This window comes from Aquimonas voraii (genome assembly GCF_900101825.1).
In the GTDB taxonomy this organism is placed as follows: domain Bacteria; phylum Pseudomonadota; class Gammaproteobacteria; order Xanthomonadales; family Xanthomonadaceae; genus Aquimonas; species Aquimonas voraii.
This window is the reverse complement of sequence record NZ_FNAG01000005.1, coordinates 57,212-114,882: the sequence shown is the minus strand read 5'-3', so window position 1 is coordinate 114,882 and position 57,671 is coordinate 57,212. Positions and strand designations below refer to the sequence as shown.

43 protein-coding genes (1 of these 43 cut by a window edge) are annotated in these 57,671 nt (G+C 69.5%); 21 read left to right on the top strand and 22 right to left on the bottom strand.

The window, feature by feature from the left end; genetic code table 11:
- The 6 genes from BLP83_RS10345 to BLP83_RS18695 form a co-directional block, all read left to right on the top strand.
- Nucleotides 1-521, top strand: the 3' portion of a protein-coding gene (locus BLP83_RS10345; RefSeq protein WP_091242251.1) for a DUF7452 domain-containing protein. It extends 1,540 nt beyond the left edge of the window; the window shows 521 of its 2,061 coding nt (coding positions 1,541-2,061); its start codon lies beyond the left edge, outside the window; its stop codon occupies nt 519-521.
- 73 nt (nt 522-594) lie between these two features.
- A complete protein-coding gene (locus BLP83_RS10340; RefSeq protein ID WP_091242249.1) occupies nt 595-1,890 on the top strand; it encodes a TolB family protein in 1,296 nt (431 codons plus the stop codon).
- 89 nt (nt 1,891-1,979) lie between these two features.
- Nucleotides 1,980-2,465, top strand: a complete 486-nt coding sequence (locus BLP83_RS10335; RefSeq protein WP_091242246.1) for a hypothetical protein — start codon at nt 1,980-1,982, stop codon at nt 2,463-2,465.
- A gap of 87 nt (nt 2,466-2,552) precedes the next feature.
- Nucleotides 2,553-3,410 carry an SPFH domain-containing protein gene (locus BLP83_RS10330; RefSeq protein ID WP_091242243.1) on the top strand — a complete coding sequence of 286 codons (858 nt, stop codon included), beginning with the start codon at nt 2,553-2,555 and terminating at the stop codon, nt 3,408-3,410.
- Between the two features lie 6 nt (nt 3,411-3,416).
- A complete protein-coding gene (locus tag BLP83_RS10325) occupies nt 3,417-3,605 on the top strand; it encodes a type II toxin-antitoxin system antitoxin (protein WP_091242240.1) in 189 nt (62 codons plus the stop codon).
- 20 nt (nt 3,606-3,625) lie between these two features.
- Nucleotides 3,626-3,787, top strand: coding sequence for a hypothetical protein (locus BLP83_RS18695; RefSeq protein ID WP_176764121.1), 162 nt, complete (start codon nt 3,626-3,628; stop codon nt 3,785-3,787).
- On the opposite strand, the gene BLP83_RS10320 is transcribed toward BLP83_RS18695, so the two are convergent.
- A complete protein-coding gene (locus BLP83_RS10320; protein ID WP_091242237.1) occupies nt 3,775-4,719 on the bottom strand; it encodes a hypothetical protein in 945 nt (314 codons plus the stop codon). The genes BLP83_RS18695 and BLP83_RS10320 overlap by 13 nt on opposite strands.
- 215 nt (nt 4,720-4,934) lie before the next feature.
- Here BLP83_RS10320 and BLP83_RS10315 point away from each other — a divergent pair, with 215 nt between their 5' ends.
- On the top strand, nt 4,935-5,495 hold the full coding sequence (locus BLP83_RS10315) for a hypothetical protein (protein WP_091242233.1): 561 nt from the start codon (nt 4,935-4,937) through the stop codon (nt 5,493-5,495).
- 58 nt (nt 5,496-5,553) lie between these two features.
- On the opposite strand, the gene BLP83_RS10310 is transcribed toward BLP83_RS10315, so the two are convergent.
- From BLP83_RS10310 to BLP83_RS10300, 3 genes are all read right to left on the bottom strand, one after another.
- Entirely contained in the window at nt 5,554-6,933 is a 1,380-nt protein-coding gene (locus tag BLP83_RS10310; RefSeq protein ID WP_091242232.1) for a TRAP transporter large permease, read from the bottom strand.
- Complete coding sequence (locus tag BLP83_RS10305; protein WP_091242229.1) at nt 6,930-7,538, bottom strand: TRAP transporter small permease subunit; 609 nt, start codon at nt 7,536-7,538, stop codon at nt 6,930-6,932. Before BLP83_RS10305 ends, BLP83_RS10310 begins: the two co-directional genes overlap by 4 nt.
- A 287-nt stretch (nt 7,539-7,825) precedes the next feature.
- Nucleotides 7,826-8,188, bottom strand: coding sequence for a DUF2782 domain-containing protein (locus BLP83_RS10300; RefSeq protein WP_091242226.1), 363 nt, complete (start codon nt 8,186-8,188; stop codon nt 7,826-7,828).
- A gap of 82 nt (nt 8,189-8,270) precedes the next feature.
- Between BLP83_RS10300 and polA the strand changes: the two genes are divergently transcribed.
- The gene (gene polA, locus BLP83_RS10295) at nt 8,271-11,006 is read left to right on the top strand and encodes a DNA polymerase I (RefSeq protein ID WP_091242225.1); all 2,736 of its coding nucleotides are present in this window, start codon (nt 8,271-8,273) and stop codon (nt 11,004-11,006) included.
- A 926-nt stretch (nt 11,007-11,932) separates the two neighbouring features.
- Here polA and hemF read toward each other — a convergent pair.
- On the bottom strand, nt 11,933-12,865 hold the full coding sequence (hemF, locus tag BLP83_RS10290) for an oxygen-dependent coproporphyrinogen oxidase (RefSeq protein WP_091242222.1): 933 nt from the start codon (nt 12,863-12,865) through the stop codon (nt 11,933-11,935).
- A 65-nt stretch (nt 12,866-12,930) separates the two neighbouring features.
- Between hemF and BLP83_RS10285 the strand changes: the two genes are divergently transcribed.
- From BLP83_RS10285 to BLP83_RS10275, 3 genes are all read left to right on the top strand, one after another.
- Nucleotides 12,931-13,683: a pseudouridine synthase gene (locus BLP83_RS10285; protein WP_091242221.1), complete on the top strand. Its 753-nt coding sequence runs from the start codon at nt 12,931-12,933 to the stop codon at nt 13,681-13,683.
- Nucleotides 13,684-13,818: 135 nt separating this feature from the next.
- The gene (gene arfB, locus BLP83_RS10280; protein WP_091242218.1) at nt 13,819-14,244 is read left to right on the top strand and encodes an alternative ribosome rescue aminoacyl-tRNA hydrolase ArfB; all 426 of its coding nucleotides are present in this window, start codon (nt 13,819-13,821) and stop codon (nt 14,242-14,244) included.
- A complete protein-coding gene (locus BLP83_RS10275; protein ID WP_091242217.1) occupies nt 14,244-14,846 on the top strand; it encodes a lysophospholipid acyltransferase family protein in 603 nt (200 codons plus the stop codon). The genes arfB and BLP83_RS10275 overlap by 1 nt, the downstream gene beginning before the upstream one ends.
- A gap of 331 nt (nt 14,847-15,177) precedes the next feature.
- Here BLP83_RS10275 and BLP83_RS10270 read toward each other — a convergent pair whose 3' ends face one another.
- The 5 genes from BLP83_RS10270 to speA all read right to left on the bottom strand — a co-directional run bounded on the left by BLP83_RS10270 (nt 15,178) and on the right by speA (nt 20,484).
- A complete protein-coding gene (locus BLP83_RS10270) occupies nt 15,178-15,675 on the bottom strand; it encodes a hypothetical protein (protein WP_143006639.1) in 498 nt (165 codons plus the stop codon).
- Complete coding sequence (locus BLP83_RS10265) at nt 15,672-16,112, bottom strand: hypothetical protein (protein ID WP_176764120.1); 441 nt, start codon at nt 16,110-16,112, stop codon at nt 15,672-15,674. Before BLP83_RS10265 ends, BLP83_RS10270 begins: the two co-directional genes overlap by 4 nt.
- Nucleotides 16,113-16,453: 341 nt before the next feature.
- Nucleotides 16,454-17,479, bottom strand: a complete 1,026-nt coding sequence (locus BLP83_RS10260) for an AraC family transcriptional regulator (RefSeq protein ID WP_091242213.1) — start codon at nt 17,477-17,479, stop codon at nt 16,454-16,456.
- Between the two features lie 250 nt (nt 17,480-17,729).
- Complete coding sequence (locus tag BLP83_RS10255) at nt 17,730-18,602, bottom strand: NAD(P)-dependent oxidoreductase (RefSeq protein ID WP_091242211.1); 873 nt, start codon at nt 18,600-18,602, stop codon at nt 17,730-17,732.
- Nucleotides 18,595-20,484: a biosynthetic arginine decarboxylase gene (speA, locus tag BLP83_RS10250; protein WP_091242208.1), complete on the bottom strand. Its 1,890-nt coding sequence runs from the start codon at nt 20,482-20,484 to the stop codon at nt 18,595-18,597. Before speA ends, BLP83_RS10255 begins: the two co-directional genes overlap by 8 nt.
- A gap of 307 nt (nt 20,485-20,791) precedes the next feature.
- On the opposite strand from speA, the gene speE reads away from it, so the two are divergent.
- Both speE and BLP83_RS10240 read left to right on the top strand, forming a co-directional pair.
- A complete protein-coding gene (gene speE / locus BLP83_RS10245; protein ID WP_091242206.1) occupies nt 20,792-21,646 on the top strand; it encodes a polyamine aminopropyltransferase in 855 nt (284 codons plus the stop codon).
- Between the two features lie 30 nt (nt 21,647-21,676).
- Nucleotides 21,677-22,105, top strand: coding sequence for a hypothetical protein (locus BLP83_RS10240; RefSeq protein WP_091242203.1), 429 nt, complete (start codon nt 21,677-21,679; stop codon nt 22,103-22,105).
- A gap of 359 nt (nt 22,106-22,464) precedes the next feature.
- Here the strand turns inward: BLP83_RS10240 and BLP83_RS10235 are convergent, their stop codons facing one another.
- From BLP83_RS10235 to BLP83_RS10220, 4 genes are all read right to left on the bottom strand, one after another.
- The gene (locus BLP83_RS10235) at nt 22,465-23,691 is read right to left on the bottom strand and encodes a lytic murein transglycosylase (protein WP_245680019.1); all 1,227 of its coding nucleotides are present in this window, start codon (nt 23,689-23,691) and stop codon (nt 22,465-22,467) included.
- Between the two features lie 192 nt (nt 23,692-23,883).
- A complete protein-coding gene (locus BLP83_RS10230; protein ID WP_091242198.1) occupies nt 23,884-24,657 on the bottom strand; it encodes an SDR family NAD(P)-dependent oxidoreductase in 774 nt (257 codons plus the stop codon).
- A gap of 69 nt (nt 24,658-24,726) precedes the next feature.
- Nucleotides 24,727-27,690: a bifunctional diguanylate cyclase/phosphodiesterase gene (locus BLP83_RS10225; RefSeq protein ID WP_091242196.1), complete on the bottom strand. Its 2,964-nt coding sequence runs from the start codon at nt 27,688-27,690 to the stop codon at nt 24,727-24,729.
- A gap of 126 nt (nt 27,691-27,816) precedes the next feature.
- Nucleotides 27,817-29,223 (bottom strand): TIGR03013 family XrtA/PEP-CTERM system glycosyltransferase, encoded by a 1,407-nt coding sequence (locus BLP83_RS10220; RefSeq protein ID WP_091242194.1) that lies wholly within the window; start codon nt 29,221-29,223, stop codon nt 27,817-27,819.
- Nucleotides 29,224-29,303: 80 nt separating this feature from the next.
- Here BLP83_RS10220 and BLP83_RS10215 point away from each other — a divergent pair, with 80 nt between their 5' ends.
- The 6 genes from BLP83_RS10215 (at nt 29,304) to BLP83_RS10190 (ending at nt 46,048) form a co-directional block, all read left to right on the top strand.
- The gene (locus BLP83_RS10215) at nt 29,304-30,596 is read left to right on the top strand and encodes a nucleotide sugar dehydrogenase (protein ID WP_091242526.1); all 1,293 of its coding nucleotides are present in this window, start codon (nt 29,304-29,306) and stop codon (nt 30,594-30,596) included.
- 302 nt (nt 30,597-30,898) lie between these two features.
- Nucleotides 30,899-31,906, top strand: coding sequence for an NAD-dependent epimerase (locus BLP83_RS10210; protein ID WP_091242192.1), 1,008 nt, complete (start codon nt 30,899-30,901; stop codon nt 31,904-31,906).
- 25 nt (nt 31,907-31,931) lie between these two features.
- Nucleotides 31,932-43,271, top strand: a complete 11,340-nt coding sequence (locus BLP83_RS10205; protein WP_091242189.1) for a hybrid non-ribosomal peptide synthetase/type I polyketide synthase — start codon at nt 31,932-31,934, stop codon at nt 43,269-43,271.
- A gap of 12 nt (nt 43,272-43,283) precedes the next feature.
- Nucleotides 43,284-44,084, top strand: coding sequence for an acyltransferase (locus BLP83_RS10200; protein WP_091242188.1), 801 nt, complete (start codon nt 43,284-43,286; stop codon nt 44,082-44,084).
- A gap of 135 nt (nt 44,085-44,219) precedes the next feature.
- Entirely contained in the window at nt 44,220-44,468 is a 249-nt protein-coding gene (locus BLP83_RS10195) for an acyl carrier protein (protein ID WP_091242185.1), read from the top strand.
- A 5-nt stretch (nt 44,469-44,473) separates the two neighbouring features.
- Complete coding sequence (locus tag BLP83_RS10190; RefSeq protein WP_091242183.1) at nt 44,474-46,048, top strand: class I adenylate-forming enzyme family protein; 1,575 nt, start codon at nt 44,474-44,476, stop codon at nt 46,046-46,048.
- A 269-nt stretch (nt 46,049-46,317) separates the two neighbouring features.
- Here the strand turns inward: BLP83_RS10190 and BLP83_RS10185 are convergent, their stop codons facing one another.
- From BLP83_RS10185 to BLP83_RS10175, 3 genes are all read right to left on the bottom strand, one after another.
- Nucleotides 46,318-48,351, bottom strand: coding sequence for a tetratricopeptide repeat protein (locus BLP83_RS10185; RefSeq protein WP_091242181.1), 2,034 nt, complete (start codon nt 48,349-48,351; stop codon nt 46,318-46,320).
- A 92-nt stretch (nt 48,352-48,443) separates the two neighbouring features.
- The gene (locus tag BLP83_RS10180; RefSeq protein ID WP_091242178.1) at nt 48,444-49,691 is read right to left on the bottom strand and encodes a pyridoxal-dependent decarboxylase, exosortase A system-associated; all 1,248 of its coding nucleotides are present in this window, start codon (nt 49,689-49,691) and stop codon (nt 48,444-48,446) included.
- A 665-nt stretch (nt 49,692-50,356) separates the two neighbouring features.
- Nucleotides 50,357-51,955, bottom strand: coding sequence for a right-handed parallel beta-helix repeat-containing protein (locus BLP83_RS10175; protein ID WP_176764119.1), 1,599 nt, complete (start codon nt 51,953-51,955; stop codon nt 50,357-50,359).
- A gap of 387 nt (nt 51,956-52,342) precedes the next feature.
- On the opposite strand from BLP83_RS10175, the gene BLP83_RS18305 reads away from it, so the two are divergent.
- Together BLP83_RS18305 and BLP83_RS10170 are read left to right on the top strand one after the other, a co-directional pair.
- On the top strand, nt 52,343-53,500 hold the full coding sequence (locus tag BLP83_RS18305) for a glycosyltransferase (protein ID WP_176764118.1): 1,158 nt from the start codon (nt 52,343-52,345) through the stop codon (nt 53,498-53,500).
- Nucleotides 53,497-54,729: a glycosyltransferase family 4 protein gene (locus BLP83_RS10170; protein ID WP_091242174.1), complete on the top strand. Its 1,233-nt coding sequence runs from the start codon at nt 53,497-53,499 to the stop codon at nt 54,727-54,729. The genes BLP83_RS18305 and BLP83_RS10170 overlap by 4 nt, the downstream gene beginning before the upstream one ends.
- 70 nt (nt 54,730-54,799) lie before the next feature.
- Here BLP83_RS10170 and BLP83_RS10165 read toward each other — a convergent pair whose 3' ends face one another.
- The 5 genes from BLP83_RS10165 to BLP83_RS18290 all read right to left on the bottom strand — a co-directional run bounded on the left by BLP83_RS10165 (nt 54,800) and on the right by BLP83_RS18290 (nt 57,429).
- Nucleotides 54,800-55,213, bottom strand: a complete 414-nt coding sequence (locus BLP83_RS10165; RefSeq protein ID WP_176764117.1) for a type II toxin-antitoxin system VapC family toxin — start codon at nt 55,211-55,213, stop codon at nt 54,800-54,802.
- Nucleotides 55,214-55,417: 204 nt separating this feature from the next.
- On the bottom strand, nt 55,418-55,930 hold the full coding sequence (locus BLP83_RS10160) for an Imm42 family immunity protein (RefSeq protein WP_091242170.1): 513 nt from the start codon (nt 55,928-55,930) through the stop codon (nt 55,418-55,420).
- A 98-nt stretch (nt 55,931-56,028) separates the two neighbouring features.
- Nucleotides 56,029-56,421: a hypothetical protein gene (locus BLP83_RS18300; protein WP_143006635.1), complete on the bottom strand. Its 393-nt coding sequence runs from the start codon at nt 56,419-56,421 to the stop codon at nt 56,029-56,031.
- A 56-nt stretch (nt 56,422-56,477) separates the two neighbouring features.
- Nucleotides 56,478-56,960: a hypothetical protein gene (locus BLP83_RS18295; protein WP_143006634.1), complete on the bottom strand. Its 483-nt coding sequence runs from the start codon at nt 56,958-56,960 to the stop codon at nt 56,478-56,480.
- Nucleotides 56,961-57,033: 73 nt separating this feature from the next.
- The gene (locus BLP83_RS18290) at nt 57,034-57,429 is read right to left on the bottom strand and encodes a hypothetical protein (protein WP_143006633.1); all 396 of its coding nucleotides are present in this window, start codon (nt 57,427-57,429) and stop codon (nt 57,034-57,036) included.
- Nucleotides 57,430-57,671 lie beyond the last annotated feature (242 nt).

Sequence of the window (57,671 nt, the reverse complement as noted above, 5' to 3'; positions counted from 1 at the left end):
CGCTGGACGGCAGCAGCCTCATCGACTGGAGCCCGATCAACGGCCAGCCCGAGCGCATCGTTCTGGCGACCCAGGCCACGCCCTTCGGCACACCCTTCCACCCCGGCCCGGTGGTGCTGTCCTATGTCGGCAGCCGCTGGAACCTGGTCACCGCCGACGGCAGCAACTTGGTCACAAACACGCGCTGGAACCTCTACTCGCAGCTGCCCAGCCCGCAGGCCTTCGTGCACGAGGTGCGTGCCGACAACCGCAACGGCAGTTCCGGCAGCCTGATCGGGCATCCACGCCTCGACGGTGTCGCCTGCGCGCAGATCCAGGTGATGCCGCTGGCCGGCAGCAGCGCGGCCGGCTCCATCGTCGACGTCGAGTACCTGCCCACGCTCGGCCGCCACCAGCTGTTCTCGAACACCGGTGCGCTGCCGCTGGGCGCGCGCTTCCACGTGCTGATCCTGCCCGAGCAGATCGAGGACTGCGCCGGCGGCGCGCTGTTCCGCGATGGCTTCGAGGGCACGGCCTTCTGAGCGGTGACACGCGGTCGCGCGACTTCTCGTCAGGCGCGGTGACAGGGCCGCTTCGCGCCCGGGAGTCCACCCCATGAGCATGTTCCGCAAGCCCTCGCAGCACCTGCTGCTCTCGCTAATGCTGGCGGCCGGCGCGCCGCTGGCGTTCGCCGGCGACCTCGGTCTGTTCCGCATCACCGGCAGCAGCGGCAATCAGGCCAATGGCGACGTCCAGCATCCCGCCGTGCATGACGGGGCGCTGCTGGTCGCCTACTCGACCAGTGCCCGCAATCTCGGGCTCGATCATCAGACCGGCGCGGCACAGATCTATGTGCAGGACGCCGTCACCGATGCGCTGGAGCTGATCAGCGCGGCGCCCAACGGCCTCGGCAGCAACGGCAACGCGGTGCATCCGGCCTTCAGCGGCAATGCCCGCTTCGTCGCCTTCAGCAGTTTCGCCAGCAACATCCTGGGCATCGATCAGCCGCAGTTCCTGACCCTCTACCTTCGTGATCGCGTCAGCCAAACCACGCGCCGCGTCTCCAACGGACTGAACGGGCTGATCAACGGCCAGGCACGCTATCCGACCGTGTCGGATGACGGCCGCTACGTCGCCTACTACAGCCAGGCCAGCAACCAGCTGCCGAACGACACCAACGGTCAAAGCGATCTGCTGCTGACCGACATGAACACCGGCACCACCGAACGGCTGTCGCTGAGCAATGCCGGGGGACAGGTGGCCGAGGGCGCGCAGGAGAGCTGGATGCCCAGCCTCAGTGGCGATGCGCGCTACGCAGTGTTCAGCGCGCGCGGCAACCTGACATCGATACCGGACAACACCGCCTTCCAGATTCACCTGCGCGATCGCCAAGCACAGACCACCGCCCTGCTCAGCCTCAACGCCCAGGGCCAGGCCGGCAACAGCAGCAGCGACCAGCCCAGCCTCTCGCGCAACGGCCGCTATGTGGCCTTCCGCAGCTTTGCCACCAACCTGGTCGGCGGCGCGCACAGCGGTCTGTTCCGTCTGGACCGCAGCAGCGGACAGCTGCTTGCCCTTCCGACGCCACCGAACAGCTTCGCCTGCAGTCTGCCGACGGTGTCGAACCGGGGCGATGTCAGCTTCCTCTGCTCGGACAGCCCCGGCAGCGGCCGCCAGGTCTGGCTGTTCCGCGCGCCCTCCAGTCTGTTCCTGCTCAGCGGCAGCACCGCGGGCGGAGTGAGCAACGGCGTTGCCGAGAGCTGGCACGCAATGGGCGAGAACGGCGTGCTGATGGCCTACGCCTCGAATGCCAGCACGATCGTGAGTGGCGACACCAACGCCCTCACCGACACCTTCGTGGTGGCCGATGTGGGTCGTCTGGGCCAGCTCTTCTCGGACGGCTTCGAGTGAAACCATGGCGCGTGGCATGTCCGCCTTCCTGCGCAACGCGCGTATCCCGTGCAGGGCCCGATCCGTGGGTCCGTCACGGAGCGCTGGAGATGCGAACACACCCCTTCCCCGGCCTGCTGCTCGGCCTCGTTGCCAGCGCCAGCTGCCTGGGCTTCGAGCCCGCTGAAGACATGCAGAGCGCGGAAGAGCGCGCCACCGAGACGGCGCCCGGCGTCTGGCACGGGCAGTGGACGCTGCGGCGCGCGCATCCGGCACTGCGCACGCTGGGCGCTTCGACGGCCTTGAACATCGAGGTTTGGCACAGCGTGGGCGCGCCGACCGCCAGCGTGCAATGGTCGACCGGCCCCGCGATCTGTCCACGGATCGAAGACGAAGCCTGCGAATGGGTCGGCGCCTACGGCAGCAGCGAGGGCGCGGTGATCGACGATCGCCTGTATTTCGCCCTGCCGCTGTCGGCCGACAGCGAAGACCCGCTGTTCCTGCACCTTCCCCGGCCCGGCGCCGGGCGTGGCGCCGCAGTCAATGCCAAGGGCGGGATCGCGTTCGCGCTCGAAGCCGAGCCCAGCCGCCCCTGAGCCTCGGTCTGTCGAGCTTCGCCCGCGCGCCGCTTGCGCGAACTGATATCACATTGATATCGTCCTCCCGCACCCAAGGAGGACGCCATGAAAGAACAGCCGCTCGGTTCACTGCCCGGTATTCCCACCGCCCTGGCGCTCTTGGCCGGGATGATCGCCCTCGTGCTGCTGTTCATCGCCGGCGTCCGCGCAGGCCCGGCCCTGATCGTGCTGGGCCTCGGCTTCACCACGCTCGGCTTCTGCCTGCTCGGCCTGTACATGGTCGAACCCAACCAGGCCGCGGTGCTGAGCCTGTTCGGCCGCTACGTCGGCACGGTCAAGGACACCGGCCTGCGCTGGAACAATCCCTTCTTCGCCAAACGCCATGTGTCCCTGCGCGTACGCAACTTCGAGAGCGGCAAGCTCAAGGTCAACGAACTGGAAGGCAGCCCGATCGAGATCGCCTCGGTCATCGTCTGGAAGGTGGTCGACTCCGCCGAGGCGGTGTTCAACGTCGATGACTACGAGAGCTTCGTCCACATCCAGTCGGAGTCGGCGCTGCGGGCGATGGCCAGCAGCTATCCCTACGAGCCGCACAACGACGGCGACATCGCCCTGCGCAGCCATGCCGCGGAAGTGTCCAAGCACCTGACCGAGGAGATCCAGGCGCGGCTCGAGCAGGCCGGCGTGGAGGTGCTGGAGGCGCGCATCAGCCATCTCGCCTACTCGCCCGAAATCGCCCAGGCCATGCTGCAGCGCCAGCAGGCCAATGCCGTGATCGCCGCGCGCACGCGCATCGTCGAGGGCGCGGTCAGCATGGTCGAAATGGCGCTGGACAAGCTGGCCGAGCGCAAGGTCGTGGAACTCGACGACGAGCGCCGCGCGGCCATGGTCAGCAACCTGCTGGTCGTGCTCTGCGGCGACCGCGGCCCGCAGCCGGTGCTGAACTCCGGCAGCCTGTACTGAGCGCCGATGAGCGAGAAGAAAGCCTATCCGCTGCGGATCCGTGCCGAGGTGCTCGAGGCCATGCAGCTGTGGGCGGATGACGAGCTGCGCTCATTGAACGCGCAGATCGAATACGTGCTGCGCGACGCCCTGCGTCGCAGCGGCCGTCTGAAGGCGGCGCCGCCGGCGCCGCCGATCACCGACACGGACGAATGAGGCCCGGGGCAGACACCGTCATGAAACGCCGCTGGATCACTACGCTGATCGCGATCGCAGCGCTTGCGGCCTATGGCTTCGGCTTTGAACACTCGGCCTGGGGTCTGGTGGCTGCCGGTGCTGCGCTTGAGCTGTGGTTCTGGCTGCGGCTGCTGCCCGCAGAACCCCATCAGCCCACGTAACCCGCCAGAACGAACAGCGCCAGCACGCTGAGCCAGACCAGCAGCACGCGCCAGACGAGACTCATGGCGTCGCGCAGCTCGCGCAGGGCACCCGCTGGAATGGCGGCGGTACCGACGAGGCTGGCCTCGTCACCCGCGAGCTCGACCTCACTGGGCGGCGGCAGGCCTTCGTCGAGAGCGTCCTCGATCAGCTCCTCGCGCACGCTGGCCCGGGCAGCGGCATCCAGAAAGCCCAGATCCAGCACGAACCAGCCCTGGCCGCGACCGGCATGCCAGTCGCGCCAGGCAGCCAGCACCGCGTCGAAATGCGCGGCCAGCGCCAGCGCCAGACACATCAGCTGGGCCGGCGCCCAGTCCAGCAGCAGGGCGAACTGGCGCAGGGGCTCGCGCTGGCCTTCAGGCGCAGCATCGCGCTCGCGCGCGGCGAGCTGGGCGAGGCGGTACATCAGTGCACCGAAAGCGCCGAGGAGCAGGAACCAGAACAGCACGCCGAACCAGCGCGACAGGCCCTGGCGGAACACGGTGTGCACCAGCGGCGTACCCGACGCCACGCAGTCGACACAGCCCTCGCTGAGATCGACCAGGGCCTGGCGGCGCGCGTCGGCATCGGGCGCCGAGGCCAAAGCTTCGACATCCAGATCCAGATCGCGCGGGCCCCAGCACAGGAACAGCACGGCCAGCTGCAGCAGGAATCCCGGCAGGCCGTACAGCCACAGCGACAGCCACCACTGCAGGCCGGCCAGCACCAGCAGCGGCAGGGCCAGGACCAGCACCCAGCCCCAGGGGCTCGACAGGCCGGACTGACGACCCAGCCCCTCCAGGGCGTCACGCAGCAGGGCGGCCACGCGATCGTGCTGCCGCAGACGCTGCGCGGCCGGGGCCAGATGGTCCAGCACCAGCGAAAGCACCACGGCAACCAGCGCAGCAGACATCGTTCGGATTCCTCGGTTGAGTGCGCGGCACAGGCCGACGCGGCGGATCAGGGCACGAGGAGCGTGGTGCAAAAGCGGACGCCTCGCAAGTCGCCGCAACCCTACGCAGGCGTGCAGTGGGCGACTGTTGGCAGCCAGCGAAAGCGAGTGCTGGCGTGACTGCGGCGCAGGCTTTGCTTATCTCTCTTCGTGGACATACGGCAGGGAGTTCGCACATGCACGGCAGCGATGAGATTGTCACTGCGGGCAGCGCCACCGCGCTTTGGCATGACCTGGTGCGCGAGGGCGAGCAGCGCTGCGGAGCGCAGCTCGACGAGAACAGCGAGAGCTGGCTGGTGTTCACCCTGATGCGCCATCTCGGCAGCACGGGGCTGGCCGAACCAGCCATGGGCCTGGTCTATCTCGAAGCGCTGCGCACCGCGGGCAGCGCCCAGCGCAGCCTGGCCCTGCAGGAGGTCGGCGAGCGCTGCCTGCTGATCGCCGGGCTCTACCCGGAGCTGGCGCAACGCCGACGCGTCAGCCAGCGCTATTACATCGAGCTCGGCCAGGGCGCTTTCAGGCAACTCGCCGAGGAGGCGCGCCGCGCTGCCGCCGAACTCTACGCCGGCATCGCCGAGCAGTTCGCGCGGCTGGTCCGGGTGCTGGTTGAACTCCGCGCGCTGTCGGGCGAATGGCGCGGGCTCGACCCTTTGGAACGGCATGCCCTGAGCCTCGCGGCGCGGACGCCTCGGGATTTCGAGTCCTGCATCCTGATCGGCGAGAGTGGACGCGCCTGAACAAGCGCGAGGGCGTCGAGTGCGGCCGTAGGCCCGAAGCACCGGGTTGGGCCTCGCCTCAGCCGCCGGCGGCCAGCACAGTCGGCAACCAGGTCGCAAGCTCCGGCCACAGCGCCAGCACAAGCAGCATCAGCAACTGCAGGCCGATGAAGGGCAGCACGCCGCGGTAGAGCTCGGGCGTGGCCAGGCCTTCGCGCACGGCGCCACGCAGGTAGAACAGGGCGAAGCCGAAGGGCGGCGTCAGGAAGCTGGTCTGCAGATTGATGGCCATCATCACGCCCAGCCAGACCGGATCGACGCCGAGCAGGAAGAGGACCGGAGCGACGATCGGCACCACCACGAACACGATCTCAATGAAGTCGAGCACGAAACCGAGCAGGAACATCAGCAGCATCACCGCGACAATCGCACCCCACTTGCCGCCGGGAAGGCCGGTGAGCAGGTCGTGCACCAGGTCATCGCCGCCGAAGCCGCGGAACACGAGCGCAAACAGGGCGGCGCCGACCAGGATGGCGAACACCATGGCGGTGATCATCACCGTCTCGCGCGAGACATGGCGCAGGCAGTCCAGGTCGAGTTGGCCGCGTGCCAGCGCCAGCAGGCTGGCGCCGACCGCGCCGACACCCGCGGCCTCGGTGGGCGTCGCAAAGCCGAACAGGATCGAGCCCAACACGCAGACGATCAGCAGCAGGGGCGGGATCACCGCCAGCAGCAGCTGCACGGGACCGCGCTGTGGCAGGGCAGCGGGGTCCAGCGCCGGTGCGCGATGCGGCTGGCGCCAGGCCACCCAGGCCGCGTAGGCAAGGTAGAGCCCGACCAGAAGCACACCCGGCAGGATCGCGCCGGCAAACAGATCTCCGACGGAAACCGTCTGCGGCGCGAAGTTGCCGAGCTTCAGCTGCGCCTGCTGATAGGCCGAGCCCAGCTGGTCGCCAAGCAGCACCAGCACCACCGAGGGCGGAATGATCTGGCCCAAGGTGCCGGACGCGCAGACCGCGCCCGAGGCCAGCCTGGGGCAATAGCCGTGGCGCAGCATGGTCGGCAGCGCGATCAGACCCAGCGTCACCACCGTGGCGCCGACGATGCCGGTCGACGCCGCCAGCAGTGCGCCCACCACCAGCACGGCGAACACCAGCCCGCCGCTCGCCCGGCCAAACTGTGCGGCCACGGTTTCCAGCAGGTCCTCGGCCATCTTCGAGCGCTGCAGCATGACCCCCATGAACACGAACAGGGGCACGGCCAGCAGGGTCTCGTTGCCCATGATCCCGAACACGCGGTTGGGAAAGGCTTCGAGGAAGGCGGCATCGAACACGCCCAGGGCGATGCCGAGGCCGGCAAACAGCAAGGCCACGCCGCCCAGGGTGAAGGCCACCGGAAAGCCGAGCATCAGGCCCAGGCACAGGCCCAGCACCAGCAGCACCACCATCAGCGCACTCATGCTGGAGCTCCGGTGCTCAGCGCCGCGCGCAACCGCTGCAGGAACAGGGCCAGCGACTGCACGGCCAGCAGCCAGGCGCTGAGCGGAATCAGACTCTTCAGCAGGAACAGAGCGGGCAAGCCACCCGGCTCGCGGGAGGACTCTCGGACCAGCCAGCTGGCCGCCACGTAGTCGAGGCTGACCCACACCAGGAACAGGGCGAAGGGAAGCAGCAGCACCAGGTGACCGCCGGCCTCGATCCATGCCCGCGAACGCGGGGACAGGCGCGCATGCAGCACGTCCACCCGCACATGGCGCTCATGCCGGAGCGCCCAGGCCATCCCCAGCATGAACACGCAGGCGTGCAGCCAGAGCATGGCCTCCTGCACCGCCACCGAACCCTTGCCGAAACCGTAGCGCGCGGCCACCAGGCCGAAGCACAGCAGCACCACCAGCGGTGTCAATGCAGTCAGCGCGGCACCGAGCCAGCGCTGCAGGGTATCGAGCGCCTGTGGCATGGCCACCAGCAGCAGGCCGAGCACGGCGAGCAGCCAGAGCGGCAGCGCAATCCCGAGCAGACGGAGGTCGGCGGCCGCGAGACCGAAGGCGTGCAGGGCATCGATCATGGGCGCGGATTCAGCGGACAGAGTGGTGGAACGAAATGCATCGGAGGCTGGCCGGCACCGGTCGATGCAGACGGTTCAGACGCGGAACAGGCCCATAGGGTGGGCCCTGGCCCACCAGAGCTCAAGATCTGCGAAGTCTTTCCACCCGATCGCGCCCCTGGAGTTCAAGGCGGGGCGGGCGGCGGCCGGAGCCGTGGCGCCTCTTCTTGGGCCTGCATCCCTGATGGAGCGGCAAGCCGTGGAGGCCATGGTGGGCCAGGCCCCGCCCTATGGGTTGCGTGCGCCGCTCAATTCCACTCGAACAGGGTCCAGTAGACCGGCCGCACATTGCCTTCGTAGTCGTGCGAATCCAGCTTGCCGTCGCCGTTGGTGTCGATGATCTGGTAGGGCTTGCCGCGCTGCGGCGTCACCTTGACCATCTGCAGGCGGCCGTTGGTGCGGTACTCCTCGATCACATCGCCGGTCTTCTCGTCGCGGCGGATGTTCACGGTGGGCGCGGAGTCTTCGCTGGGCAGGTTGGGCAGCTTGGGCGGGATCGGCGCCTCCTCGGCGGGCGGCGTTTCCGCAGGCGTGCCGGTCTGGGCCCAGGCGAGCGGGGCGGACAGCGCGGCGATCAGCAGAACGGACAGGACGCGTGGGGTCGAACGCATGAGGGCGGGCCTCCGTGGTTGAAGCCTTGAGCATAGCCACCGACAGGGGCGAGGCATAGCGCGGGCGACTACACTGCCGCGCATGGACAAGCTCATCCTGATCGACGGTTCCAGCTACCTCTATCGCGCCTTCCACGCCCTGCCGCCGCTGTCGAACGCGGCCGGCGAGCCCACCGGCGCGCTGTTCGGGGTGGTCAACATGCTGCGCGCCACGCTGAAGGAAGGGCCGACCTATGCGGCCTTCGTGATGGACGCCTCCGGGCCGACCTTCCGCGACGCGCTCTACCCCGAGTACAAGGCCAACCGCGAGGCCATGCCCGACGATCTGCGCGCGCAGATCGAACCGATGATGGCGATCGTCGAGGCGCTGGGCTTTCCGATCCTGCGCGTGTCCGGCGTCGAGGCCGATGACGTGATTGGCACCCTGGCGACGCGCGCCGCCGCCGAAGGCATCGAGGTCGAAGTCTCGACCTCGGACAAGGACTTCGCCCAGCTGGTACGGCCGGGCATCACCCTGGTCAACACCATGAGCGGCTCGCGACTGGACGAGGCCGGGGTGGTCGAGAAGTTCGGCGTGCGCCCCGAGCAGATCATCGACTACCTGGCGCTGATGGGCGACAGCGTCGACAACATCCCCGGCGTCGACAAATGCGGCCCGAAAACGGCGGCCAAGTGGCTGGGCGAGTACGGCAGCCTGGACGGCGTGATCGAGGCTGCTGCGAAGATGGGCGGCAAGATCGGCGAGAACCTGCGTGCGGCCCTGCCGCGACTGCCGCTGAATCGCCAGCTCACGACGATCAAGACCGACGTCGAACTGGATCGTGGCCCGACCGATCTCACCCTGCGCCCGCGCGATGTCGAGGCGCTCAAAGCACTGTATGCGCGCTATGGCTTCAATGCGGCGCTGCGCGATCTGGAGACCGGCAACGGCGGCAGTCCTTCGAAGCCGGCGGGCGCGGGTTCCAACGTCGCCACCGCCGCGCCCGCCGCGAACCTGCCGGCACAGACGCGCGGCAGCTACCGGTTGATCCTGAGCGAAGACGATCTCGACGCACTGATCCGCGAGCTCGAAGCCGCGGATCTGATCTGCTTCGATACAGAGACGACCAGCCTGGATGCGCTGCGCGCCGAGCTGGTGGGCCTCGCGTTTTCGACCCGCACGGGCGAAGGCGCCTATATCCCGGTGGCCCACGTCTACCCGGGTGCGCCTGCACAACTGGATCGCGCCGCGGTGCTCGAGAAACTCAAGCCCGTGCTGGAAGACGCGTCCAAGCCCAAGCTCGCGCAGAACGCCAAGTACGACCTCCACGTGCTGCGCGAGCACGGCGTCCTGCTGCGCGGGCTGGCGCACGACAGCATGCTGGAGAGCTTCGTGCTGAACTCCACCGCCAGCCGCCACGACATGGATTCGCTGGCCAAGAACTACCTGGGCTACACGCCGATCGCCTACTCGGAAGTCGCCGGCAAGGGGGCCAAGCAGATCTCCTTCGCCGAGGTCGACCTCGAGGTCGCGCGCGACTACTCGGCCGAGGACGCCGACATCACCCTGCGCCTGCATCAGACCCTGTGGCCCCGGCTTGAGGCCGAGCCGACGCTGGCCCGGGTCTATCGCGAGATCGAGCTGCCGCTGGTGCAGGTGCTGGCCGATATGGAAGCCGCCGGCGTGCTGGTCGATGCCGACGAGCTGCGCCGGCAGAGTCAGGACCTCGGCCGCCGCATGCTGGAGCTGCAGAAGCGCGGCTTCGAGCTGGCCGGGCGCAGCTTCAACTTCGACTCGCCCAAGCAGCTCGGCGCCCTGCTGTTCGACGAGATCGGCCTGCCAGCGCTGGTGAAGACGCCGGGCGGCGCGCCCAGCACCAACGAGGAAGCGCTGGAAGCCATTGCGGATCGCCACGAGCTGCCGAAGCTGATCCTCGAATATCGCGGCTTGGCCAAGCTGCGTGGCACCTACACTGACAAGCTGCCGGAGGCGATCCATCCGGCGACGGGGCGCGTGCACACCAGCTTCCATCAAACCGGCGCGGCGACGGGGCGCTTGTCCTCGTCGGACCCGAACCTGCAGAACATTCCGATCCGCACCGAGGACGGCCGCCGCATCCGCCGCGCCTTCATTGCGCCCAAGGGCCACAAGCTGGTCGCCTGCGACTACTCGCAGATCGAACTGCGGATCATGGCGCACCTCTCCGAGGACCCCGGCCTGCTGTCGGCCTTTGCCGGCGGCCAGGACGTGCATCGCGCCACCGCCGCCGAAGTGTTCGGCGTGCCGCTTGAGGATGTCGGCCCCGACCAGCGTCGCGCGGCGAAGGCGATCAACTTCGGCCTGATGTACGGCATGAGCGCGTTTGGTCTGGCCAAGCAGCTCGGCATCGACCGTGGCGAGGCCCAGGACTACATCGCGCTCTACTTCGCCCGCTATCCTGGCGTGCAGGGCTACATGGAGCGGGTGCGCCAGCAGGCGCGCGAGCACGGCTATGTCGAGACCGTGTTCGGCCGGCGTCTGTACTTGAACGACATCCACGCCCGCCAGCAGGGCCTGCGCGCGGGTGCGGAGCGCGCCGCCGTCAACGCGCCGATGCAGGGCAGCGCCGCCGACATCATCAAGCGCGCCATGCTCGACCTGCACGACTGGCTGGGCGGGCAGGACGGCCGCGCACGCATGGTCCTGCAGGTGCACGACGAACTGGTCTTCGAATGCCGCGAGGACTTTGTCGACACCCTGGTCGCCGAAGCCAAGCGGCGCATGCAGGCCGCGGCGGAGCTGCGGGTGCCGCTGATCGTCGAGGCCGGCGTGGGCGACAACTGGGACGAGGCGCACTGAGGGCCTCCGTCGGTCCCCGCCCGGCCCGGCTGGCATTGGGGCCGATGGCGGGGGGACCCGCGCTCGCGCAGGCATGACTGTTTCGCCCGCTGGCGCCCGCTGAGTCGGCATCAAGCGCCCATCAGCGCGGAATCTTCGACCTTCGTCCTAGTGGTCCAAACGAAACCAAGGCACCGCCCAGATGGGCAGGACCGGCGGCGGCTCGCGCTTTCAGATCAAGCACTTGCACGCCGGAGCAGGGCTCTATCCATCAGAATTGTCTGAAATATCCAGATTGACGCACAGTTGTTGCGTGACGCCGAGCCATCGCGCGCGATACGAAGCGCACACTTCCGGATGAACGAAAGATTAATTGTGTTCAATCGTCACGCCGGCAGTCACGGGACTTTCAGAATGAACGCGTAAGATGCGCAGCACGTCCGGCGCAACGCCGGATCGATTCACTCCCTCCCCCTTGAGTGAATACACGGAAGGACTGGTTCCCCCCGACCGCCTTCCGGCCCCCAAGCCCCGAGAGCTCCCCCCGGCTCTCGGGGCTTTCTATTTCCGGGCCCGCGAAAGCGCACACGGCACACCTGGCAGCCCGCAGCGCCTAAAGCGCCGCTGAACACTTTCGACCGCCCGCTTGAACTCCCCGCCCCCGACGCAATCTTTGATCCCGGCGGTGCAACGCCGCCCTCCGCGATTCACTCCCTCCCCCTCCGAGTGAATCCGCGCGGTCCACGGCTCCCCCCGGCCAGGCCCGCGCCCCCGACCCCGGAACCGCTCCCCCTCGGTTCCGGGGTTTTTATTTGGAGAGCCGGGATTCGGGATTCGGGATTGGCCGACGGCTGTCGAGGCGCATCGAGGTTTGCGCGCGCAGCTGCGATGAGCGCGCCTCTCGAGTCCAAGATCCGGCACGCAGCCGCTTGCGAAGCCTCGATGGTTCAATCCCCAATCCCCAATCCCGAATCCCCGCTCCCAAGCCACTCCCGCGGCCGCAGGTAGTCGTTGAGGCGGGCCTCGGCGCTGCCGGGCGCGGGCGTGTAGCCGTACTCGAAGCGCACGCGCGGGGGCAGGCTCATCAGGATGGACTCGGTGCGGCCGCCGCTCTGCAGGCCGAACAGGGTGCCGCGGTCCCAGACCAGGTTGAACTCGACGTAGCGGCCGCGACGGTAGAGCTGGAACTCGCGCTCGCGCTCGCCGTAGGGCGTGTCGCGGCGACGCTCGACGATCGGCAGATAGGCATCGAGGAAGCCGTTGCCCACCGCCTGCAGGTAGGCGAAGTCGCGCTCGAAATCCTCGTGCAGGTCGTCGAAGAACAGGCCGCCGACGCCGCGGGTCTCGCCGCGGTGCTTCAGGAAGAAGTACTCGTCGCACCAGCGCTTGTGCGCGGCATAGCGCGCTTCGCCGCCGAAGGGCTCGCACAGCGCGCGCGCGGTGCGGTGCCAGTGCAGCACGTCCTCATCGATCGGATAGAAGGGCGTGAGATCAAAGCCGCCGCCGAACCACCAGCCCACCACCTCGCCGTCGCGCATCGCTCGAAAGTGGCGCACGTTGGCGTGGGTGGTGGGGAGGTACGGATTGCGCGGATGGAAGACCAGCGACACGCCGACCGCGCGCCAGGACGCACCGGCCAGCTCGGGTCGAGCGGCGCTGGCCGAGGGCGGCAGGCGCTCGCCGCTGACGTCCGAGAAACCGATGCCAGCCTGCTCGAACACCGCGCCCTCGCGCAGCACGCGGGTGCGCCCGCCGCCGCCCTCGGCGCGCTGCCATGCGTCTTCGGCAAAGCGCGCGGCGCCGTCGGCGCCCTCGATGGCGCTGCAGATGCGGTCCTGCAGGCCGCGCAGGTAGTCGGCCACGGTGTCGATGGGCTGCATGGCGGGAGTTCGTGCGTGCGAAAGGGTCGGGCATCATAGCCGGCCGTGTTCAGACGCCTGCCCCGATGTCCGAGGCTCCGCTCGACCTGCTCTACCGTGACGAGGCCCTGGCCGTGGTCAACAAGCCGGCGGGCCTGTTGGCCCACCGCAGCCAGATCGCCGCGCACGAGGACCGCTTCCTGCTCGACCAGCTGCGCGAGCAGCTCGGCCAGCGCTGCTTCCTCGCCCATCGGCTGGACCGCGCCACTTCGGGCGCCCTGCTGCTGGCCTTCGACAAGAGCACGGCCGCCGCACTCGGCGAGCAGTTCATGGGCCGCAGCGTGGAGAAGACCTATCTCGCGGTGGTGCGCGGCTGGACCGAAGACTCCGGCTGCATCGAGCACGCGCTGGATGCGCCCGGCAAGCCCGAGCCGAAGCCGGCGATCAGCCACTACCGCCGGCTGGCGACAATCGAACTGCCCCACCCCATGGGCGGCTTCGAGACCGCGCGCTACAGCCTGCTGGCGATGCAGCCCGAGACCGGCCGCTACCGCCAGCTGCGCCGGCACCTCAAACACATCCACCACCACCTGATCGGCGACACCAGTCACGGTGACGGCCGCCACAACCGCCTGTTCCGCGCCGAGTTCCGCTGCCACCGCATGCTGCTGCACGCCTGGCGGATCGCCTTCGACCATCCGTCCGACGGTCGCCGGCTCGACATCGAAGCGCCCGTCGACGGCGAGTTCGCGGCGCTGCTGGAGCGGTTCGGGTGGCGGGCGGCGTTGCCGCCCGCCGGGATTCGGGATTGGGGATTCGGGATTGGCAATCCGAGCTAGCGCCCCATCCCACTGCATGCGGCTCCCCTCTCCCCTTGTGGGAGAGGCGTGGGGGGAGAGGGAGGCTCTTGCCCCAATCCCCAATCCCCGCTCTCAACGCTCGCTACAATCCCGCAGCCCCCGCGAACCCTGCCCATGCTCCGCATCACGCCCTCCATCGCCATCCCTGACGAAGAGCTCGAGGAACGCTTCGTGCGTTCGTCCGGCCCCGGCGGGCAGAACGTCAACAAGGTCGCGACCGCGGTCGAACTGCGCTTCGATGCAGCGAATTCCGATGCGCTGCCGGCGCCCTTGAAGGCCCGACTGCTGGCGCGTCGCGACAGCCGCATCACCGAAGACGGCGTGGTGATCATCCAGGCCCAGCGCTACCGCAGCCAGGACCGCAATCGCGAGGACGCGCGCGAACGCCTGCTGGCGCTGATCCAGGCGGTGCTCAAGCCGCCGAAGCCGCGCATCGCCACCAAGCCCACCAAGGGCTCGCAAGAGCGGCGCCTGTCCAGCAAACGCGAGCGCGCCGGCATCAAGCGCCAGCGCGCCGCCCGCGCGACGGACCACGACTGATGCTGCCGCTCGACACGCCCGTTCATCAGCCTCTGCCTGACTGCGCGCCGCGCCGCGGCGGCGCCTTCACCCGCTGGCTGGCGCGCAGCGCGCTGCGGCTCGGCGGCTGGCGGGTGCGCGGCGAATTTCCAAGCGAACACAGGCTGATGATCATCGTCGCTCCGCACTCCTCGGGCTGGGACGCGGTCTGGGGCCTGCTGGTGCGGATTGCGCTGGGCGTGGACATCAGCTTCATGGCCAAGGCCGAGCTGTTCAGCGGCCCGATCGGCTGGGTGCTGCGGCGGTTGGGCGGTTTCCCGGTCAATCGCAGCAGCAGTGCCGGCGTGGTCGAACAGGTGGCCGAGCGCTACCGCAGCCGCGAAACCCTGTGGGTGGCGCTGGCGCCCGAGGGCACACGCCGCCGCGTCGAGCACTGGAAGTCCGGCTTCTGGCGTATCGCCCGCGCCGCCGAGGTGCCGGTGCTGTGCGTGTACTTCCACTATCCGGAAAAGGTCATCGGCATCGGGCCCCTGCTGCGGATGACCGACTCCCTCGATGACGACATGGCGAGGATCCGCGAGTACTACCGGCCCTGGATCGGGAAGAACCGCGGCACGGTGTAAGCCTGCGTTCGCCCGCGCAAGGCGCTTCGGCCTTTTCGAACAGCGCGCGAACGAAAACGCCCGGACCGCACAAGCAGCCCGGGCGCCAAAGACACCGATACACGCGAAGAAGCAAAGCCAAGCCGAAAGACTGCCCGGAACGTCCGAGCCCCGCCGACCCTGCCCACAAAGGCCAGGTCATACACACAGCGGGCCGAATCCGTGGCCGCGCTGGACGATGCAGAGACTAGAGATCGCAGCGCCCGGGTTCAGCTGCGGGTTTGGTGCGGGTTTGTTGGCGGTTTGTAGGCGGCCATTCGCAACCGCCCAGTTGTGGCGCGCCGCGGCGCCCTCAAAGGCGATGCGTGCGCGCCAGACGCTGGATCAGGACATAGGTGATCAGACTCACGGGAACGCCGTAGATCAGGAACAGCGTGGCAAGACTGGCATCCCAGAGCAGCAGCGCGAGCGCCGGCAGCGCGCCGACGACCGCGAAGCTCAGTGGGTCGGCCTCGCGATGTCGCAGCAACCACGCCCACAGCGGCGCGCAGAGCAGCAGTGCCGGCGGGCCGCCGATGAAGCTGGCCACGAAGGCCACCGCGAGGACGAGCAAGGGATAGGCCGCGAGATCCGCCAGCGACACCGCGGCGTCCGAGCCCAGCGCGAAAATCAGCGCCAGACAGGCACTCACCGCGGCGGAACCGACAGCAACGGCGACAAAGGTCGCTTCCAGCGTGTGCAGCAGCAACAAGCGGTAGGGCCTTCGGGCGATGCGCTCGGCCCGGGCACAGCCCGGGTCGAGGTTGGCCGCCACGGCTCGCGGAGTCGCCGAGGCAGAGGAGGAGTTCACGGCTGCGACTCCGCCGGCCGCTGCGGGAGTACGGACGTCAGCTCAAGCTCGGATTCCATGCGCCGCTGCGAGCGCACCCAGCGGTTCACGGTGTGCCCCAGGCGGGCAATCATCACCATGTTGAAGAAGTGCATGCCGCCGAGCACCAGCAGCGTGATGCCGACCCGTGAGCCGACCGCCGGCACCAGCTCGACGGGCCCGGCGTTCCAGCCCGCGAGGCGGTAGCAGACGAATCCCAGATTGACGAGATAGAAGCCGATCACCAGGAGGCGGTTGGTGCTGCGGGCGAGCTCTTCGTCCTGGCCAAAGCAGCGGATGAGGAACATCTCGCCGCTCGAGGACAAGGCCCGCGCGACCCAGATCGTCAGGCCGATCGAGGCGATCAGATACACCGCATAAGCGACGTGCGTTACAACGAAGTCTTCTAGGCTGAGCATGGGGCGACCCTCGTGGTGGAAGAGGACCGCAGGTTCTGCGCCCGCCGCCGCCGCCGGCTTCCGGATCGATCACACCGGAACACTGCGTAGCCACAGCGCAATGGAATCAATACCTTACGCGCTTCCAGAAAGATCATCCGGAACCCATCGGAAGGATCATTGACCCAGCGGAGCGGAATCCTCGCCTCGGCGGATCGGCAATCGAGCCACCGCACCGGGGCCGCCCCGCGTGATTCGATCCCGCGCGAAGCGCGTGCGGCGGAGGCGAGGTCCGGTGGGTCAGGACCCACCCCATGAGCAGGCGAAGGGTTCGCGCTGGCGGGAGCGAGCCTTCCCCGTTTCTAATCTGACCCCGACCCCAGCGCCTGCTTGCGGTACTGCCCCGGCACCACGCCGAGCTCGTCCTTGAAGGCGACATAGAAGGTCGACTGCGAGGCAAAGCCCACCGCCAGGCCGACCGACAGCACCGAGGCGCGGGGCTCTTCGACCAGCATCCGCTGCGCATCACGCACCCGGTGCTGGCGCACCAGCTTCGAGAAGCCGATGCCGAGATGCGCATTGACCAGCTCGGACAGCTGGTGGGTGGACAGCGCCATCAGCTCGGCGACGCGGGCCAGGCTCAGACCCTCGTCGCGGTGGATGCGCTCGACCTCGAACAGTCGCGTCAGCTCGGCCAGCTTGGCCTGCACGTCGACTCGCCCAAGGGTGCTCTGGGCATAGCTCTGCGCCACCGCCTCCTGGGTCTTGCTGGCGATGTCCGGGACCGCCAGCAGCAGCCAGAGCACGCCGAAGAAACCGATCGCGATCATCCAGGCATAGGTCTGCACATAGGCTGCCCAGCCCAGACCGAAGGGCGCCCACACCCCAGCGATGCCGATCGTCATGCCCATCACTGCGAACACCAGCACCACCGGCAGCTCCAGCCGGAACCAGCGCCGCAGCGCGCGCAGCCGATACACCAACAGGGCCAGATGCAGGGCGAAGGCCGTACCCATGCCGAGCGCGAGCGGAATCGCCCAGACCAGCGGCACCCCTGCGCCCGCCGCCAGCACCAGCAGCGGCAGGCTCCACTCCCAGCGCCGCCAGTCCTCGTGCCGCCGCAGCAGGCCGAGCAGCAGCCAGTAGAAGCCCAGCGACTGCAGGAACAGCACGAGGACATAGCTGCGCGTCAGCGGCATCGCGGCCGCCGACTCGAGCATGCCGAGATGCGACCACTGCGTGTGCGCGAGCCCCAGCAGCATCACCCAGCCCGCCGCGCGCGACTGTGGCGGCAGGTCGAGGCCGCGATACGCCGTCGCCAGCGCCAGCATCAGCAGCACCGCCGCCCCCACGGAGAAGCCGACCAGCAGCAGGAGGAGGTCTGTCATCGAGTGGGCACCTGAACGTCGGCCGGGGCACAGTCTGCGCAGCAGGCGCGATGGATGCCAGCCGGCAGACCCGCTGGAACCACGTCAGCAGGCGCCGCGCCGGGGGAGATCCTCCGAGCCTGACTTCGGCCAAGCGCAGCGCGGCCCAACATCGCACGCTCAACGCTCGCCTCGGGATTCAATGCCGCGCTTTTTGGCCGCGCTGCGCTTGGCCCAAGCTACCGGAGCGACATCAGGCTTCGCGGGTGACTCAGCCCTGCCGCTTCAGCTCGATCAGCGCCGAGGTATCGGCATCGCCCAGGCCGCGCTCGACCAGCTGGGCGTAGTCGGCCAGGGCCTGTTCGATCACCGCGGTGTTGACGCCGGCGTTCTGGGCCATGCCGAGCACGATGCGCAGGTCCTTCAACAGGTGGGCGCACTTGAAGCCGGGCACGTACTCGCGGCGCAGCATGGTGGCGCCGCGCTTGTCGAGGAACCAGTTGCCGGCGGCGCCGGCGCCCAAGGTGGGCAGCAGCTTGTCGGGATCGAGGCCGAGCTTCTCGCCCAGCGCCAGGCCTTCGCAGACGGCCTCGTTGATGCCGGCGACCAGCACCTGGTTGACCGCCTTGGTGCTCTGTCCGGCGCCGGTCGCGCCCATGTGGGTGATGCGCAGGGCATAGGCCTCGAGCGCGGGGCGCACCGCTTCAAGATCGTCCGCAAGTCCGCCGACCATGATCGAGAGCTTGCCGTTGCGTGCGCCTTCGGCGCCGCCGCTGACCGGCGCGTCGATGAAGCCGATGCCGCGCTCGGCGAGCAGGCGCGCGGCCTCGCGCGCGGTGTCGGCGCTGACCGTCGAATGATCGACAACGCGCGCGCCGCGCTTCAGCACTTCGCGCAGGGCCTGAACGTTCTGCAGCACGTCGGCGTCTTCGGAGACGCAGAGCAGCACCACCTCGCAGTCGGCAAAGTCCGATGCCGAAGCGGCTGCGCGCACGCCGAGCTGGGCGGCGAGTGCCTCCGCCTTCGCCCGGGTGCGATTGCCGACCGCGGCCAGCAGGCCGCGGGCGTGGAGATGGCCGGCCATTGGCGCGCCCATGGCGCCCAGGCCGATGAATCCGCAGTGCAGTCTGGAGTGCTCAGCCATTGGCTTCGTCCGCGAGGTAGGTGTAGCCAGTGAGGCCGGCTTCGAGCGCGGCGGACAGGCGCAGCGCTTCTTCAGCCGGCAGATCGGCGGCGGCGACCATGGCGCCGTAGCGGCGGCGCAGGTCGGACAGGCTGTAGCCCACATAGTCGAGCATCACGTCGGCGGTGTCGCCGCGGCGGCTGCGCTCCAGCGTGTAGCCGTTGCCGGTGAGGCGCACGTTCACCGCATCGGTATCGCCGAACAGGTTGTGGATGTCACCCAGCGTGTCCTGGTAGGCGCCGACCATGAAGATGCCCAGGCGATAGCTCTCGCCCGCCCGCGGCGCGTGCAGGGGCAGACTGCTGTCGAGGTCGCCGCTGTCGACATAGGTCTCGACCTGGCCGTCGGAGTCGCAGGTCAGATCGGCGATGATGCCGCGCCGGGTCGGCGCTTCGTTCAGGCGGTGAATCGGCGCGATCGGGAAGATCTGGTCGATCGCCCAGACGTCGGGGATCGATTCGAACACCGAGAAGTTGACGAAGTACTTGTCGACCAGGCGCTCGTTGAGTTCATCCAGCACGGCGCGATGGCCCTTCTCGGCGTAGTCGAGGCGGGCACGCACGCCCTGGGCGATGGCGTAGAACAGGTCGTCGATGGCCGCGCGCTCGGCCAGCTCCAGCTGGCCCAGGGCATACAGGGCCTGGCCTTCGGCCTGGTAGTGCTGGGCCTCGTGATAGAGCTCGAGCGCAGGACGCTCATCCAGCGCGGCATGGGTTTCGCGCAGGTGACGGATCACCGCCGGCTCATCGTTGGCCGCGGGCGGCACCGCGCCTTCCGGCGCGGGCTCGACCTCGGAGACGTTGGCGACCAGCAGGGCGTGGTGTGCGGTCAGCGCACGACCCGATTCGGTCATCACCTTGGGCGGGGTCAGGCCGTGCTCGACGCAGGCCTCGGCCAGCGGCTGCACGATGGTGCTGGCGTACTGGGTGAGACCGTAGTTGATCGAGCAACTGCCGCGCGAGCGCGTGCCTTCGTAGTCGACACCCAAACCGCCACCGACGTCCATGTAGCGGATCGGCGCGCCGAGCTTGCTCACTTCGACGAAGTAGCGGGTGGCTTCGCGCATGCCTGCGGCGAAGTCGCGCACGTTGGAGATCTGGCTGCCCATGTGGAAGTGCAGCAGCTCCAGGCAGTCGAGCATGTCGGCGCCGCGCAGGCGCTCGACGAGGTCGAGCAGCTGGCGCGGCGACAGCCCGAACTTGGCCTTGTCGCCACCGCTGTTCTGCCACTTGCCGGCGCCGAGGCTGGCCAGCCGCATGCGTACGCCGAGGCCGGGCCGCACGCCCAGCGCCTTCGACTCCTCGATGATGTGCTCGAGCTCGCTGGCCTTCTCGACCACGATGTAGGTCTCAAGCCCCAGCCGCCGGCCGATCAGGGCCAGGCGGATGTACTCGCGGTCCTTGTAGCCGTTGCAGACCACCACGCCGCCCGGGCGCGACAGGGCGAGTACGGCCATCAGCTCGGGCTTGGAGCCGGCCTCAAGCCCAAAGCCCTCGCCGCCGTGGGCGGCCAGCTCGCCGGCCACGCCGTAGTGCTGGTTGACCTTGATCGGATAGATCGCGGTGTAGCCGCCGCTGTAGTCGAGCTCGCGCATGGCGTGCGCGAAGGCCGCCTGCAGGCGGCCCAGGCGATGGCCGAGCACGTCGGAGAAGCGCAGCAGCAGCGGCAGCTTCATGCCCGTCGCCAGTGCCTGGTCGACCACGGCCGGCAGGGAAATCCGCGGGCCCTCGCCGCCGCGCGGCAGCACCTCGATGCCCCCCTCGGCACCGATGTCGAAGTAGCCCTCGCCCCAGTGCGGGACGGCGTAGGTGCGACGGGCGCGGTCGATCGACCACTCGCTCATGGGCGGCGGGCTCCAGCGGCAGGTAGGAAAGGCCGCACAGTTTAAGGCAACACGGATCAAGTCCCCCCCTGGCCTTGATCCGTGGCCGCACCTCCGGCACAGGTCCGGACTCGCGTACGCCGGATCAAGCATCGCGTGCTCGATCCGCGGGCGCGCCCTCCATGGCGCGCGGCAACGCTGAATTCTCCAGCGTTGCAGTGAATCCCGGGGCAGGCGGAGCGTGCACAGGCCGGAACGCCCTGACAGTGCTGGTCACGCCCCTCCGGTACAATCGCCCGCCCGAATAAGAACATGCCCCGGACCCCCCATGAGCAGCGAAAGCACCTGGTACTACGAAAACTTTGAACCGCTGGGTTCCTCCATCGGGTTCCGGGTGACCAAGAAGCTCGACGAGGTGCAGTCGCCGTTCCAGAAGATCGAGATCTTCGAGACCACCGACTGGGGCAATCTCATGCTCATCGACGGCGCGGTGATGCTGACCACCCGCGACAACTTCCTGTACCACGAGATGATGTCGCACCCGGTGCTGTTCACCCACAGCAATCCGAAGCGCGTGGTGATCATCGGCGGCGGCGACTGCGGCACCCTGCGCGAGGTGCTGAAGCACAAGGAAGTCGAGTCGGCGGTGCAGTGCGACATCGACGAGCAGGTCACGCGCATGGCGGAGAAGTATTTCCCCGAGCTCTGCGATTCGAACGCCGATCCGCGCGCCCACCTGATGTGGGACGACGGCATCAAGTACATGAAGGAACTGGCGCCGGACAGCATCGACGTGGTGATCGTCGACTCCACCGATCCCGTCGGCCCGGCCGAAGGCCTGTTCAACGAGGCCTTCTACGTCTCCTGCCTCAAGGCCCTGCGACCGGGCGGCATGCTGGTGCAGCAGTCGGAGTCGCCGCTGGGCCACATCGGCCTGATCAAGGCCATGCGCCACCACCTGAAGGCGGCCGGCTTCTCCGATGTGAAGACCCTGCCCTTCCCGCAGCCCTGCTACCCCACCGGCTGGTGGAGCTGCACGATGGCGCGCAAGGGCGGCGAGATCGCGGGTTTCCGCGAGCGCGGCGCGCAGAGCAAGGCGTTCAAGACCCGCTACTACAACGTCGACATCCACCGCGCGGCCCTGGTCATGCCGGAGTTCATGCGTGAGGCGCTGGGCGATTAAGCCGCATTCGGGTTTGCAGGCGGTGCTTCGATGAAGCGCCGTCTCGTCGGCTTTGCGCTCGCGGTGCTGGCCACCGCCGCGCTGTCCAGCCTCATCCAGACCCTGCGCGTGCACGCAGGGCTCAAGGCGCTCGGCGTGGAGATCCCCTTCGGTCTCAGCCTGTCATCCATCGGCCATGACCTGATCGGCTTCGCTCCGACCTATGCCGCGATCGTGGCCGCGGGTTTCCTGATCGCGTTCCTCGTGGCGGGGCTGATCCGCCGCTATGCGACACGTCTCGGCCCCTGGCTGCATGCGCTGGCCGGCGGCGCGGCGATCCTCACCGCCTTGCTGACGATGGATGCCCTGCTCGGCATGAGCGTGATCGCCGGCGCCCGCGGGACGATGGGCATCGCCCTGTTCACCCTCGCCGGCGTCCTCGGCGGCGCGCTGTTCGCACGGATCGGCGCACGGCGCTGAGGGCTGCGGCACCCCCTCACGCCCATCGGGTGGGCCCTGACCCACCGCGAGACCGGACGTGTCCGCTCCATCGATCGCAATGAACGCAAGCAGGCGTCCGGCGGGCGCGAAAACCCCATGCCTTCACGCTCGACGGTAGGCATGAGCGGTGCGGATAAGGAGCCGATGGCGCGCTCTACGGCGGCGATGACCGGCGCGCGTGTCGAGCCCATGGTCGGCCGGGGCCCACCGTATGAAGCCGAGCGCGCTGCGCCGAGGGCTGGGGCATTGCCTCACGCCCATCGGGTGGGCCCTGGCCCACCGAGAGCCTTGGGGCTCCGCGGATCATTGCGAGGGCCGTGCATGGGCCCGGCACGACGCTAGTCGCGCAGCGCCTGCAGCAGCTTCTGTCCGGCGCGGCCGTCGGCGTCCCAGCCCAGGCGCGATTGTTCCGCCTTGATCGCTTCGCGCGAGCGCGTGCCGAGGCGACCGTCGACCTCGCCGATGTCGTGGCCGCGGGCGATCAGCAGGGTCTGCAGCTCGCGGCGTTCGGCGCGCGAGAGCCCCGCATCGTCGGTCGGCCAGGCGCGGGCGAAGCCTTCGCCACCGCGGATGCGGTCGGCCAGATGCGCGATCGCCAGCGCATAGCTCTCGGCCGCGTTGTAGCTGTACAGGGCTTCGAAGTTGCGGAAGACGAGGAAGGCAGGGCCCTCGATGCCGGCCGGCAGCAGCAGCCCGGCGCTGCGCTCGGCAGGCGTGCCCGCATCGATCAGCGCGCTGCCGTCGACGCGGCGCAGGCCACGCGCCTGCCAGCTCGACACCGGCGCGGTCGCCTTGCGACCGCCGGCGGGCTTGAAGCCTTCGGGCAGCTGAACCTCGAAACCCCAGGCCTGGCCGCGGCGCCAACCGGCGCGCTTCAGGTAGTTCGCGGTCGAGGCCAGCGCGTCGTCGACGCTGTCGACCAGATCGCGACGGCCGTTGCCATCGAAGTCGACCGCCAGTCGGGCATAGGTCGAGGGCATGAACTGGGTTTGCCCGAACGCGCCCGCCCAGGAGCCCAGCAGCGGACGTTCGGCGCTCGGCGCAAGATCGCCGGCATCGATCAGCTTCAGCAGGTGGATCAGCTCGCTGCGGAAAAAGGGCTGGCGGCGGCCCGCGCAGGACAGGGCCAGCAGGGCGCTGCGCAGTTCGCGGCTGCCGCTCGCCTTTCCGTAGTCGCTCTCCACGCCCCACACCGCCAGCACATAGGCGCGGTCGACGCCGTACTCGGCCTCGATGCGGTCCAACAGGTCCGCGTGCGTCTGCAGCAGGCGGCGCCCGTCTTCGACGCGCTGCGCATCGACCAGCGCGGCCAGGTAGTCCCAGATCGGGGTGACGAACTCCGGCTGGGCGTCGAGCAGGGGCAGCACGCTGGCGTCCGGTTCAACCCCTGCCAGCAGCGCATCGAAACGCGCGGCCGGCAAGCCGGCGGCGGCGGCGCGGCTACGCAGTTCCGGCAGGCAGGCGCCAAGTTCAACGGCAGCGGGCGCCGCGCTGTCAGCGGCGTGGGCGGCGGCCGTGGAAGAAAGCAGGAGGGCCGCGGCGAGCGCGCGGCGAATGATCGGGATGGACATGCGCGCCAGCCTGCCAAGCGACGCATGAATCGCAAGGCAACCTTGGGCTTGCGGGTCGCGAGCACGCTCGCTCCTGCATGCGGCCGCGATTCGGGATTCGGGATGGGTGGAGCGTCCCACGGCGACGACCATGGGCGATCCCTCCCCTTCCCAGGAGCCTGCCCGCAGGCGACCGCAGCCGGCGGTCTACCAGGGAATCTCGCTGCCGTCATAAGCGAGGAAGCGGCCGCTGTCGGCGGCACTGCTGGCTTCGATGACCTGCAGCAGCTGCGCGGCCGAGTGTTCCGGGCTGAACAGCTTGCCGGCCGGAACGCGGGCCTTGAACGGTGCGGACAGCGGGGTATCGACCGTGCCTGGATGCAGCTGCAGAACCGCCAGCTTGGGGTGGCTGCGCTTCAACTCCACCGCGAGCGTGCGCATCAGCTGGTTTTGCGCGGCCTTGGCGGCACGGTAGCTGTACCAGCCGCCGAGGCCGTTGTCGGCGATCGAGCCGACGCGCGCGGAGAGGCTGGCGATCACGCCGGGCTGCTTCGCATCGAACAGCGGCAGCAGGGCCTGCGCCAGCAGGATCGGCGCGAAGGCGTTCAGCGTGAAGCTGCGCTGCAGGGCGTCCTCGCTGAGCTGGGACAACGATTTCTCCGGCTGCAGGCCCTCGGCGTGCAGCAGGCCGGCGGCGTTGAACAGCAGATGCAGAGGGCCGGTGTGGCCGCGCACCGTCTCCGCCAGCCGCTGCCGATCGCTGTGTCGCGTGAGATCGGCGTCGACGCGCAGGATCCGGTCACTGTGTGCGGCCGCCAGCTCGGCCAGCGCAGGGGCGGCGCCGGCATGACGCGCCACGGCGACCACGCGGGCGACATCGGATCGCTGCAGCAGCGCGGCGGCGGTGGCGAGGCCGATACCGCTGCTGGCGCCGGTGACCAGCGCGTGGACGGGCGATTCGAGACCGGCGATCAGGGGCATGGGCGTGCTCGCGCTTTGGGCAGAACCCGCCCAGTGTTGGCGCTGCCGCCTGAAGACGGCGCGAGGGCTTCAGCCTGCCGCGCTGCGACGCGCGGCGAGCAGTGGCTCCAGCGGCTGCGGGCGGGCGAACAGGTAGCCCTGCCCGCGCAGGCAGCCGAGCTGCTGCAGGCGGCTTCGCTGGGATTCGGTCTCGATGCCCTCGGCCACCACTTCGAGATCCAGCGAACGCGCCATGGCGAGAATGGCCGAGACGATGGCCTCGCCGCTGCCGCCACCGTCCTGCTGCAAGGGCGTGACGAAGCTGCGGTCGATCTTCAGCATCTGCAGGGGGAACTGGTGCAGGTAGCTCAGCGAGGAATAGCCGGTGCCGAAGTCGTCGAGCGCGGTCTGCACGCCGCGCGCATGCAGGCGCTCCAGCGCGGTGCGCACGCGCTCGGGATTGCGCAGCAGGGTGCCCTCGGTGAGTTCGATATGGACCCGCGCCGGAGCGAGGCCCTGCGCCTCGATCATCGCGACCAGGCGATCGGCGAAGTCCTCGCTCGCGAAGTGCCGCGGCGAGACGTTGAGGTTGACGAAGCCGGCGTCGCTCCCCAGCTGATGCAGGCCTCGACAGGCGCGCTCGAACAGCTGCCAGTCGATGGCCTCGATCATGCCGCTGTCCTCGGCGACATGCAGGAACTCGGCGGGCCCGAGCAGGCCGCGGCGCGGATGGCGCCAGCGCAGCAGGGCCTCGTAGCCGACGGTCGCGCCGCTGTCGAGGTCGACGATGGCCTGGAAGTGCGGTTCGAACTGACAGCGCAGCAGGGCTTCGCGCAGGTCCAGCTCAAGCGCGAGCTGCGCCTTCGAGGCCAGCTCCAGGCCTTCCTCGAAGTACTGGAAGCGGTTGCGACCGGCGGCCTTGGCCCGGTACATGGCGGTATCGGCGGTGCGCAGCAGGTCCTCGCCGCTGACGGTGTCGGCGCCCCCCAGGGCGATGCCGATGCTCACCGAGGGCTGCACGCTGCTTTCGGGCAGGGCGATCGGCGCCGCCATCGCCTCGATCACGCGCTGGGCGACCAGCGTCGGCGTCTCCGGATCGTGGAAATCCTCCAGCAGGATCGCGAACTCGTCGCCGCTCAGGCGCGCCACCACGTCGTTCTCGCGCACGCAGGAAAGGAAGCGCCGCGAGACCTCGACCAGCACAGCGTCGCCGGCCGAGTGCCCGAGGCTGTCGTTGATTACCTTGAAGCGATCGACATCGAGGTAAAGCAGGGCGAAGCTCTGGTCCGGATGGCGGCGGACGCGTCCGAGCACGCGCTGCAGGCGGTCGCGCAGGTAGCCGCGGTTCGGCAGACCGGTCAGCGCGTCGTGCAGCACCTGGTGTTCGAGCTGGGCCTGGATCGCTTCGCGCGCCTGGATCTGCTCGCGCAGTTCGCGGGTGCGCTGCTCGACGCGCTGTTCCAGCAGCTGGTGCGAGGCGCGCAGGTCGGCGGCGGCGCGGCGGCGCTCAAGACTGGTGGCGATGTGGTAGGAGACGAAGGCCAGCAGGCTCTGGTCCTGCGGCCCATAGGTGACTTCACCGGTGTAGCTCTGCACGACGACGGCGCCGATCACGTGCCGTGCGCCGATCAGCGGCACGCCCAGCCAGGACAGGGCCACGGCGCCCTTCACTTCGCATTCGCCAGCGGCGATCAGGCCGCTGATGTGCGCACGATCGGCGAGCAGGGGTTCGCCCTTGCGGATCACGTACTCGGTGATGCTGTTGCCCATCGGTCGAGAGCCCGGCACGCCAGGCGTTTCGTCGACGAAGTAGGGGAAGTGGAGGGTGCCGCCGTCATCCGAGACCAGCGCCAGATAGAAATTGCGCGCCGGGATGAGGCTGCCGACGATCGCGTGCATGGCGGCACAGAACTCGGCGGTGTCGATGTCCTTGCCGGCGAGTTCGGCGATCCGGTACAGGGCCGCCTGCAGGCGCTCGCCGCGCTCGCGCTCGCGCACTTCGTTCACCAGCACAAGATTGGCCTGGGCCAGCTCATCGGTGCGGGCAGCCACCAGGGCCTCGAGCTCGGCGCGCGAGCGGCGGCGCTCCAGGGCTGTCAGGATGTGGCTGCCGACGTAGCTCAACAGGGCTTGATCGGCGGCGCTGAAGTGGATGGCCTCGGTATAGGTCTGCACCGCCAGCATGCCGCGTACGCGGCCGTTGGCAGTCATCGGCACGCCCAGCCAGCTGTAGGGCTCGCTGCCAAAGCGGCGCAGCGGGCCCTGCACCTGGGCTTCGATCTCATCAAGGCTGCCGCGCAGGGCATGGCCGCTGGTCAACACGTGCCAGGTCAGTCGATGGCGGTAGTGCTCCAGCGGCTTGGGATGGTAGAGCTCGACCACCAGCGATTCGTCGTTGGCGTCGGCGAAGTAGATGAACTCGACAGTCTGTTGGTCGGTGTCGTAGAGCGCGATATAGAAGTTCTCGGCGTACATCAGGCCGGCAACGATGCCGTGCAGGCCGCGCAGCATGGCGGCGCGATCCTGCTCCTCGGCGGCCATCTCGGTGATGGCGAACAGGGCGCGCTGCACGCGCTCGGTGTGCTCGAGCTGGCGCAGACTGTCGTGCAGCAGGGCGATCTCGATCAACTCCTGCAGGCGCGCCGACAGCAGTGGCCGCAGTACCGCGGCCGGCCATCCCGGAAGGCTCGGCTGGGGGCCCGGCGCGGTGAGCAGCACCACCGCGCCTCCGCCGGAATGGGCGGCCAGCAAGGTCGCCTGACGCTGGCCGTTGGGCGCCTGCTCGACGCCGTCACTCGCCATCAGCGCAGCCTCCGCCAGCGCCAGTTCCAGGCCCTCGGCACCGGCCGGACAGGCGCTGATCGCCTCGGGCCAGCGCAGGGCATGCAGCAAACGCGGCGGCGGTGCCCCCGCTTCGGCCGGCAGCAAAGCCAGCAGACGCCGGGCGAACTCGTCGAGGCTGGGTGCCGACAGCAGCTGCACCAGCGCGGCCGCGGCATCGACCGGCGGCGGGCTGGGAGCTAGGCTCGGTGCAGGCGTGGCGGAAGACGGCATGAAGAGCTCGACGTGCCCGCGGATCGGGCGGCGGTGGCCTCCTGCAAGATCAACGCCAGTCCAAGTCCAAGGCCCGGTGATCCGTGACCCGCGCCGACGCCCGGTGAGGGCCGGCGCGTGAGCGGTTCAGCGCGCGCCCTTGCCGAACAGCACGACCTCGAAGGTCTGCAGCAGCACCAGCAGGTCGAACATCAGGCTGTGGTTCTTCACGTAGTACAGGTCGTACTTGAGCTTCTCGTCGGCGTCCTTCACCGAGGCGCCATAGGCATAGCGCAGCTGGGCCCAGCCGGTGATGCCGGGCTTCACGGTGTGGCGGAGCGCGTAATAGGGGATCTCCGCCGACAGCTGCTCGACGAAGGCGGGGCGCTCTGGACGTGGACCGACGAAGCTCATCTCGCCGCGCAGGACATTGATGACCTGCGGCAGTTCGTCGATGCGCAGCTTGCGGATGACCCGTCCGACCCGGGTGATGCGGTCGTCGTCGGTCTGTGCCCAGCGCGCCACGCCGTCCTTCTCGGCGTCTTCGCGCATGCTGCGGAACTTCAGCACCTTGAAGACCCTGCCGCCCTGCCCGACCCGCTCCTGACGGTAGATGATCGAACCGCGGAATCCGCTTTCGGCCCAGATCAGTAAGGCGGTCAGCAGCATCAGCGGCAAGGCCAGTACCAGCAGCAGGCTGGAAGCGGCGATGTCGAACGCGCGCTTGCTGGCCATGCGCACGGCACCCGCATCGAAGCCGCGCGAGAACACCAGCCAGGACGGGTTGAGCACGTTCATCTTGATCTTGCCGCTCTCGTGCTCGAAGAAGGTGCCGACCTCGGTGACGATGATCCCGCGCAGGCGTGCCTGGATCAGCGCATCCATGGGCAGGGTGCCGCGGCGCTCATCGACGGCGATCACGATCTCGTCGACGTCGTGCTGGCGCAACAGCGCGGTGAGACCCACATCGGCGTCCAGGCGCAGCGCCTCCGGCACGGCGTCCGCATCGCCCGGCATGGGCAGGTAGCCGACGATCTGGAAGGTGCGCTGATCGGACAGCCGACGCAGGCGCGTGGCGATGAGGGCGGCCTTGTCGCCGACGCCCAGTACCAGCACCCGCCGCCGCAGCGCTTCCGCGCCCACCGACTTCAGGGCGAAATAGCGGGTCAGGATGATCGAGGCCAGGCCCAGGACCATGGCGATGAACATGACGCCGCGACCGATCGGACTGAGCGGCAGCAGGTACTGGAAGGCGATCAGGAACAGGCCACCAGCGAGGAAGGCCACCGCGGCGCGGACGATGTGTCCGCTCAGGCCCTCGCGGCTCTGCGAGATGTACATGCCGAGCGCGGTCATCGCCAGCACATGTACGCTGGCGAACAGCAGGGCACGCGGCAGGATGTCGCCGAAGGCACGGTCGAGCAGCGCGGTGTCGCCGAGAAAGCGCAGGATCGCAGCCGCGTAGAAAACCAGTACGAGCACGCTGAACTCGACCAGGGCCAGGATCAGGACCCAGCGTCGGGCGGGGTGGAAGGCATCGGAGATCGAGCGCATGGTCGAGGGCGGAAGCGGTCTGCTCGGTTGGGCGTGAAGGCTGCTAAACTGTGAGCCACATCACATTGGATGGCAAGACCATGACGTTTGCGCGTTCGGCGGATGAGGCTTCCCTGCGGCTGGCGGTGATTGGCCTGGGCTATGTCGGGCTGCCGCTGGCGGTGGAGTTCGGCCGCCAGCTCGACACCCTGGGTTTCGACATCAATCCCGCCCGCATCGATGAGCTGAGGGCCGGGCGCGACCACACTCTGGAAGTCTCGGGCGAGGAGCTCGCCGCGGCGCGGCAGCTGGGGTTCTCGACCGATCCGGCCGAACTGCGCAGCTGCAACGTCTTCATCGTCACCGTGCCGACCCCGATCGACGAGGCCAAGCGCCCGGACCTGCGTCCGCTGGTCGGCGCCAGCGAAACCGTGGGCCGCGCGCTGAAAGCCGGCGACGTGGTGATCTTCGAGTCGACCGTCTACCCCGGCGCCACCGAAGAGGTCTGCGTGCCGGTGATGGAGCGCCTGTCGGGCCTCAAGTACAACCTCGATTTCTTCTGCGGCTACAGCCCGGAACGGATCAATCCCGGCGACCGTACGCACCGCCTTCCCGACATCGTCAAGGTCACCTCGGGTTCGACGCCCGAGGTCGCCGAGTTCGTCGACGCGCTGTACCGGCGGATCATCCGCGCCGGCACCCACAAGGCCAGCAGCATCCGCGTCGCCGAGGCCGCCAAGGTCATCGAGAACACCCAGCGCGACCTCAACATCGCGCTGATCAACGAGCTGGCGCAGATCTTCCACCGGCTCGGCATCGACACCCACGAGGTGCTGGCCGCGGCCGGCACCAAGTGGAACTTCCTGCCGTTCCGGCCAGGCCTGGTCGGCGGCCACTGCATCGGCGTCGACCCCTACTACCTGACCCACAAGGCGCAGGAAGTCGGCCACCACCCCGACGTGATCCTGGCCGGCCGCCGTATCAACGACGGCATGGGCGCCTACGTGGCCCAGCGGGTGGTGCGGCTGATGGCGCGCCGGCGCCTGCCGCTGGTCGATGCGCGGGTGCTCGTGCTCGGACTCGCCTTCAAGGAGAACTGCCCGGACCTGCGCAACACCCGGGTGATCGACGTGATCGACGCGCTGGCCGACTACGGCTTGAAGGTCGACGTGCACGACCCCTGGGTCGACGGCGCCGAAGCCCGCCACGAATACGGCCTGGACCTGGTCGACACCCCTGTCCCGGCGCTGTACGACGCCATCGTGCTGGCGGTCGGCCATCGCGAATTCGCCGCGCTCGGCGCCGCCGGCATCCGTGCCTACGGCAAGCCGGGCTCGGTGCTGTTCGACGTCAAGAGCCTGCTGCCGCGTGAAGCGGTGGATGAGAGGCTTTGAGGCCGGGATTCGGGATTGGGGATTGGGGATTGGTCCGAAGGGCGCAAAGCGCTCGCGAACGCTGGCGCTCGGGCTTCGATATCCGCTTGGGCGATCCCGGTCGACTCGGAGTTGGCTCAGCAGACCGTCACTGCGGAAATCCAGCGCACAGTCTCAAGCCCGCGCCAACCGTCCAACCGTCGGTCGAATCCCGAATCCCCAATCCCCGCCCTTACTGTGAACTGAAACACACTTTTACCCCAGCCGCTGCTATCCTGCGCCGCAAGGCGTGAACTGCATCCCACTTCTGCGAGCCCCGCTTCATGCGCGTTCTGGTCACCGGCGCTGCCGGCTTCATCGGTTCCACCCTTGCCCACCGCCTGCTCGACCGCGGCGACGCGGTGCTGGGCTACGACAATCTCAACGACTACTACGACGTCCGCCTGAAGGAGGCCCGGCTTGAGCGGCTGACGCCGCGCGCCGGTTTCTCGTTCGTGAAGGCCTCGCTGGAGGACCGCGCGGCGATGGAGCGGGCCTTTGCCGACTTCCGCCCGCAGCGCGTGGTGAACCTGGCCGCCCAGGCCGGCGTGCGCTACTCGCTGGAGAACCCGCGCGCCTACATCGAGGCCAACATCGTCGGCTTCATCAACATTCTCGAATGCTGCCGCCACGGCGGCATCGAGCATCTGGTCTACGCCAGCTCCAGCTCGGTCTACGGCGCCAACCGCAAGCTTCCGTTTGCGGTCGAGGACAGCGTCGACCACCCGGTCAGCCTGTACGCGGCGACCAAGAAGTCCAACGAACTGATGGCCCACACCTACAGCCATCTGTTCGGCCTGCCGACCACCGGCCTGCGCTTCTTCACGGTCTACGGGCCCTGGGGCCGACCGGACATGGCCCTGTTCCTGTTCACCCGCAAGATCCTGGCGGGCGAGCCGATCGACGTCTTCAATTTCGGCAAGCACAGCCGCGACTTCACCTACATCGACGACATCGTCGAGGGCGTGGTGCGTACGCTCGACCGCGTGCCCGGGCCGGACCCGAGCTTCGACCCGCTGCTGCCCACGCCGGCCAGCTCCAGCGCGCCCTACCGCGTCTACAACATCGGCAACCACCGCCCGGTTCAGCTCTCGCGCTACATCGAACTGCTGGAGCAGGCGCTCGGCCGCAGCGCCGAGAAGCGCCTCCTGCCGCTGCAGCCCGGCGACGTGCCCGACACCGAGGCCGATGTGGGCGCGCTGATGCGCGACACCGGCTACAGCCCGGAGACCCCGGTGGAAATCGGCATCCAGCGCTTCGTCGACTGGTATCGCGACTTCTACCGGGCCTGATCACGCAGCATCGGGGGAGCTGCCCATGGCCAGCGCAAGGTCCGAACCCACGTCCCTGCGGTATTGGCTGCGGCGCGCCGCCGAGCGTTGGCCGGCCGCACCGGCCCTGCTCAGCGCCGACGCCCGCTTCGACTACGCCCAACTCTGGCAGGCCGTCGAAGCGCGGGCGGCCGCGCTGGACGCAGCCGGCCTGCAGCGCGGCGAGCGCGTCGCACTCGCCGCCGAGCGTTGCGCTGAAACGCTGATCGACCTGCTGGCGGCGATCGAGCTGGGCCTCTGCTATGTGCCGCTCGACCCCAGCTATCCCGATGCGCGGCTGGCCGCGATGCTGGAGGACGCCGCGCCGCGCGCGGTGCTGGGCCGCGAATCCGATCTGCTGTCGCTGGAGGCGCGGCTGGGCCCACTGCCGCGCCTCGGAGCGATGCAGGCGCACACCCGGCCGCATGCCGGCGAATGCGAACTCACCTATGTGCTGTTCACCTCCGGCTCGACCGGCCGGCCCAAGGGCGTGGCCATGGGGCCGCGCCCGCTGGCGCATCTGATCGACTGGCACGCCGCGCACCCGCGCCTTGGCCCGCCGGCGGTCACCGCCCTGTTCGCGCCGCTGTCCTTCGACGTGCATTTCCAGGAGATCGTTTCAACGATCGCCACGGGCGGCTGCATGGTCCTGCTGTCCGAGGCCGAGCGCCGCGACCCCGACGCCCTGCGCGCGGCACTCGTCCGCGAGAAGGTGCAGCGCCTGTTCCTGCCCTATGTGGCCCTGCAGATGCTGGCCGAGGCCTGCGTCGAGGCCGCGCCGCCGCCGCTGCGCGATGTGGTCAGCGCCGGCGAGCAGCTGCAGGTGACCGACAGCATCCGCCGGCTGTTCGCACGCCTGCCCGGCAGCGCCCTGCACAACCACTACGGGCCGACCGAATCTCACGTGGTCACCGCCTTCGAGCTGGAGGGCGATCCGGCGGCGTGGCCGGCGATCCCGCCGATCGGCCACGCCCTGCCGCATGTGCGAATCGCGCTGGGGCCGCTGGAAGACGTGCAGGATTCGAACGAAGGCGAGCTGCTGCTCGGCGGCGAGACGCTGGCTGAAGGGTATCTCGGCCGCGCCGAGCTGAGCGCCGAGCGCTTCGTGGAGACCGCGAACGGCACGCAGTACCGCACGGGTGACCGCGTGCGGCGCGATGCCGACGGCCTGCTGCACTACCTCGGCCGCGCCGATGCCCAGCTGAAGATCGACGGCTACCGCATCGAACCCGGCGAGATCGAACTGGCCCTGCTCGGTGAGGGCACGCTGCGCGATGCCGCGGTCGGCGCCTGCGAGCTGCCTGGGCTCGGCAGGCAGCTCGTCGCCTGGGTGGTGGCGCGCGAGGCCGACGACGAGAGTGTGCTGATAGAAGCGCTGCGCGCACATCTGCGCGAGCGCCTGCCGGCCTATATGCAGCCGCTGCGCTACGTCGTGCTGCCGCGCTTGCCGACCACGCCCAGCGGCAAGATCGACCGCCGCGGCCTGCCGGCGCCGCAGGTCGACGCGAGCATCGACCACACGCTGCCGCCGCGCGCGCGCCTCTTGGCGCTGTGGCGGGAGGCGCTGGGCCGCAGCGAACTGACTGAACACGACTCGGTCTTCGCCGCCGGCGCGCGCTCGCTGAGCGTGCTGCGGGTCGTCGCACAGGCGCGCGCGCAGGGGATCGAAGGCCTGAGCGTGGCCCTGATCTACGACCGCCCCAGCGTGGCCGCGCAGATCGCTGCGCTGGAGCGCGGCGCGGCCCTGACGAAAAGAACGCAGCGCCATGCGGCCGACGCGCAGGCGCCAATCGCCATCATCGGCTGGGCCCTGCGTGCACCGGGCAGCCGCGATGTCGAAGCCTTCTGGCAGAACCTGCTGGAAGGCGTCGAAGGCCTGCGCCGCTTCCGTCGCGAGGAGCTCGACCCGGCGCTGCCGCGTGAGCTGATCGAACGCCCCAACTTCGTCGCCGCGCGCGGCGTGCTGGAGGATGCCGACCGCTTCGACGCCGGCTTCTTCGGCCTGTCGAAGAGCGAGGCCACCCTGCTCGACCCGCAGCAGCGCCTGCTGCTGGAGCTGGCCTGGACCGCGCTGGAGGACGCCGCGCTCGACCCACAGGCGCTGGCTGCGCAGGGCGAACGTGTCGGCGTCTACGCCGGCACCGGCAACAACAGCTATGCGCCGGCCCTGCGCGCTGCCGAGCCAGAGCGCGTGGCCGCCAGCGGCGAGTTCGCCCTGATGCTGGCCAGCGAGAAGGATTACGTAGCGACGCGCATCGCGCACCGACTCGACCTGCGCGGGCCGGCCGTCAGCGTGCACACGGCCTGCTCGACCGGCCTGGTCGCGGTGGCCGAAGCCGTGCAGGCCCTGCGCGCGGGCCGCTGCGAAGTGGCCATCGCTGGCGGCGCCTCGGTGCTGGTGCCGCAGCAGTCCGGCTACCTGCACATCGAGGGCGGCATGGAATCCGCGGATGGCCGCTGTCGACCCTTCGACGTCGAAGCCTCGGGCACCGTCTTCAGCAGCGCCGGCGCGCTGGTGGTGCTGAAGCCCCTGCAGCAGGCGCTGGACGACGGCGACACCGTGCACGCGTTGATCCGCGGCGTGGGAATCAACAACGACGGCGCCGGCAAGGCCAGCTTCACCGCGCCCAGCGTGCAGGGCCAGGCCGAGTGCATCCGGCTGGCGCTGGACGACGCCGGCCTGTCGGCCACTGCGATCGGCTATGTCGAGGCGCACGGCACCGGCACCGCGCTCGGCGATCCGATCGAGGTCGAGGCCCTGCGCCGCGCCTATGCCGAAGACGCGGCGCCGGCCGCTTCGGTGGTGCTGGGCTCGCTGAAGTCCAACCTCGGCCACACGGTCGCCGCGGCCGGCGTGCTGGGGCTGATCAAGGCCGCGCTCTGTCTTGAACGCGGGCGCATTCCCGGCACCCTGCACTACCGCGCGCCGAACCCGCAGATCGATTTCGCCGCCACCCCGTTCCGCGTCAGCGCCGAAACCCAGGCCTGGCCCCGCGGCCCGCTTGCGCGGGCGGCGGCGGTGAGCAGCTTCGGCGTTGGCGGCACCAATGCGCATGTGGTCTTGGGCGAAGCGCCTTCGCGCGCGCCGCTGATCGCATCGGACGCGCCGAGCCTGCGCCTGTTCCCGCTGTCCGCGCTCAGCGCCGAGGCGCTCACCGCGCGAGCCAGCGATCTGGCCGATGCGCTGGAGCGCGAGGCCCTGCCGCTGGACGCGGTGCTCGCGACGCTGGTGCGCGGCCGCAGTGCGCTGCCGCAGCGGCGCGCGGTGGCGGCGCGCGACCGCGCCGAACTCATCGCCACCTTGCGCCGCGAGGCCAAGCCGGAAACCGCCGAGCCATCTCCACGTCTGGTCTTCCTGTTCCCCGGCCAGGGCTCGCAGCATCCGGGCATGGCGGCAGCCCTGCATGCCGAGGTGCCCGCCTTCGCCGAAGCGCTGGATGCCGCGCTGGCCGCCGCCCAGCCGCTGCTGGATGTGGACTTGCGCGCCCTGCTGCTTGAAGCCGGCGACAGCCGCGCCAGTGCCCTGCTGGCCGAAACCCGCTATGCGCAGCCCGCGCTCTACTGCATGGAGGTCGCGCTGGCGCAGTGGCTGGCCAGCCTGGGTCTCAAGCCCGCCGCGCTGATCGGCCACAGCCTCGGCGAGTACGCGGCCGCCGCCGTGGCCGGCGTGCTGTCGATCGAGGACGGCGCGCGCGCGGTCTGCGCGCGTGCGGCGGCGATGTGGGCACAGCCGCGCGGCGGCATGCTGGCGGTGCGCGCTGGCGCCGATGCGCTCAGCGAGTACGTGCGCGACGGCATCGAGATCGTCGGCTACAACGCACCGCAACTCTGCGTGCTCGCGGGCCCCGCCGCCGCCATCGATGCGCTCGAAGGCGCGCTGGGCGAAGCCGGACTGCAGGCGACGCGGCTGATGGTCTCGCACGCCTTCCACAGCGCGGCCATGGACGGTGCGCTGCCGGCGGTGCAGCAGGCGCTGTCGAAGATTTCGCTGAGCGCGCCGCGGCTGCCGGTCTACTCCTGCGTCAGTGGCGCGCCGCTGCGTGCAGACGAGGCGACCGACCCCGCCTACTGGGCGCGCCAGGTGCGTGCGCCGGTGCGCTTCTCCGATGCGCTGACGCGCGAGCTGGCCGAACCCGGCACGGTGCTGGTCGAGCTCGGCCCCGGCCAGGCCCTGACCGCACTCACCCGTCAGCACCGCGATGCGCAGGGCCGCGCGCCGCGCGTGCAGCCCCTGCTGCCGCCGCCGACGGCCTCGGCCGACGCGGCCCTGCATGCGGTCGAAGCCATCGGTCGCCTGTGGTGCGCCGGCCTGCCGCTCGACTGGCCGCTGCCGCGCGATGCGCGACGCGCGCATTTGCCGACCTATCGCTTCGCCGACACCCGCTTCTGGTTCCGCGCACGCCAGCCCGCCTGCGCCGCACCGTCCATTGATTCAGCCGCTGAACCGCTGGCCGCGCCGAGTCACGCTGCCGAGGACCTGCCCATGGCCGATCGCCGCCCCACCCTCGCCCTCGAACTGCGCCGCCTGCTCGCCGACGTGGCCGGGCTCGCGCCCGAGGATCTGTCGCCATCGGAAAGCCTGGTCGAACAGGGCCTCGATTCGCTGAGCCTGACCCAGGCCACGCTGGAGCTCGAGCGCGTGTTCGGGATCAAGCTGCGCTTCCGCCGGCTGATGGAAGACCTCGACACGGTCGAGCATCTGGTCGAGTTCCTGCACGCCGAGCTGCCGCCCGAGCGCTTTGCACCGGCGCCGACCGCGGCGGCGAACACGCAGGCGGCCGCCGGCGCAGCTGCGAGCAGCGCCGCCCTGAGCGCTTCGACCGCCGTGCTGCCGCCACTGAACGCCCTGCCGACACGGCCCGCCGACGCCGGCGTGCTCGGCCTGATCCAGCAGCAGATGGCGCTGATGCAGCAGCAGCTGGCCCTGCTGGGCGGTGCCTCGCTGCCGGCGCCTGCGGCCCTTGCTGCCGCGAATGCGCTGGCTCCGCCCACGGCGGCCGCCACCGCGACCCCGTCGAGCGCGCCGCCGCCGGCGGCCCGGTCCAATGTGTCCATCGCCAACGCTGGCAGTGCCGGCTCGGAGGGCGAGGACAAGGCCGACCTGATCGCCAAGCCCTTCGGCGCCTCGGCGCGGATCACGGTCAAGCCGGTGCAGCAGATGAGCGCCGCCCAGCGCGCCTGGCTGGATGACTTCACCGCGCGCTACCTCGCCCGCAGCGGCCAATCGCGGGCCTTCAGCCAGCGGCACCGCGCGCGCATGGCCGATCCGCGCGTGGTCACCGGTTTCAATCCGCTGTGGAAGGATCTGGTCTATCCGATCGTGGCCGAGCGTTCCGACGGCGCGCGGGTCTGGGACATCGACGGCAACGACTACATCGATCTTCTGAGCTGCTTCGGCGCCAACCTGCTCGGCTACCAGCCCAAGGCGCTGGTGCAGGCGATGCACGCCCAGCTCGATCGCGGCCTCGAAGTCGGCCCGCAGCATCCGCTGGCGGCCGAAGTCGCCGACCTGATCAGCGAGTTCACCGGGCACGCTCGCGTCGGTTTCTGCAACACCGGCTCGGAAGCGGTGATGGGCGCCATGCGCATCGCCCGCACGGCGACCGGGCGCAAGACCATCGCCATCTTCACCAACAGCTATCACGGCATCTTCGACGAGGTGATCGTGCGCGGCACCCGCCAGCTGCGCTCGCTGTCGGCCGCCCCCGGCATCCTCGCCAACGCGGTCGAGAACGTGCTGGTGCTGGACTATGCCTCCGACGAGGCGCTCAAGGTGCTCCGCGAGCGCGGCCACGAGCTGGCGGCGGTCATGATCGAGCCGATCCAGAACAAGTATCCGACCCTGCAGCCGCGCGCCTTCGTGCAGGCCCTGCGCGAGATCTGCGACGGCTGCGGCGCGGCCCTGATCTTCGATGAAGTGGTGACCGGCTTCCGGCTGGCGCCGGGCGGCGCCCAGCAGTTCTACGGCGTGCGCGCGGATATCTGCACCTACGGCAAGATCATCGGCGGCGGCCTGCCGTTTGCCGCGATCGCCGGCAGCGCGCACTGGTTGGACGCGCTCGACGGCGGCCACTGGGCCTACGGCGACGACAGCTATCCCGAGGCCGGCGTCACCTACTTCGCCGGCACCTTCGTCCGCCACCCGCTGGCGCTGGCAGCGGCCAAGGCCACCTTGAGCGAGCTCAAGCGCGGCGGCCAGGCGTTCTACGACGATCTCAACGCGCGCACGCAGGGCCTGGTCGACCGGCTCAACGCCGCCTTCGTCGGCCGCAGCGCGCCGGTGAAGGCCGTGCACTGCGCCTCGCTGTGGCGCCTGCAGTGGGACGAGGACCAGAAATACGTCAGCCTGTTCTACTACCTGGCGCGCTTCCACGGCCTGCATCTGTACGAGCAGTTCGGCCACTTCGTCACCGCCGCCATGGGCACGGCCGAGCTCGACCGCATCGTCGAGGTCTTCGTCGGCGCGCTGGATGAGCTGATGGCGCTGGGCTTCATCAGCCGTCGCGACGGCGCGCCGCCGCCGGAGCGCGCGCGCGTCGAGCAGACCGACGCGAAGTCGCCTGCCGCCGAGCCGCTGGAGGGCCCGCTCAGCCCCGGCCAGGCCGAGCGCTGGCTGGCGGCCAGCTTCGACGAGAACGCGCTGCGCGCGCTGGACGAGACCTTCAGCCTGGAGCTGCGCGGCGAGCTCGACCGCGCGACCTTGGAAGCGGCGCTGCGCACGGTCTGCGCGCGCCATGCCGCCTTCCGCCTGCGCATCGAAGCGGATGCGCCGCGTCAGGTCGTTGATGCACAGGCCCAGCCGCGGATCGAGATCATCGATCTTGACCAGGCCGGCGAGCCCGAGGCGGCGCTGCGCTCGGCGCTGGCCGCCGCCGCCCAGCAGCGCTTTGCGCTGGGGCGCGCCCCGATGATCGCGCTCAGCCTGTTCTGGCTCGGCCCGCAGCACGCCGTGCTGCATCTGATCGCCAGCCATCTCGTGTTCGACGGCTGGGCCGCGAGCACCTTTCTCGCCGAGCTGGCCGCCGCCTATCGCGCGCAGTCGCAGGGCCTGGCGCTGCCGCTCGGTCCCGCCGAATCGCCGATCGCCTTCGCCGCCGCCGAACGGGCGCGCTTCGATTCGCCGGAAGCCGCCGCGGATCGGGCCTTTTGGCTGGAGACGCTGCGCGAGCCGCCGGCGGCGCTGAGCCTCGGTGACTGCGAACCGACGGGCGCCCGCCAGTTCGGCGCCGACACCCTGCAGCTGCGCTTCGAAGGCCCCCTGGTCGCGGCCCTGCGGGCGCTGATGAAGCGCGAGCGCTGCACCCTGTTTCCGCTGCTGCTCAGCGCCACGGCGACGGCGATCCAGCGCCTGAGCGGGCGCGCGGATTTTGTTCTGAGCCTGCCTTATGCCAGCCAGGCCCTGGCGCGCCACCCGGCCCTGCTGGCCGACGGCGTGCTTGATCTGCCGCTGCGCCTGCGCCTGCCGGAGCACGCGCAGGTGGGTGCGGCGCTGGCGCCGGTACGCGCGGCGCTGATGGATGCGCTGGAGCACCCGCACATGACCCAGGGCCTGGCGGCACGGGCGCTGGGGCTGGTGAGCCGCGGCGATCGCGCGCCGCTCAGCGGCGTGTTCTTCAACCTCAATCCGCGCGTCGATCTGTCCGGCTTCGCGCCGCTCAGCGCGCAGATGCGCGAGGGCCGCAAGCCCGGCCTGCTCGGCGAGCTGATGTTCAATTTCTACGATGAGGGCGATGCGCTGGCGCTGGATCTGCACTACAGCGTCGAGTTCTTCAGCGCCGAGCGCATCGGTGTCATCGCCGACCTACTTCAGGCCGCCCTGCACGAACTGGCGGGTCTGCCGGCGGCATCCACGCCGCGTGCGTCTGCGGCACCCGACAGTGCTGCAGACGCATCCACACGCATCGAGGCGCTGACAGCGGCCTGCGCCGCGCGCTGCGGCGAAGCCATCGCGCTGCGCTTCGAAGACCAGGTGTGGACGCACGGCGAACTGGACGCGCGCGCCAACCGCATCGCCCAGGCCCTGATCGCGCGCGGCCTGCGGCCCGGCGACTGGGTCGGCCTGTGCCTGCCGCGCGGCCCGGATCTGGTCGCTGGCCTGCTCGGCGTGCTCAAGGCCGGCGCGGCCTACGTGCCGCTGGACCCGGGCTTTCCGCTGGCACGGCTGCGCGAAATGGCCGAGGACGCCGGCCTGCGCCTCTTGCTGAGCGATCGCGAGGGCGCTGAACGACTCGCCCTCGATGGCGTCGACTGCCTGCGCCTCGATGCCGACGCCATCGAGATCGAACGGGCGTCGACGCAGGCGCCCCAGCTGAGAATCGACGAGGACGCCCCGGCCTATGTCATCTACACCTCGGGCAGCACCGGCAAGCCCAAGGGCGTGGTGGTGCTGCACGCGGGCGTGGTCAACTTCCTGCGCAGCATGGCGCACACGCCGGGCTTCAAGCCGGGTGAGCGCCTGCTGGCGGTGACCACGCTGAGCTTCGACATCGCCGTGCTCGAACTGCTGCTGCCGCTGGTGGTGGGCGCGGAGATCGTGCTGGCCCAGCGCAACGATGCGATCGACGGCGCCGCGCTCTTGCGCCTTATCGAGCGCCACGGCGTGCAGCTGATGCAGGCCACGCCCAGCACCTGGCATCTACTGCTGGAAGCCGGCTTCCGCGCGCCGGCCGGCTTCCGCGCCCTGTGCGGCGGCGAGGCGCTGAGCCCGGCGCTGGCGCAGCGCCTGCTCACGGCCGGCGTCGCCGAGCTGTGGAACATGTACGGGCCGACGGAGACCACGGTCTGGTCGACCTGCGCGCGCATCCGCGATCCGGCGGCGATCACGGTCGGCCGGCCGATCGACGCCACCGTGGTGCGCGTGCTGGATGAGGCCGGACGCGAGTGCGGCGTCGACGTACCCGGCGAGATCTGTATCGGCGGCGCCGGCGTGGCCCGCGGCTACCACGCCCGCCCCGAACTCAGCGCCGAGCGCTTCATCGCCGACCCGTGCAGCACGGCGCCCGGCGCGCGGCTGTACCGCACCGGCGATCTCGGCGCCTGGACGGCCGCGGGCGAGCTGCGCCACCTCGGTCGCATGGACCACCAGGTCAAGCTGCGCGGCTACCGTATCGAGCTGGGCGAGATCGAGGCCGCGCTCGAATCGCAGCCGCAGATCGCGCGCGCAGCCGTCTGCGTTGAGAACTTCGGGCCGATGGACGAGCGCCTGGTGGCGCATGTGCAGGCGCGTCCGGGTCAGTCGGTGCCGGCACTGGGCGAGCTGCGCCGCGCGCTGGGCTTGCGCCTGCCCGACTACATGCTGCCGCAGGCTCTGCGCGTGCTCGACGCCCTGCCCCTGCTGCCCAACGGCAAGATCGACCGCAAGGCGCTGGCGGCCGCGCCTTCCGGCTCGACGGCCGGGCCGGTGGAACCGGCGCCGGTGCCGACTTCCGGCGCGACGGCAAGCGAAGCCGAGCGCGTCGCCCTGATCGCCGGCCTGATGGGCGAGCTGCTGCAGGCACCGCCGCTCGCGCCCGAGCAGAGTTTCTTCGAGGCCGGCGGACATTCGCTGCTGGCGGCGGAGCTGGCCGGTCGCCTGCAGAAGCTGGGCCATGCGCGGCCGCCCCTGCGTCTGCTGTTCGAGGCGCCAAGCCCGCGCGCGCTGGCCGCGCGGCTGCAGGGCACACAAGCGGTCAACGCGCCGATTCCCGCCCGCTTCGATCGCAGCCGGGCGCCGCTGTCGGCCGTGCAGGCCGGCCTGTGGTACCTCGAAGGCAGCAGCAGCGACGGCCGCGTCAACCTGCTGCCTTCGGCCCATCGCCTGCGCGGCCCGCTTGATCGCGCGGCCTTCGAGGCCGCCCTGCGCGATCTCGTCGCCCGCCAGCCGGTCCTGCGCAGCGTGCTGGTCGCAGGCGAGGCCGGTCTGCAGCAGCGCGTGCTGGCGGACTGTGCCTTCGCGCTGGCCTTCGTCGACCTGTCCGCGCTGGCGCGCGCGCAGGCCGAAGCCGCCGCCCTGCAGGGCGCGGAGATCCTGCAGTCCGAGCCGATCGACATGCGCCTTGGCCCGCCGTTCCGGGCCGCGCTGTATCGACTGGGCGCGGAGGAGCATGTTTTCGTTTTCGTGGTCCACCACTTGGTCTGGGACGGCTGGAGCTTCGACCTGCTCTACACCGAGCTGGCCGAGCTGTACGCAGCCCGGCTCGAACAGCGCGCGCCGCGACTGCCTGCGCTTGCGGTCGACTACGGCGATTTCGCGGCCTGGCAGCAGGCGCAGCTGGCAGCGGACGCGTATCGCGGTTCGATCGAGCACTTCAAGCGCAGCCTGCTGCCGCTGCCGCGCGCCCTGAACCTCTCTCCAGCCCGCGCCGCCAACGATCGGCTGAGTGGGCGCGGCAACTCGCTGCTGGTCATGCTGCCGATGGACGAGCTGCACCGCCTGCATGCGCTGGCCCGCCGCCACGGCACCACCCTGTTCGTGGTGCTGCTGGCGGCCTGGGCGACGGAGCTGGCAGCGATCGGCGAGGCCGACGATCTGGTGCTGGGCCTGCCGGTGCGCGGACGCGAGCGCCCTGAACTGCTGCCGGTGATGGGCTGTTTCGTCAACGCCGTGCCGCTGCGCCTGCGTCCGCGAACGCTGCCGCTGCGGGCGTGGCTGGCGGAAGTGCATGCCGCCCTCGCCGAGGTGCTGGGCCACGCCGAACTGCCGCTGGACGCACTGGTGCCCGAACTGCGGCGCGCTGGCGCCGAGCCGCAGCGCACGCTGTTCCAGACCCTGTTCTCGTTCCAGGACGCGCGCGATCGCATCACCCACTGGGGCCCGCTGGAGCACGCGCGTTTCGATGTGCCGGTCCGCAACTCCGCCCATCCGCTCGGCCTGTGGTGCGTGGAGGCGCCGCGCGGCCTCGAGCTGCTGTTCAACTACAGCACCGACGTGCTCGACGCGGATCGGGTCGAAGCCTGGGCCAACCGCTATGCGCAGCGGCTGCGCGAGTGGTGCGCGCTGCCGGCGGAGGCCACGATCTCCGCGGGGACCACCGCGGCGGCGGCGGCCGCGACGTTGACGGCGGACTCCGCCCTGGCGCTGGTGCGGCAGCTGTGCTGCGAGGTCCTGAAGTTGCCCGCGGTGGCGCCCGAAGACAACTTCTTCGACCTGGGCGGCCACTCGCTGCTGGCCTTGGACTTCATGGCCCGGCTCGAAGCCCGCAGCGGCCGGCGCCTGTCCCTGCTGCGTCTGGGCCAGGCCAGCCTGCGCGGCCTCGCCGAGGAGCTGGCCGGTGGCGCTGCGGGGCCGGCGCAGGTTGTGGCCGCGGGCGCGGTGCAGGCGCAGGCCGCACCCGCCCAGGGCTGGCTACAGCGCCTGTTCGGACGCTGAGGAGCCGCATCGATGAGCCTGTCTTCCCTGCGCCACTGGGCCGCGCGCGCCGATCATCCGCTGGCGCGCGCGCTGCGCTCGACCAAGCGGCACCTGCAGCACTTCACCCTGCCGGCGCCGAAGCTGGTGGTGAAGCCGATGCTGTGGCTGTTCCTCGGCCTGCGCGCGATCGTTTTCTTCGTGCGCGGCAAGCTCATTGCCGAGCCCCTGCTGAAGGCCTACTGCACCCGCTTCGGGCGCGGCGTCACCGCTGGCATCTATGTGCCCTGGGTCACCGGCCGCGGCGAGCTGGTGCTTGGCGACTACGTGCAGTTCAACGGCAAGTTGAGCCTCAAGTTCGCGGCCAGCTTCGTGGCGCGGCCCAAGCTGCACATCGGCGACTACAGCGATATCGGCCATGCGGTGAGCTTCGTCGTCGGCCGCGAGATCCGCCTGGGCCGCCACGTACAGGTCGCCAGCGGCGTTAGCTTCCGCGATTCCTCAGGCCACGCCAGCGACCCGGCCGCGCGTCTCGCCGGCGCGCCGCCCGCCGACGAGGACGTGCGCGCGATCGTCGTCCACGACAATGTCTGGATCGGCGCCGATGCGATGATCCTGCCCGGCGTCGAGATCGGCGAGGGCAGCATCGTCACCGCGCGCAGCATTGTCAGCGCGAACGTCGCCCCCTACACCATCGTCGCCGGCAGCCCGGCGCGCCGGGTCGGCGTGCTGCCGCGGCCGGGCGAGCCGTCGGCGGAGGCTGCGGAGGCTGCCGCGGCCGCCCCGCCCGCAACGCCGCAAGAGCCGCCGCTGGCCAAGCCGGATGCCGCCTGAGTGCTAGCATTCCGCGCCCCGGCACCGCCTGCCGGATCCGATCGGCCCGGAACCCGCGCCTGCCCGCCACGCGCGGCCGCGTTGCCGATCCCTTCACACGCATGGGCCGACGGCCCGCACATCCGGAACACCTGCATGAGCCCGATCGAAACCCAGGTCCGCGCCTTCCTGGCCGATGCCTTCCCCACCGCTGGCGACACGCCGCTGGCCGCCGAGACCAGCCTGTTCGAGGCCGGCATCATCGATTCGATGGGCGTGCTGACCCTCGTGACCTGGCTGGAGGAGACCTACGGCTTCACCGTCGACGACGATGAAGTGCTGCCGGAGAACATCGACGGCGTCGGCGCCCTGGTGCGCTACATCGGCCGCAAGACCGGAGCCTGAGCCCCATGAAGCGCTTCGAGGCCTTCCTGCGCGAGGCCGCCGCGCGCCGTCCGCGGCACACCGCCCTGGTCTGCGGCGAGGAGCGCCTCGACTACGCCGGCTTCGACGCCGCCGTCGAGCGCTGCGCCGCGGCCCTGATGCACAAGGCGCAGCTGGCGAACGGCGAGCGCTGCGTGGTGTTCGCCGAGAACCGCATCGAAACCTGCGTGTCGATCTTCGCGACCCTGCGCGCCGGCGGCGTGTTCAGCGTGATCAACCCGACCACCAAGGCGCACAAGCTGGCCTTCGTGCTGGGCAACTGCGAAGCCAGCGTGCTGATCACCCAGCTGAGCCTGCTGCCGGCCGCGCTGGAAGCCGCCGCACAGACCCCCAGCCTGCGTCGCATCGTGGTGATGGACGCGACGGCCGAGTCGGATCTCGGCGCGCTGGGTCTGGGCTGGAACGGCTTCCTCGACTCGACCGCTGCACGGCTGCCGACGGCGCCGCGCGGCATCGATATCGACCTGGCCATGCTGGTCTACACCTCGGGGTCCACCGGCAACCCCAAGGGCGTCATGATGACGCACAAGAACATTCTGCACGCCGCCACCTCGATCACGACGTATCTGGAAGCGAGCGAGGACGAGGTCGTGCTGAGCGTGCTGCCGCTGGCCTTCGACTACGGCCTCTACCAGCTGCTGATGGCGGTGCTGAAGGGCTACACCCTGGTGCTGGAGCGCAGCTTCGCGTTCCCGCAGAAGGTGCTGCCGCTGCTCGAGCGCGAGCGCGTCACCGGCTTCCCGCTGGTGCCGACGATCGCCGCGATGCTGGTGCAGATGAAGAGCCTGAAGCCGGAGTGGGTGGCCCCCGTGCGCTTCCTGACCAATACCGCGGCCGCCCTGCCGCCGGCGCACATCCTGAAGCTGCAGGAGATCTTCCCCAACGCCCGCGTGTTCTCGATGTACGGCATGACCGAGTCGAAGCGCTGCACCTGGCTGCCGCCGGCCGAGCTGGCGCGTCGCCCGGACAGCGTCGGCATCGCCATTCCCGGCACCGAGATCTGGGTTGCCGACGACCAAGGCCGGCCGCTGCCGCCGAACACGGTGGGTGAGCTGGTCGTGCGCGGCGGTCATGTGATGCAGGGCTACTGGCGCAACGAGGAAGCCACCGCCAAGGCGCTGAAGCCCGGCCGCTACCCGTGGGAGAAGGTGCTGCACACGGGCGACCTGTTCCGCATGGACGAGGACGGCTTCGTCTACTTCGTCGGGCGCAAGGACGACATCATCAAGTCGCGCGGCGAGAAGGTCGCGCCGAAAGAAGTCGAAGCCGCGCTGTACGCACTGCCGGGCGTCAAGGAAGCCGCCGTCGTCGGCGTGCCGGATGAAGTCCTGGGCCGCGCGATCCGCGCGGTGGTGGTGCTGGCCGAGGGTGTGGCGCTCGATGCGCGCGCGATCATCGCCCACTGCCGCAGCCAGCTCGAGGATTTCATGGTCCCGCGTGAAGTCGAGTTCCGCGACAGCCTGCCCAAGACCAACACCGGCAAGATCCAGCGCGCGCGCATCCAGGCGGAAGCCGAGGGACGCGAGTTCAACGAGGATTGAGCGCTGCTGCCTGCAAGCTCGCGCACGGCGGCACGGTGGGCACAGCCGCGATGCGGTCCCTGGGGCGGGATCGCGAGTGCCGGTGTCCCAAGCAAGCGTTCGGCGCATGGTGGGCCAGGGCCCACCCTATGCAGGCTTGCGCATGCCACAAGGCTGAGGCAAGGCTCGGCCCCTTCGCTCCAAGCGACGACGAGGCAGTACGGCGATACGGCCGTGCGAAGCCTCAGAACTGTCGCGGGGGTCAAGCATCCGCTGGGCGATCGCCCACCCTAAGGGCTGACCCAGAGCGTGTAGAAGTCGCGGAACATGCGCGGATGCGCGGCCTCGAGCGCCGCCCAGGCCGGCAGGTCGGCGGGTAGCGGCCCCTTCTTGGGCAGCGCCGCGCGCTCGTCGAAGCCCAGTTCCAGGCCGCGCAGGCGCAGGCCCGCAGCATGCACCGCGGCGATCAGTTCAAGCAGGCCCAGCGGCCCAGCATCCCAATCGCACAGCAGGCTCTGGCAGGGACCCAGGCTGTGGAACTCGGGCAGCGCGCGCAGCGCGGCGGCCGGATGCTCCGCCGGCAATTCGAGCAGGCGCGCGCGCAGGATGCGCGGGTCGGCCTCACCGGGCTCCAGTCCGGCGTGCGCAAGGCACTGCCGCGCGGCCTGCAGCGCGCCACGCAGGCGTGCACTGGGCACGCGCAGACGCAGCAGCCCGCGCGGGGCCAGCCAGGGCCGCAGCTCGTTCAATCGGGCCTGCAGCAGACCCGGCGTCAGCAGCAGGCGTCCGCTGTCAATGACCGTATAGCCACCCGCTCCGGCGGCTTCGAGCCCGCCCTGCGCCACGCTGAGCTGCGGCAAGCGGAGGCGCTGGGCCTGTTCGGCGAGCGCAGCGGCGGCGCGGGCATCGGTGTCGAGCGCACGGATGCTGGCGCCGCGCAGGCGGACGGCCAGCTCTAAGGCCCACTCGCCGCCGCCAGCGGCCAGCGCCAGCACCCGCGGCTCGCCCAACTTGGGCAGGCGCGGCAGGGTGAAGGGCGCTATGCGCTCGGCCAGATAGTCCGCGAGGGCCAGGCCGCGCGGCGGCGTGGGCAGATGCGTCCAACGCAGGCTGGGCAGCGGGCCGGGATCGGCCGCCGCCTGCGCCAGCAGGGCCTGCACCGGCGCGGGGCCAGCGCGGGTCTTCAGCGCATCGGCGGCAGCGATCGCCGACAGCGGCCGATAGGCCAGTAGTGCCGGCAGCCACGCCGACGGCCAGGGCTCGCCCTGCGCCAGCGCAAGACGCAGGCGTTCGGCCAGGGCGTCGACGCGGGCCTGCTCGTCCTGCGGCACCGGCCAGACGTGATGCTGGCGCAGGGCGTGGGCGGCCAACGCACACAGGAAGGACAGCTGGGCATCGTCGAGCGGCGCGGCGACGCTGCTGCGTGCGGCGCGCTCCAGCAGCATGCCGCGCACCTGCAGCAGCAGGTGCTGCAGGTCGGCATCCGGAATGACCGGCTGCCGCAGCAGCGCGCGCAGCAGCGGCTGGCTGTAGATCGCGCTGCCGAGGCGCAGGTCCGACCAGCTGTGCGGCGACAGCGGCTGCGGCCAGGCGTCACGCACGCGCTGCAGCCAGGGGCCGGTGCGTGGATCGGCCTGCAGGATCCGGCAGGCCAGCTCAAGCAGTCGGCGCGTCGACGCCCAGGGCGTATCGAGCGCACGCACCAGCAGGGCCGTGTCCACCGCATCGGGCAGGGTCCCCGCCGCCTCGGCGACGCGCCGCAGCAGCAGCCCGGCCCAGGCCTCGCCAACCGCCAGCGGACGCGAGTCCTCGCGCAGCAGCGCCCCCAAGGCCTGTTGCGCGCCGGCGCCATCGCCCGCGCTCGCCATCAGCAGCGCATGGTGGGCGCGGTTACCGATGTGGTCGGGGCGCAGTTCCAGGGCGCGGGCGCTGGCCTGCAGCGCCTCGTCAAAGCGGCCAAGTTCAGCCAGCAGAGCGCTGCGGTGGAAGTGCAGTTCGGGGTCCTCGGGCGAACGCGCCAGCACGCGCTCAAGCTCGGCCAGCGCTACCTCCGGGCCCTGCTGGCCGCGCTTCACCTCGGCCAGGATCGCATGGGCCTCGGCGCAGTCCGGCTCCAGGCTGAGGGCACGCTCGGCCAACGCGCGCGCCTCCGCCTGCTGCCCCTTCAGCACCAGCACCGCGCTCAGGTTGGTCAGCACCGAGACCCGCTCGGGCACCAGCGCCATCGCCTGGCGATACAGCGTTTCAGCCTCGTCCAGACGACCGCGCTGGTGATGATCCAGGGCCTTGAAGAACAGTTCCCGGGCGTGTTCGGTAGGGTCCATCGGCAGTCGGCGTGCGGAACGAAGCGGCCTAGGGTGCACCATTCGCGTAGCGAGGGCATCCCCGGCACCGCCAAGCGGCTGCCGCGCCGGGCTCACACCAGCGCCTCCACCACTTCGGGATGCCCCAGGAACTCGCGCGGGCTCGCGGTCTTGCCGTAGGCGCCGGACTGGAAGACAACGACCAGATCCCCCGCCTGCGCCACGCCCAAGTCGGCGCGGTCGGCGAGCAGGTCGAGCGGCGTGCACAGCGGGCCGACCACGCTCGCGGTCTCGCGCTCGCCGGGCCGCGCATTGACCATGGCCGGATAGTTCTTGCGCAGCACCTGTCCGAAGTTGCCGCTGGCGGCCAGGTGGTGGTGCATGCCGCCGTCGCAGACCAGGAAGACCTGGCCGCGCGAGATCTTGCGGTCGATCACCCGCGCCACGTAGACGCCGGCCTCGCCCGCCAGATAGCGGCCAAGCTCCAGCACCAGATGGCCCTGCGGGAAATCGCGGGCGCAGCGCTCGGCGAGGCCGAGCAGGCAGTCGGCCACAGGCGCGAGATCCAGCGGCATGTCGCTGAGGGTGTACGGGATGCCGAAGCCGCCGCCGAGGTTCAGGCTGCGCACCGGCGCCGGCAGTTGATCCGCCCAGCCGAGGATCAGCTCGTAGCTCTTGGTCTGCGCTTCCACGATCGCCTCGGCCTTCAGGTTCTGGGAGCCGGCGTAGAGGTGGAAACCTTCAAAGGCCAGCCCGAGCGCGCGGATCTCGGCCAGCAGGGCCGGCACCTGCTCGGCATCCACGCCGAACTGCTTGGCGCCGCCGCCCATGCGCATGCCCGAGGCCTTCAGCTCGAAGGGCGGATTGATGCGGATCGCCACGCGTGCGGCCTCGCCGCTGGCGGCACTGGCCTCGGCCAGCGCGCGCAGCTCGCGGAAGCTCTCGATGTTGATCAGGATGCCCGCGGCCTGCGCCTGCTTCAGATCGGCATCGCTCTTGCCCGGGCCGGCGAAGCTGACGTGCTGCGGGTCCATGCCGGCATCGAGCGCCACCCGCAGCTCGCCGACCGAGGCCACGTCCAGCCCGTCGGTGAGCCCGGCCATGTGCGCAACCAGGGCCGGCATCGGGTTGCACTTGACCGCGTAGTGCAGATGCACGGCTGGCGGCAGCAGGCCGCGCAGCTGCGCGACACGCGCGCTCAGCCGGCTGCGGTCGTAGACGTAGCAGGGCGTGCGGCCGATCGCAGCGACCACCCGCGACAGCGGACGCCCGCCGACCAGCAGCTCGCCGCCGGCATCCACGCGCCAGGGCAGGCCCTGGGCCCAGGGCAGTTCGAGTTCGGGACAGATCGGCGCGCTCATGAGTCCAGCTATCTGTGATGGGTCGCACATTGTGCCGAATGCGGCCCGCCTCCGGCGTGTCTGCGCGCGCGGCAAACCGGCCTGCGCGCACGCAGCCTGCGGACTGACGGGAGCGAGGGCTTCCAGGACGCTGGCCCTGCCCATGTCGAAGGCGTTCCGCCCACTTCCCTCGTGGGACAGAGGGCGGACGCTCGCGGCGATGCTTTTCCCCCTGTCCCCAACCCCTCTCCCACCAGGGGAGAGGGGCTTGAAGCCGCTCTTCTGCCGGTGTCGAAAATGCGGCTTCGTATGCCTGGATCCCATCGGTGCGGAGCGATGCCTGAGCTCCCCTCTCCCCTGGTGGGAGAGGGGTCGGGGGAGAGGGGGAAACGTGCGCCCACCCTGAGTTGCGAAGTCGCCCTGTCCTCGACCTCAGGCGCAGGCTGAAACCGCCCGCAGACGCACCGCCGGCCGGGCCAGAAAAATCTTGAGGGGCCTTGATCGATTCCAGCCCCGGATTGCGAGTAGGGGAGATGTCGACGCGAGTTGTCTCGCTCGACCCGGGCCGGTGCTCCGCCGGCTGGGCTCTGGCTATCGCTCGTTCACCGAGTTCTTTACCTTCGGCGTCACCGCCGGCCCTGTGGCACGCAGGGCCGGCTTTTTTTTGCCCGCACTGCGGCAGTTCGCTATTCGAAGCCGCTGCCGAACAGCCAGTTCTCGTCGACAAAGCTGCGGCTGGCTTCCGCGGTATTGCCGTAGGCACCGAGGTTCACCCGTCCGCCGTTGGGCGCAGGCTCGGCGGCGTGGGGCGAGGCCGGGTCGCCGGCATCGATGGCCGGGCTGCTGCGCGCATCCACCACCCAGCCGCCGGAGCTGAAGTGACCGCCAGCCGACTGCAGGTGATAGTCACCCGTCGCTGGCGACACGAAGCCCGGATCCAGCGCGCGGTTGCCAGTGCCTGCCTGGGCGGTGATCGAGTAGCTGATCGCATAACTGCCGCCGCTGTAGCTGACGAATTCGCGCGTGTTGCCCCAGAGGATCGAGTTCTTCAGCGTCAGCGTCGAGCTGGCCTCAACGAGGATGGCCGCGCCGCCGGGTGCAGGCGCCGGGCAGACATGCTGGGCGATGGTCAGGTGTTCGGCCGTCACCCGCGAGGGGCCGCCCGGGCCGCCGTCGACATACAGGGCCGCGCCATTGCGCCTGTCGCCGGGGCAGCGGTTCGCCACCAGCAGGTCGTGGCGCATGCTGCCCTCGGCGCCTTCGTCCCAGAACACGCCCGAGCCCGGGCCCGAGGCGGAGTTGTCGCTGATCAGATTGCGCTCCATCGCCGCCCCTGCCGCGGCGATCAGCACGCCGCCGCCCCAGCCGTAGCCCACCGTCGCACCGACCACGTTGCCGACGATCACATTGGCCTGGATCTCGGTGCTGGCCGTGGAGACATAGAGGCCGCCGCCATGGTCGTTGTGCGCGGTGTTGTTGGCGATGCGGTTGCGCAGCACGCGGGCCTGGCGACCGCTGACGGTGATGCCTGCGCCCTTGCCGGCCAGGTTGTCCTCCACCACGTTGTCCTCGATGCGCAGCAGGCCGCTGCCGCTGTTGCGGGCGTACACGCCGCCGCCGCGCGAATCGATGCTGGTGTGCTGACGCGTGCGGTTGCCGTGGATGCGGTTGTGGCTGATCACCAGGCTGGCGCCATCGCTGAGGCTGGCGTACACGCCGCCGCCGTTGCCGTTGCCGTCCTGCCAGGTGGTGCCAAGGCCCACGCCGCCGGTGATCTCGAAGCCATCGAGCACACAGCTGCCGCTGCCCTGCAGGTGCAGCTGCACCGTCGGGTTGCCAGCCTGGCCGTCGAGCACGCTGCGGTGCGTGCCGGCATCACGCTGGCTGAAGTCCGCGCTGAACCCGCCCAGCAGCTGCAGGCACAGGCTGCTGGGTGCGTTGAAGCGGCCGAACGCGACGTTCTCGCGGTAGGTGCCGGCCGCGACCTGCACGGTATCGCCGGCCTTGGCGCCCGCGATCGCCGCCGTCAGCGTTGCCAGCGGCGCCCCCGCCGTGCCGAGGCCGCCGGCCGCGGCGCCCGCGCGCACGCAGATCACCGCCGCGTCGGTGGCGGTGAATCCGGTGCAGGCCCGCCGCTGCCCGTTGTCGAAGCCCTGTGGGCCCTCGCCGACGACGCCCGCCTGCAGCTCGGTGGCAGACCACAGCCACAACATCAGCAGCTTCGACAGCGCCGCCGTGGCCATGCGGCGGGCCAGGCGCGGTTCGAACTCTGTCAGTCGTTTCATGCGGGGCACCCGTCGCGGACCGGATCCGCGCCGGGCGGCGCCCGGCGATTGAAGAGTGCGAATCATCACCTCATAAATGTGATGGCGCCAGCAGTTTGCAGCTAGAATCCGGCGCTGTCCGCGGGCGAGCCTGCGGGCCCAGGCGGTCCGCGCCCCTCCGGCAGACGGGGCTCGGCGCCGTGCATCCGGACACACAGGGGCGCCCCGCGCCCGAGGGGAATTGGGCGGCATGGTGGTCGGCAGCGCGATCCGGCGACAGCAGCGAAGGGCAGGCGCCAGCGGCGTCGCCGCGCAGGTGCGCCTCAAACCCGCCAGTGCCCGATCCAGTTCGCCGACAGCACTCGCAGCCCCTGCCGCCGCGGCATGGATCACCGCCGGAGGGCGTGCGTGAGGGTGCTGGTCATCACCAACCTCTTTCCCCTGCCCTGGGAGCCCGGCCGCGGCCTGTTCAACGCTGCCCAGCTGACCCGGCTGGCACAGCGGCATCCGGTGCATGTGGTGGTGCCGGTGGCCTGGCGCAGCTGGTGGCGGCATCGGCGCGCGGCGCGCGGCAGCCACGACTACCAGGGCATCACGGTGACGCCGGTGCCGTACTACTACACCCCGGGCCTGTGGCGGGCGAGCTATGCCTTCAGCCTCTGGCTCTCTTTGTGGCGCGCCCTGCCCCGGTTCCAGCACTGGGGCGCGGACGTGATCCTCGCCACCTGGCTCTACCCGGACGGCGTGGCCGCCGTGCGTCTGGCGCGCCAGCTCGGCCTGCCGGTGCTGCTGAAGGCGCACGGCAGCGACGTCAACGTGCAGTGCCAGGCGCCGGCGCGGCGTCGCCAGGTGGTGCAGGCCGCGGCCGCCAGCACGGCAGTGCTCACCGTCAGCCGCGACCTGGCCGACCAGCTGCACGCGCATGGCGTGGAGGCACAGCGCCTGCACACCCTCTACAACGGCATCGACCTGCAGCGTTTCGCGCCAGCCGACCGCGCCGAGGCGCGACGCGCGCTGGATCTGCCGGCCGCCGATCGGGTGCTGCTCTACATCGGCAACTTGAAGCGCAGCAAGGGCGTGCTGGACCTGGTCGAAGCGCTGCGGCAACTGCCCTCCGATGACTGGCAGCACTGCATCGTGATCGGGGAAGGCGAAGACCGCGCCGCCATGGAAGCCCTGGCTCGCCGCCATGGCCTGAGCGCGCGCCTGCGCTGGCTCGGCCGACAGCCGCATGCGCAGATCGGCCAGTGGTTGGCGGCCTGCGACCTGCTGTTGCTGCCCAGCCACGCCGAGGGCGTGCCCAACGTCGTGCTGGAGGCCATGGCCTGCGGACGCCCGGTGGTGGTGAGCGACCTGCCGGGCATCCGCGAAGTCACGCCCGAATTCGCCGGCCTGCGTGCCCCGCCGCAGCAGCCGCCCGCTTTCGCCGCCGCGATCGCGGCGGCACTCGCCCGCCACTGGGACAGCGCCCGCATCCGTCGCCACGCCGAATCCTTCAGCTGGCAGACCAATGTCGACCGCCTCGAAGCCCTGCTCCAGGCCGCCGTATCGGAACACGCCCCATGACTGACAAGGTGCTCTACCACCATCGCACCCGCGGCCGCAGCGTCGAGGGCGTGCACATCCGCAGCGTCACCGCGGCGCTGCGGCAGCTCGGCTTCGAAGTCGAGATCCTGTCGCTGCCCGGCGCCCACCCCGAAGCGCCGGAAGAGACCGCGGCCGGCAGCGCCGCGCCTGCGCCCAGCCGGCTTTCGCGCCTGCTGTCGGCGGTGGCCGCGCGCGCGCCCGAGTGGCTGTTCGAGCTGCTCGAACTGCTCTACAACGGCGTCGCCTGGTGGCGGCTGCGCGCGCGGCTCAAGCGCGCGCCCGGCGTGTGGATCTACGAGCGCTACTCGCTGTTCCTGTTCGCGGGCGTGTGGCTGGCGCGCCGGCGCGGCGTGCCCATCGTGCTCGAAGTCAACGACTCGGCGGTGATGCCGCGGGTGCGGCCACTGCTGATGCGCGGCCTGGCGCGGCGCATCGAAGCCTGGGTGTTCTCCCGCTGCGACGGCCTGGTGTTCGTCTCCAGCGCCTTCCGCGACCAGGTGCTGGCCGCGCACGGCCGCCTCGCCACCTGCATCGTCAGCCCCAATGCCGCCGACATCACCCGCTTCGACCCCGAAAAGACCGACCGCCGCGCCATCCGCCAGAGCCTCGGCGTCGACGGGCACCTGGTCTGCGGCTACCTCGGCGCCTTCGTCGAATGGCACGGCATCCACCGCTTCATCGACGCCGCCGCCCCGCAGCTGGCGGCGCGCCAGGACCTGCGCCTGCTGCTGGTGGGCGACGGCAAGACCCGCAGGCAGGTCGAGGCCTCGCTGCAGCAGCACGGCGTGAGCGCGCAGGCCGTGCTGACCGGCGCCGTGCCGCACGCGCAGGTGCCCGGCCTGATCGCCGCCATGGACGTCTCGGTGCTGCCTGACTCCAACACCTACGGCTCGCCGATGAAGCTGTTCGAACTGATGGCCATGGGCGTGCCCGTGGTCGCACCCGACTACGGCCCCATCGCCGAAGTGATCGAGCACGGCGTCACCGGCTGGCTGTTCCCGCGCGGCGACATGCAGGCCTGCCTGGAGACCTTGCTGGCCCTGAAGCCCGAGGAGATCCGCGAAGTCGGCGAACGCGCCCGCCGCTACGTCGTCGAGCACCGGCAGTGGCGCAACAACGCGCAGCAGCTGGTCGAGCTGTTCCAGCAGATCGAAGTGGAGAAGAAGTGCGCAGGCCTCGGAAAGCAGGGGCGGCGCAGCGAGGCCTGAGAGCCGCCGCGAGCCATCCACCTGTTGCGGCCGCCGCTGCCTGCGGCGCAGGCAATGCGATGTGGACAGCTCAGCCCAACACGCGCATGCCGCGCACCTGGGCGAAATCGCGGTCGTGCGTGACCAGCGCCTCGGCATTGATCGCCAATGCGCTGGCCAGCTGGATCGCATCGCGCAGCTTCAGGCCGTACTGCTCGCGCAGGCGCGCCGCGCTCTCGGCGATGTCGCTGCTGAGCTCCACCACCCGCCAGCTCTCGAGCAGCCCGCGGTAGCGCTTGGCCAGCGCTTCCTCCCCCGCCCGCAAGGGGCCGGTCAGCACTTCCGCCACGGCGACCGTGGTCACCGCCAACACCAACTCGCCCGCGGCATGCCGCTGGAACAGCGGCGCAAAGCGTTCGGCGAAGCGCTCATGCGCTTCGAGCGTGTAAATGATGGGGTCGGCATCGCCGGCCACAGCTATGGCGACTACACCGCGCCCTACCACGCCGCGCTGGACAGCCGCTGCCGCTTCGCCTGCATCAGCGGCGCCGTGTGCAGCTTCGAAACCCGCCGCCGCGCCTACCTCCGACGGCACCACGATGCTACGTTGCTAGACCTGACCCCTGCTTCGCTCTGTTTCGCTTAACTGATTGAAAACTCGATCAGCAATTGCAAATTCATTCCTTGCACTGTCTGCGACAACAAACCATCAAGCAACGGCAGCAATCGACTTCCTCAAAGCGTCAGCCGCAGATTGAAGAACTCTTTCGACCTCTCCTGCGGGGAGAACCGCCTCATGAAGCCCACCCGCACCATCCTTCCATATCAGGCGAGAGCGTCCTTTCTCATCTTGGGCGAGCAGAAGAACCACAGAGTCAAACGATGACATCCCTAAATGCGAGATATGAAATCTGCCGTAGGTGTCTTCGTAAATCTCCTTCGCGAAATCGCCCCCGTCTTCGGATGTCAAGACAGACGCCCCAAGACGAAGAAACGCCTGCTCCTTCGGCATGTCGAACAGCCCAGGCTCGTAACGAGCCTTGGGCTGGGCAAGAAACTCCTCAAGCCATCGCAAGCAACCTTTCAGGTCGACGGATCGATCGCCGGGATCGCCAACGATCGATCCGTCTACGATGAAACAGAGCTTACCAAACACCCAAGTCTCAACGGTCTCCGCGATCTCGTATTCAACGCAGAAACGACCGCCATCACCGATTCTCATGATCACAGTCCATCCAGACCAAATACGGGTTCAGGTTCATTTTCTTCCTCGGAATGAATGAACTCGACCCTATTTTCCGAGCCCTCTGCAACAAAGGGTTAGCCGGCAATGTAGAGGACATTGTTGCCAACCTTGTTTTCAGAGACGAGCTTAGCCAAGGCAGAGCCGCTGACCCTTTCAGTTCTTCGCGGGCGCTCGCCATTCAACCAGTGAGCAACGAAGGAGAATTTCCTGCACTCCTTCGACAAGGCCGACACCGCATGCGATAGCGCGGCCAAGTGGTCAGGCGCAAGGGTCCACGTTTCACTTTCGAAGTCGGCGTCGTCGGATAGAAACTCACAGGAACAGCCGCCAGTAACAGAAAAATGAAGTGAAGGTACGCCCCGTACTTTGCGAGAGGAAACTGCAAGCCCGCAAAGTTGCGACAGACGCTCTGTGGATATGCGGCTCTTCGCTTCAGGGGCAATGGAGGCGAGGATTTCGAGGCACATGTCGGCTAACGTTTCAGGGCGCGGCCCGTCAGGGCCGTCGACCCTGCAGCGAATTGTCAGGCATCTTCTACGTAGATACGACTGTACCCAGAGAACTGGGCGTCGTTCATGTTTTCCTTAATGACCCTGATTGCCACTTCTGGATCTACAACGACACAGACGATCTCCATGGTTCCGGACCCAGTGCTGCCGCCATCAACATGCCCGAGCCCGGTCCACCCAAGAACATTATTTAGGTGGCTATCAACCGCCAACCTCTTCTTAAAGTCATCGTCGGTACCAAATTCAGATATTTTGTACTCAACAACGACCGTTCGGTGTTTTCTCACCGGAATTGGTAGGAATCCATTCTTCGCAGCCCCTTCGAGGATGCTTTTTAGCATCTTCGCTTCACTTGTGCCTTTTGGTATGGGGTGCTGCCTTATTTCTCCGTCTTCCCCCACTGAACCCCAATGCTCTGTGGCCACGCCGTCTTCAGATGATGCCCACGCCTCGTGATATCTCAACTTGCCGTCAATATTCTTGTACAGCTTTCGCACAACCACCCCCAAGATGCCTAACGTTTGAGCTCGGGCCGCGGCCCGTCAGGGCCGTTGCGCCTGCAGCGAATTGCTAGATCTCCGGCCAACCCACCGGCCATTGTTCTTTGTGCGTTCGTGCTGACCCATACCTAGCCTCATCTGTGCGCACAAGACTTTTGCAGTCAGCAGCTAACCGAAAGAACTCGCCCTTTTCGATGGGCTTACCATCCTTGCCAATATAGAAGCTTCCCTGCGGCCCCTGGAACTTCGGCGAGCGAACCAGATCCACCGCAACGGATAGGGTAGCTTCCTGAATTTCAGCACGCAGAATTCCATGCTGCTCTAGATCTTTGGATAACCAGGCATGCAGCTCGTGCGCGATGGATAATGGCGCTATAGGCTCACCATTGAATTGGCAATGCAGATTCAGTGCGTCGATCTCCAACGTACCCGAACCGAGGCCTTCAAGCTCCTTGTAGGAGTTCATGAGCCGCCACCCACAGAACATGGCACATAGGGTTTCGACTGCATGGTTGAGGCGCTTACGACGCATATTGAGGAGACCAAACTCAATGTAGAGGTCAAATTGACGCCTAACCCGCCGCATAACTCGCGCATCGCGGCTCCCATGAATCGTAGATAGATTCGCAAATCATCACCTTGCAGCGGGGCGCTTGGCTCCGCTCAAGTCGCACGCTACCGCGATCCCTCCGCGCGCTCAACCCGCGC

Bases quoted from the DNA above. Each gene is read 5' to 3' on its own strand.
- BLP83_RS10315 (WP_091242233.1), top strand. From the start codon at position 4,935: ATGCACGGCAGCGATGAGATTGTCACTGCGGGCAGCGCCACCGCGCTT.
- BLP83_RS10260 (WP_091242213.1), bottom strand. From the start codon at position 17,479: ATGACAGACCTCCTCCTGCTGCTGGTCGGCTTCTCCGTGGGGGCGGCG.
- BLP83_RS10220 (WP_091242194.1), bottom strand. From the start codon at position 29,223: ATGCGCTCGATCTCCGATGCCTTCCACCCCGCCCGACGCTGGGTCCTG.
- speA (WP_091242208.1), bottom strand. From the start codon at position 20,484: ATGAGCGAGTGGTCGATCGACCGCGCCCGTCGCACCTACGCCGTCCCG.
- BLP83_RS10265 (WP_176764120.1), bottom strand. From the start codon at position 16,112: ATGCTCAGCCTAGAAGACTTCGTTGTAACGCACGTCGCTTATGCGGTG.
- BLP83_RS10285 (WP_091242221.1), top strand. From the start codon at position 12,931: ATGTCCGAGGCTCCGCTCGACCTGCTCTACCGTGACGAGGCCCTGGCC.
- BLP83_RS10325 (WP_091242240.1), top strand. From the start codon at position 3,417: ATGAGCGAGAAGAAAGCCTATCCGCTGCGGATCCGTGCCGAGGTGCTC.
- BLP83_RS10205 (WP_091242189.1), top strand. From the start codon at position 31,932: ATGGCCAGCGCAAGGTCCGAACCCACGTCCCTGCGGTATTGGCTGCGG.
- polA (WP_091242225.1), top strand. From the start codon at position 8,271: ATGGACAAGCTCATCCTGATCGACGGTTCCAGCTACCTCTATCGCGCC.
- BLP83_RS10160 (WP_091242170.1), bottom strand. From the start codon at position 55,930: ATGAGAATCGGTGATGGCGGTCGTTTCTGCGTTGAATACGAGATCGCG.
- BLP83_RS10195 (WP_091242185.1), top strand. From the start codon at position 44,220: ATGAGCCCGATCGAAACCCAGGTCCGCGCCTTCCTGGCCGATGCCTTC.
- BLP83_RS18300 (WP_143006635.1), bottom strand. From the start codon at position 56,421: ATGTGCCTCGAAATCCTCGCCTCCATTGCCCCTGAAGCGAAGAGCCGC.
- BLP83_RS10240 (WP_091242203.1), top strand. From the start codon at position 21,677: ATGAAGCGCCGTCTCGTCGGCTTTGCGCTCGCGGTGCTGGCCACCGCC.
- BLP83_RS10190 (WP_091242183.1), top strand. From the start codon at position 44,474: ATGAAGCGCTTCGAGGCCTTCCTGCGCGAGGCCGCCGCGCGCCGTCCG.
- BLP83_RS10255 (WP_091242211.1), bottom strand. From the start codon at position 18,602: ATGGCTGAGCACTCCAGACTGCACTGCGGATTCATCGGCCTGGGCGCC.
- BLP83_RS10300 (WP_091242226.1), bottom strand. From the start codon at position 8,188: ATGCGTTCGACCCCACGCGTCCTGTCCGTTCTGCTGATCGCCGCGCTG.
- BLP83_RS10170 (WP_091242174.1), top strand. From the start codon at position 53,497: ATGACTGACAAGGTGCTCTACCACCATCGCACCCGCGGCCGCAGCGTC.
- BLP83_RS10340 (WP_091242249.1), top strand. From the start codon at position 595: ATGAGCATGTTCCGCAAGCCCTCGCAGCACCTGCTGCTCTCGCTAATG.
- BLP83_RS10180 (WP_091242178.1), bottom strand. From the start codon at position 49,691: ATGAGCGCGCCGATCTGTCCCGAACTCGAACTGCCCTGGGCCCAGGGC.
- arfB (WP_091242218.1), top strand. From the start codon at position 13,819: ATGCTCCGCATCACGCCCTCCATCGCCATCCCTGACGAAGAGCTCGAG.
- BLP83_RS10215 (WP_091242526.1), top strand. From the start codon at position 29,304: ATGACGTTTGCGCGTTCGGCGGATGAGGCTTCCCTGCGGCTGGCGGTG.
- BLP83_RS10330 (WP_091242243.1), top strand. From the start codon at position 2,553: ATGAAAGAACAGCCGCTCGGTTCACTGCCCGGTATTCCCACCGCCCTG.
- speE (WP_091242206.1), top strand. From the start codon at position 20,792: ATGAGCAGCGAAAGCACCTGGTACTACGAAAACTTTGAACCGCTGGGT.
- BLP83_RS18290 (WP_143006633.1), bottom strand. From the start codon at position 57,429: ATGAACTCCTACAAGGAGCTTGAAGGCCTCGGTTCGGGTACGTTGGAG.
- BLP83_RS10335 (WP_091242246.1), top strand. From the start codon at position 1,980: ATGCGAACACACCCCTTCCCCGGCCTGCTGCTCGGCCTCGTTGCCAGC.
- BLP83_RS10275 (WP_091242217.1), top strand. From the start codon at position 14,244: ATGCTGCCGCTCGACACGCCCGTTCATCAGCCTCTGCCTGACTGCGCG.
- BLP83_RS10225 (WP_091242196.1), bottom strand. From the start codon at position 27,690: ATGCCGTCTTCCGCCACGCCTGCACCGAGCCTAGCTCCCAGCCCGCCG.
- BLP83_RS10230 (WP_091242198.1), bottom strand. From the start codon at position 24,657: ATGCCCCTGATCGCCGGTCTCGAATCGCCCGTCCACGCGCTGGTCACC.
- BLP83_RS10185 (WP_091242181.1), bottom strand. From the start codon at position 48,351: ATGGACCCTACCGAACACGCCCGGGAACTGTTCTTCAAGGCCCTGGAT.
- BLP83_RS10320 (WP_091242237.1), bottom strand. From the start codon at position 4,719: ATGTCTGCTGCGCTGGTTGCCGTGGTGCTTTCGCTGGTGCTGGACCAT.
- BLP83_RS10175 (WP_176764119.1), bottom strand. From the start codon at position 51,955: ATGAAACGACTGACAGAGTTCGAACCGCGCCTGGCCCGCCGCATGGCC.
- BLP83_RS10210 (WP_091242192.1), top strand. From the start codon at position 30,899: ATGCGCGTTCTGGTCACCGGCGCTGCCGGCTTCATCGGTTCCACCCTT.
- BLP83_RS10305 (WP_091242229.1), bottom strand. From the start codon at position 7,538: ATGATCGATGCCCTGCACGCCTTCGGTCTCGCGGCCGCCGACCTCCGT.
- BLP83_RS18695 (WP_176764121.1), top strand. From the start codon at position 3,626: ATGAAACGCCGCTGGATCACTACGCTGATCGCGATCGCAGCGCTTGCG.
- BLP83_RS10200 (WP_091242188.1), top strand. From the start codon at position 43,284: ATGAGCCTGTCTTCCCTGCGCCACTGGGCCGCGCGCGCCGATCATCCG.
- hemF (WP_091242222.1), bottom strand. From the start codon at position 12,865: ATGCAGCCCATCGACACCGTGGCCGACTACCTGCGCGGCCTGCAGGAC.
- BLP83_RS10310 (WP_091242232.1), bottom strand. From the start codon at position 6,933: ATGAGTGCGCTGATGGTGGTGCTGCTGGTGCTGGGCCTGTGCCTGGGC.